The 47,153-nt window shown below is 70.0% G+C and carries 44 protein-coding genes, 1 pseudogene and 1 riboswitch (1 of these 46 running past the window's edge); of the genes and pseudogenes, 20 read left to right on the forward strand and 25 right to left on the reverse strand.

Features of this window, described 5'->3' with window-relative positions:
* Positions 1 to 29: the end of a sensor histidine kinase gene (locus DSC45_RS22260; RefSeq protein WP_240434773.1), read on the forward strand. The gene continues 1,147 nt to the left of window position 1, outside the view; the window shows 29 of its 1,176 coding nt (coding positions 1,148-1,176); the start codon falls outside the window, past its left edge; it ends in the stop codon at positions 27 to 29.
* The gene (locus tag DSC45_RS22265; RefSeq protein ID WP_119293667.1) at positions 26 to 676 is read left to right on the forward strand and encodes a response regulator transcription factor; all 651 of its coding nucleotides are present in this window, start codon (positions 26 to 28) and stop codon (positions 674 to 676) included. Before DSC45_RS22260 ends, DSC45_RS22265 begins: the two co-directional genes overlap by 4 nt.
* A 623-nt stretch (positions 677 to 1,299) precedes the next feature.
* Here DSC45_RS22265 and DSC45_RS22270 read toward each other — a convergent pair.
* A complete protein-coding gene (locus DSC45_RS22270; RefSeq protein WP_119293668.1) occupies positions 1,300 to 1,983 on the reverse strand; it encodes a GntR family transcriptional regulator in 684 nt (227 codons plus the stop codon).
* A gap of 148 nt (positions 1,984 to 2,131) precedes the next feature.
* Here DSC45_RS22270 and DSC45_RS22275 point away from each other — a divergent pair, with 148 nt between their 5' ends.
* From DSC45_RS22275 to DSC45_RS22290, 4 genes are all read left to right on the forward strand, one after another.
* A complete protein-coding gene (locus DSC45_RS22275) occupies positions 2,132 to 3,451 on the forward strand; it encodes an MFS transporter (RefSeq protein WP_119293669.1) in 1,320 nt (439 codons plus the stop codon).
* A 1,177-nt stretch (positions 3,452 to 4,628) separates the two neighbouring features.
* Positions 4,629 to 5,429 (forward strand): LamB/YcsF family protein, encoded by an 801-nt coding sequence (locus tag DSC45_RS22280; RefSeq protein ID WP_119293670.1) that lies wholly within the window; start codon positions 4,629 to 4,631, stop codon positions 5,427 to 5,429.
* Positions 5,426 to 6,073: a 5-oxoprolinase subunit B family protein gene (locus tag DSC45_RS22285; RefSeq protein WP_119293671.1), complete on the forward strand. Its 648-nt coding sequence runs from the start codon at positions 5,426 to 5,428 to the stop codon at positions 6,071 to 6,073. The genes DSC45_RS22280 and DSC45_RS22285 overlap by 4 nt, the downstream gene beginning before the upstream one ends.
* Entirely contained in the window at positions 6,070 to 6,951 is an 882-nt protein-coding gene (locus DSC45_RS22290) for a 5-oxoprolinase subunit C family protein (protein ID WP_119293672.1), read from the forward strand. Before DSC45_RS22285 ends, DSC45_RS22290 begins: the two co-directional genes overlap by 4 nt.
* On the opposite strand, the gene DSC45_RS22295 is transcribed toward DSC45_RS22290, so the two are convergent.
* Together DSC45_RS22295 and DSC45_RS22305 are read right to left on the reverse strand one after the other, a co-directional pair.
* On the reverse strand, positions 6,921 to 9,665 hold the full coding sequence (locus tag DSC45_RS22295; protein WP_162929300.1) for a type 1 periplasmic-binding domain-containing protein: 2,745 nt from the start codon (positions 9,663 to 9,665) through the stop codon (positions 6,921 to 6,923). The genes DSC45_RS22290 and DSC45_RS22295 overlap by 31 nt on opposite strands.
* A 438-nt stretch (positions 9,666 to 10,103) precedes the next feature.
* Positions 10,104 to 10,733 (reverse strand): TetR/AcrR family transcriptional regulator, encoded by a 630-nt coding sequence (locus tag DSC45_RS22305; protein WP_119293675.1) that lies wholly within the window; start codon positions 10,731 to 10,733, stop codon positions 10,104 to 10,106.
* Positions 10,734 to 10,858: 125 nt separating this feature from the next.
* Here DSC45_RS22305 and DSC45_RS36475 point away from each other — a divergent pair.
* The 4 genes and pseudogenes from DSC45_RS36475 to DSC45_RS22320 all read left to right on the forward strand — a co-directional run.
* Positions 10,859 to 11,101 (forward strand): annotated as a pseudogene (locus tag DSC45_RS36475) (2-dehydropantoate 2-reductase N-terminal domain-containing protein); the annotation flags it as partial.
* 77 nt (positions 11,102 to 11,178) lie between these two features.
* The gene (locus DSC45_RS36480; RefSeq protein ID WP_240434778.1) at positions 11,179 to 11,673 is read left to right on the forward strand and encodes a ketopantoate reductase family protein; all 495 of its coding nucleotides are present in this window, start codon (positions 11,179 to 11,181) and stop codon (positions 11,671 to 11,673) included.
* A 538-nt stretch (positions 11,674 to 12,211) separates the two neighbouring features.
* Positions 12,212 to 13,012, forward strand: coding sequence for a class I SAM-dependent methyltransferase (locus DSC45_RS22315; RefSeq protein WP_119293676.1), 801 nt, complete (start codon positions 12,212 to 12,214; stop codon positions 13,010 to 13,012).
* Between the two features lie 422 nt (positions 13,013 to 13,434).
* Complete coding sequence (locus DSC45_RS22320) at positions 13,435 to 13,968, forward strand: Rieske (2Fe-2S) protein (protein WP_119293677.1); 534 nt, start codon at positions 13,435 to 13,437, stop codon at positions 13,966 to 13,968.
* A gap of 91 nt (positions 13,969 to 14,059) precedes the next feature.
* On the opposite strand, the gene DSC45_RS22325 is transcribed toward DSC45_RS22320, so the two are convergent.
* The gene (locus tag DSC45_RS22325) at positions 14,060 to 14,704 is read right to left on the reverse strand and encodes a cysteine hydrolase family protein (RefSeq protein ID WP_119293678.1); all 645 of its coding nucleotides are present in this window, start codon (positions 14,702 to 14,704) and stop codon (positions 14,060 to 14,062) included.
* A gap of 195 nt (positions 14,705 to 14,899) precedes the next feature.
* Between DSC45_RS22325 and DSC45_RS22330 the strand changes: the two genes are divergently transcribed.
* On the forward strand, positions 14,900 to 15,370 hold the full coding sequence (locus tag DSC45_RS22330; RefSeq protein ID WP_119293679.1) for a pyridoxamine 5'-phosphate oxidase family protein: 471 nt from the start codon (positions 14,900 to 14,902) through the stop codon (positions 15,368 to 15,370).
* 22 nt (positions 15,371 to 15,392) lie between these two features.
* Here DSC45_RS22330 and DSC45_RS22335 read toward each other — a convergent pair whose 3' ends face one another.
* Positions 15,393 to 16,295, reverse strand: coding sequence for a LysR family transcriptional regulator (locus DSC45_RS22335; protein ID WP_119293680.1), 903 nt, complete (start codon positions 16,293 to 16,295; stop codon positions 15,393 to 15,395).
* Between the two features lie 73 nt (positions 16,296 to 16,368).
* On the opposite strand from DSC45_RS22335, the gene DSC45_RS22340 reads away from it, so the two are divergent.
* On the forward strand, positions 16,369 to 17,373 hold the full coding sequence (locus tag DSC45_RS22340; RefSeq protein WP_119293681.1) for a DMT family transporter: 1,005 nt from the start codon (positions 16,369 to 16,371) through the stop codon (positions 17,371 to 17,373).
* Here the strand turns inward: DSC45_RS22340 and DSC45_RS22345 are convergent.
* Entirely contained in the window at positions 17,364 to 18,695 is a 1,332-nt protein-coding gene (locus DSC45_RS22345; RefSeq protein WP_119293727.1) for an aminotransferase class I/II-fold pyridoxal phosphate-dependent enzyme, read from the reverse strand. The genes DSC45_RS22340 and DSC45_RS22345 overlap by 10 nt on opposite strands.
* Before the next feature lie 35 nt (positions 18,696 to 18,730).
* Here DSC45_RS22345 and DSC45_RS22350 point away from each other — a divergent pair, with 35 nt between their 5' ends.
* A complete protein-coding gene (locus DSC45_RS22350) occupies positions 18,731 to 19,396 on the forward strand; it encodes a pyridoxamine 5'-phosphate oxidase family protein (RefSeq protein ID WP_240434774.1) in 666 nt (221 codons plus the stop codon).
* A 68-nt stretch (positions 19,397 to 19,464) separates the two neighbouring features.
* Here the strand turns inward: DSC45_RS22350 and DSC45_RS22355 are convergent, their stop codons facing one another.
* The 3 genes from DSC45_RS22355 to DSC45_RS22365 form a co-directional block, all read right to left on the reverse strand.
* Entirely contained in the window at positions 19,465 to 20,427 is a 963-nt protein-coding gene (locus tag DSC45_RS22355; RefSeq protein ID WP_240434775.1) for a DMT family transporter, read from the reverse strand.
* 160 nt (positions 20,428 to 20,587) lie between these two features.
* Positions 20,588 to 21,601, reverse strand: coding sequence for an EamA family transporter (locus tag DSC45_RS22360; RefSeq protein ID WP_119293684.1), 1,014 nt, complete (start codon positions 21,599 to 21,601; stop codon positions 20,588 to 20,590).
* Positions 21,602 to 21,700: 99 nt separating this feature from the next.
* On the reverse strand, positions 21,701 to 22,204 hold the full coding sequence (locus DSC45_RS22365; protein ID WP_240434776.1) for a Clp protease N-terminal domain-containing protein: 504 nt from the start codon (positions 22,202 to 22,204) through the stop codon (positions 21,701 to 21,703).
* A gap of 400 nt (positions 22,205 to 22,604) precedes the next feature.
* Between DSC45_RS22365 and DSC45_RS22370 the strand changes: the two genes are divergently transcribed.
* Together DSC45_RS22370 and DSC45_RS22375 are read left to right on the forward strand one after the other, a co-directional pair.
* Positions 22,605 to 22,814 (forward strand): hypothetical protein, encoded by a 210-nt coding sequence (locus tag DSC45_RS22370; RefSeq protein ID WP_119293728.1) that lies wholly within the window; start codon positions 22,605 to 22,607, stop codon positions 22,812 to 22,814.
* Between the two features lie 164 nt (positions 22,815 to 22,978).
* Complete coding sequence (locus DSC45_RS22375) at positions 22,979 to 23,407, forward strand: type II toxin-antitoxin system Rv0910 family toxin (protein ID WP_119293686.1); 429 nt, start codon at positions 22,979 to 22,981, stop codon at positions 23,405 to 23,407.
* Between the two features lie 138 nt (positions 23,408 to 23,545).
* Here the strand turns inward: DSC45_RS22375 and DSC45_RS22380 are convergent, their stop codons facing one another.
* From DSC45_RS22380 to DSC45_RS22390, 3 genes are all read right to left on the reverse strand, one after another.
* Positions 23,546 to 24,187: a PadR family transcriptional regulator gene (locus DSC45_RS22380; protein WP_119293687.1), complete on the reverse strand. Its 642-nt coding sequence runs from the start codon at positions 24,185 to 24,187 to the stop codon at positions 23,546 to 23,548.
* A gap of 597 nt (positions 24,188 to 24,784) precedes the next feature.
* Entirely contained in the window at positions 24,785 to 25,504 is a 720-nt protein-coding gene (locus tag DSC45_RS22385; protein WP_119293688.1) for a GNAT family N-acetyltransferase, read from the reverse strand.
* Between the two features lie 67 nt (positions 25,505 to 25,571).
* Positions 25,572 to 26,354, reverse strand: a complete 783-nt coding sequence (locus tag DSC45_RS22390) for an SDR family NAD(P)-dependent oxidoreductase (RefSeq protein ID WP_119293689.1) — start codon at positions 26,352 to 26,354, stop codon at positions 25,572 to 25,574.
* Between the two features lie 190 nt (positions 26,355 to 26,544).
* On the opposite strand from DSC45_RS22390, the gene DSC45_RS22395 reads away from it, so the two are divergent.
* Positions 26,545 to 27,354 (forward strand): PhzF family phenazine biosynthesis protein, encoded by an 810-nt coding sequence (locus tag DSC45_RS22395; protein WP_119293690.1) that lies wholly within the window; start codon positions 26,545 to 26,547, stop codon positions 27,352 to 27,354.
* A gap of 20 nt (positions 27,355 to 27,374) precedes the next feature.
* Here DSC45_RS22395 and DSC45_RS22400 read toward each other — a convergent pair whose 3' ends face one another.
* A complete protein-coding gene (locus tag DSC45_RS22400; protein ID WP_119293729.1) occupies positions 27,375 to 28,175 on the reverse strand; it encodes a CPBP family intramembrane glutamic endopeptidase in 801 nt (266 codons plus the stop codon).
* Between the two features lie 166 nt (positions 28,176 to 28,341).
* Here DSC45_RS22400 and DSC45_RS22405 point away from each other — a divergent pair, with 166 nt between their 5' ends.
* Entirely contained in the window at positions 28,342 to 30,120 is a 1,779-nt protein-coding gene (locus DSC45_RS22405; RefSeq protein ID WP_119293691.1) for a substrate-binding and VWA domain-containing protein, read from the forward strand.
* A 45-nt stretch (positions 30,121 to 30,165) separates the two neighbouring features.
* On the opposite strand, the gene DSC45_RS22410 is transcribed toward DSC45_RS22405, so the two are convergent.
* Complete coding sequence (locus tag DSC45_RS22410) at positions 30,166 to 31,683, reverse strand: glutamate-cysteine ligase family protein (protein WP_119293692.1); 1,518 nt, start codon at positions 31,681 to 31,683, stop codon at positions 30,166 to 30,168.
* A gap of 482 nt (positions 31,684 to 32,165) precedes the next feature.
* Here DSC45_RS22410 and DSC45_RS22415 point away from each other — a divergent pair, with 482 nt between their 5' ends.
* Positions 32,166 to 32,753, forward strand: a complete 588-nt coding sequence (locus tag DSC45_RS22415; protein ID WP_119293693.1) for a hypothetical protein — start codon at positions 32,166 to 32,168, stop codon at positions 32,751 to 32,753.
* Between the two features lie 261 nt (positions 32,754 to 33,014).
* Positions 33,015 to 33,221, forward strand: a complete 207-nt coding sequence (locus tag DSC45_RS22420) for a DUF5999 family protein (RefSeq protein WP_119293694.1) — start codon at positions 33,015 to 33,017, stop codon at positions 33,219 to 33,221.
* Between the two features lie 108 nt (positions 33,222 to 33,329).
* Here DSC45_RS22420 and gcvP read toward each other — a convergent pair whose 3' ends face one another.
* Positions 33,330 to 36,215, reverse strand: a complete 2,886-nt coding sequence (gene gcvP / locus DSC45_RS22425; protein ID WP_119293695.1) for an aminomethyl-transferring glycine dehydrogenase — start codon at positions 36,213 to 36,215, stop codon at positions 33,330 to 33,332.
* 176 nt (positions 36,216 to 36,391) lie between these two features.
* Positions 36,392 to 36,490, reverse strand: a riboswitch (glycine riboswitch).
* Positions 36,491 to 36,604: 114 nt separating this feature from the next.
* Here gcvP and DSC45_RS22430 point away from each other — a divergent pair.
* Complete coding sequence (locus tag DSC45_RS22430; RefSeq protein ID WP_119293696.1) at positions 36,605 to 36,991, forward strand: PRC-barrel domain-containing protein; 387 nt, start codon at positions 36,605 to 36,607, stop codon at positions 36,989 to 36,991.
* 20 nt (positions 36,992 to 37,011) lie between these two features.
* Here the strand turns inward: DSC45_RS22430 and DSC45_RS22435 are convergent, their stop codons facing one another.
* The 10 genes from DSC45_RS22435 to DSC45_RS22480 form a co-directional block, all read right to left on the reverse strand.
* Positions 37,012 to 38,490, reverse strand: coding sequence for a DNA polymerase IV (locus DSC45_RS22435; protein ID WP_119293697.1), 1,479 nt, complete (start codon positions 38,488 to 38,490; stop codon positions 37,012 to 37,014).
* A 61-nt stretch (positions 38,491 to 38,551) separates the two neighbouring features.
* Entirely contained in the window at positions 38,552 to 39,160 is a 609-nt protein-coding gene (locus DSC45_RS22440; protein WP_119293698.1) for a MerR family transcriptional regulator, read from the reverse strand.
* A gap of 170 nt (positions 39,161 to 39,330) precedes the next feature.
* Positions 39,331 to 39,804, reverse strand: coding sequence for a bifunctional nuclease family protein (locus DSC45_RS22445; RefSeq protein WP_119293699.1), 474 nt, complete (start codon positions 39,802 to 39,804; stop codon positions 39,331 to 39,333).
* Between the two features lie 53 nt (positions 39,805 to 39,857).
* Positions 39,858 to 40,595, reverse strand: coding sequence for a transcriptional regulator FtsR (locus tag DSC45_RS22450; RefSeq protein WP_119293700.1), 738 nt, complete (start codon positions 40,593 to 40,595; stop codon positions 39,858 to 39,860).
* 45 nt (positions 40,596 to 40,640) lie between these two features.
* Positions 40,641 to 41,588, reverse strand: coding sequence for a zinc-ribbon and FHA domain-containing protein (locus DSC45_RS22455; protein ID WP_119293701.1), 948 nt, complete (start codon positions 41,586 to 41,588; stop codon positions 40,641 to 40,643).
* An 82-nt stretch (positions 41,589 to 41,670) separates the two neighbouring features.
* Positions 41,671 to 42,531, reverse strand: coding sequence for a DUF881 domain-containing protein (locus DSC45_RS22460; protein ID WP_119293702.1), 861 nt, complete (start codon positions 42,529 to 42,531; stop codon positions 41,671 to 41,673).
* Between the two features lie 4 nt (positions 42,532 to 42,535).
* Entirely contained in the window at positions 42,536 to 42,868 is a 333-nt protein-coding gene (locus tag DSC45_RS22465; RefSeq protein ID WP_119293703.1) for a small basic family protein, read from the reverse strand.
* Positions 42,865 to 43,761 carry a DUF881 domain-containing protein gene (locus DSC45_RS22470; protein WP_205571393.1) on the reverse strand — a complete coding sequence of 299 codons (897 nt, stop codon included), beginning with the start codon at positions 43,759 to 43,761 and terminating at the stop codon, positions 42,865 to 42,867. Before DSC45_RS22470 ends, DSC45_RS22465 begins: the two co-directional genes overlap by 4 nt.
* An 86-nt stretch (positions 43,762 to 43,847) precedes the next feature.
* On the reverse strand, positions 43,848 to 46,343 hold the full coding sequence (locus DSC45_RS22475) for a mannose-1-phosphate guanyltransferase (protein WP_119293705.1): 2,496 nt from the start codon (positions 46,341 to 46,343) through the stop codon (positions 43,848 to 43,850).
* A 114-nt stretch (positions 46,344 to 46,457) separates the two neighbouring features.
* Entirely contained in the window at positions 46,458 to 47,066 is a 609-nt protein-coding gene (locus DSC45_RS22480; protein ID WP_162929302.1) for a cardiolipin synthase ClsA, read from the reverse strand.
* Positions 47,067 to 47,153 lie beyond the last annotated feature (87 nt).

Here is a 47,153-nt window from a genome sequence, read left to right on the forward strand (position 1 = left end):
CGGCCTGGCTTCCCTGGGAGTCTGGATGATCAAGCTGGTCCTCGTGGACGACGAATGGCTGGTCCGGGCCGGTCTGACCACCATGCTGTCCGGCTTCGAGGACCTGACCGTCGTGGGTGAGGCGGCCGACGGCCACACCGCCGTCGAGGTCGTCTCCCGTACGCGTCCCGACGTGGTCCTGATGGACGTCCGCATGCCCCGCGTCGACGGCCTGACCGCCACCGCGGCCCTGCGCTCCGCGCCCGCGCCTCCCGCACCGCCCGAGGTCGTCATGCTGACCACGTTCGGCGCCGACCATCTGGTGCTCGGCGCGCTGCGCGCGGGAGCCGCCGGGTTTCTGCTGAAGGACACTCCGCCGGCGCAGCTCGTGGAGGGGATCAGAGCGGTCGCCGCCGGGGATCCGATCCTCTCCCCCGCGGTGACCCGAGGGCTCATCGATCGTGCCCTCGACGACTCGGGGGAACGCCGGGACGACAGCCGCCGCCGGCTCGCAGTCCTCGCGCCGGGCGAGCGGCGGGTCGCCGAGGCGATCGGCACCGGGGCGTCCAACGTGGAGATCGCCGCCGACCTCCACATGACGGTCGCCACCGTGAAGACGTACACCTCGCGCATCCTCACCAAGCTCGACTACAACAACCGGGTGCAGATCGCGCTGTTGGTGCACGACTCGCACTGAGCGCTGCGCGCTGCCGTCGGTTCACGAAGCGGTCCACCGTCCACGATCCGGTCGTCGTTCACGTCTCGGTCCGATCGCCGTTCACGGTCCGATCGCCGTTCACGATGCGGTCGTTCGCTCACGGCGTGCGCGGCGCCGCCGCGCGTAGGCCACCGTGACGAGCGCGAGGACCGGGCCCGGGCGAGCAGGGCGGGCAGGCACGGGACGTCGCCCAGTACGCGGTTCCGTCCGGGGCCCACGGGGTCGCCCCTGCCGTCCGTGCCGTTCCGGCTCCAGGCGCCGAGGACGGCGACCGCGGTGAGGGCGCCGCCCGAGCGGCCCGACCGATCGGGCGAGGCGCGACGGAGGCGGACCCGGAGTACACCTGGAGAACGGTCGGTCGGGCTGGCGCGACCGACCGGACCAGCCGTTCGCGTACCGGGACGCGAGGACGTCATGGCTGTAGTCCCGTGCGCCGGCGGGGAGTTGGGGTGTGTGACCCGAGATGCCCGCGATCGAGGCCTGGCTCGTCGAGCGCGAGCTTCCTGCAGTTCAGGCTCCCAGAAACGTCCGAGCGCCAAGGTCCCTTCCGCCGCCGACCGCGCGCCTCACGCGGATCCGTTCAGTGGCGGCGGGCCGGCGGGTCATTCCCCGCTGCTCGCCGTCCGCTCCATCGTCGTACGGGAGTCGTCGAGGTAGTCGCGCAGCTGGCGTTCGGCCAGGTCCGCGTCGCCGGTGCGGAGGGTCTCCAGCAGGGTCCTGTTCAGCCCCAGGTAGGGGATGTGCAGGGCGCGCGGGTCGTCGACACAGTGAAAGGCCAGGCGCAGCTCGGCCAGCACGCTGCGCATCGTCTCGTCGATCCTGCGGATGCCGGCAAGGGCTATCAGTTCGCGGTGGAAGTGGAAGTTCGCCGCGCCCAGCGCCGCCCAGTCCTGTGCCGCCACTGCCTTGTCGCCGTCGTCGGCGGCCGCGGCGAGCCCTTCGAGGGCGAAGGGCGGATCGCCCAGGCAACGCAGGACCGCGCACTCCACCAGCATGCGCATCCGGTAGATATCGGCGATGTCCGCACTGCTGGGACGGCGCACGAAGACACCCCGGTTGAGCTCATGCGCGAGCAGACGCTCATGAGTGAGCAGACGGAATGCCTCGCGGACGGTGTTGCGCGAGACGCCGAGGGCGGTGCAGATCTCGTCCTCGGAAAGTTTCTCGCCTGGTTTGAACCGCCCCTCACCGATGCGCGTACGCAGCAGATCAGTTACCCGTTCCGTGATGCTCGAGCGCCCCAACAGGTCTTTGTCACGGGCCAGTTGATCCATGCCTGGACTCATCAGATGGCTCCTTCACCGGGCTTGTGATGATCGTATGCCACCCGAGGAAGGGTCACAATGGCTCAGACTCTTGTCTGATTGTTCAACAGTCCCCATGCTGGATGCGTCAACTCGCAGCACCATCAAGGTCCTTGAGAGGTGCACGACCATGAGCACGAGTTCCTCCCCGTCCGACAAGGCAGCCTCGAAGAAGGCCCCGGACACATCTCCGAGTGACGCCGAAGCGGGCCGCATGGCCTGGTTCAGCGAACTGAGCCCCCGCGGCCGACGCGCGTTCTTCGGCGCGTACGGCGGTTACGGCCTGGATGCGTACGACTTCTACGTTCTGCCGCTGAGCATGGCGGCGATCGGCGCGTACTTCGCACTCGACAACGGCCAGACCGGCCTGTTGGCGACCACCACCCTCGTCGTCTCCGCCGTGGGCGGTGCCCTGGCCGGTGTCTTCGCGGATCGCGTGGGCCGGGTGAAGGCCCTGATGTGGACGGTCGGTGTCTACGCCGTCTTCACGGTCGCCTGCGGACTGGCGCCGAACTTCGAAACGCTTCTGGTCTTCCGCGCGTTGCAGGGCCTGGGCTTCGGTGGTGAGTGGGCGGTCGGCGCGGTGCTGGTGGCGGAGTACGCCTCCAGCCGGCATCGCGGGCGCACACTGGGCTGGATCCAGTCGGCCTGGGCGATCGGCTGGGGCCTGGCGGTCCTCGCCTACACAGTCGTCTTCCATCTGGTCGGTGATGATCTGGCCTGGCGGGTGCTGTTCTTCACCGGCGCTCTGCCGGCGCTGCTGCTGATCTACATCCGCCGCAGCGTCACCGACGCACCGGTGGCCAAGGAGCGGCTGCAAGGCGCCGACGGGCGGCACGGCGGCCCCATCGCGTCGTTCGCGGCGATCTTCCGGGGCAGGCTGTTGCGGACGACGCTGCTGGCCGCGCTGATGTCCACCGGTGTCCAAGGCGGCTACTACACGCTGGCGACCTGGATGCCGAACTACCTGGCCACGGAACGGGGCCTGGCGGTCACCGGCGTCGGCGGCTTCCTGGTGGTGCAGATCGCCGGCGCCTTCAGCGGCTACATCACCGGCGCCCATCTCGCCGACCGGCTGGGCCGCCGCGCCACGATCCAGCTCTTCGCGGTGCTGTCCGCCGTCTGTGTCCTCGCGTACTCCCAGGTGCCGGCGGGCTGGGACGGAGTCTCGCTGCTGCTGGGCTTCCCGCTCGGCTTCTGCATGTCGGCGATCTTCTCGAGCTTCGGCTCCTTCCTCGCCGAGCTCTATCCCACCGAAGTCCGCGGCACCGGACAGGGCTTCACCTACAACATGGGCCGCGGTATCGGTGCCGTCTTTCCCACCATCGTCGGCTTCCTCTCCGACAGTTGGGGCGTCGGCGGCGCTCTGACCTTCGCCGCCGCGGGCTACGCCCTGGCCTTCGTCGCGTTGTTCGGCCTGCCCGAGACCAGCGGCACCGAACTGCGCTGAACCCAGCCGACGCCCTACCTCTGGGCGGGCCAACAGAGCGGCGACTCGGGGACGTTGGGGGGCGGAGGACGGATGAGGAACGGTTGCGATGGCGAGCACTGCGACGAGCGGGACGCAGATGAGCTCGAAAGCCACCCACCGCGAGGCGGGTGGACCTCCGGTCGGCCCGTTCCGGCGGCCCGTGGTCGGCGGGCGCCGCTGCGTCGCCGCGGCGGCGCGACAGCGCTGGCCCTGCTCCTTGCGGTGGCCGGGCCGCAGTTGTGGCGCTCCCTGGCGGATCACCTTCCGCCCCGTGCGGCGGCACAGGAACAGGACAAGGATGGGGAGGAGCGCGGAACCCAGCCGGGCTCCGCGTCGCCCGACCGCTCTCGATTCGGGCCACCTGCCTGCCGCGACAGGTCAACCTGGAAGCCCGTGGAGTGGAGGCGACCGGAATCGGCCACGGCTTCGGCCGCGGCGGGGATCGAGGTGCAGGTACGGGCGCGGTTCGAAGGCGGGCGGCTGCTCGGGCTGTGCGGCTGGTGCACGGGGCGCGGGAACTCGCGGCACACGCAGCACACGCAGCACACGCAGCACACGCAGCACACGCAGCACACGCAGCACACGACGGTCGTGTCCGCCTGCTTCCTCACGCGAAGTCCACCGGAGACCGGAGAGAAACCGGGCGCCTCATCCTCCCGGCGCGGGCCGCCGGTCGCACCGGTCGCACCGGACGCACGGACCCGGGGCGCGGCATGGAGCGCCCAGGTCGGGCGGGAAACGCTGTGGTCGGCATGTGGGCACGTCTGGCGGGCGCGCGCGGTCCTGCCCCTTCCCGACGGTGGGACGCGCACTGTCTCCACCGCCGGGTACCGGGTCGACTGCCCGGCGGGAACGGCCCCGGCGCCCAGCGAGATTCCCCAACCAGACGTCGGCACACGGGTATTGGACGCCCGCAGAACCATTGAAGGATCGTTCAACAATCCTCTACGGTGGCCACAGGGCTGAGCCGACGCGACGGCTCCATTCGCGCCCGACTACCCCTGTATGAGGTGTGCATGAGTGCGGTTCGGAGCACGTCAGCAGCCACCGCCGTCGCCGGCGGGAGAGATGCCGGCTGGTCGGGCATGCCTGTCGGCTGCTGGTGGACGGTGTTCGCCCTGCCGAGGCTGCCCGGAATCCGCGGTCGGGAGCTCGGGTGAAGGAGAGGCTCACGGCTGCTTCCGCGCCCGCTGGACTTCCGCCGGTCGACCTCAACGCCGATCTCGGCGAAGGGTTCGGCCGCTGGCAGCTGACCGACGACGAGGCCCTGCTGTCCGCCGTCACCAGCGCCAACGTGGCCTGCGGCTTCCACGCCGGCGACGCCGTGACGATGCGCCGGGTGTGTGACCTGGCCGCCGAGCGTGGCGTGCGTATCGGGGCCCAGATCTCCTATCGGGATCTGGCGGGTTTCGGGCGGCGGGCGATGGATGTGCCGCCGGACGTACTGGCGGCAGAGACCGCGTATCAGATCGGCGGCCTGGCAGTCTTCGCGCGCGCAGCCGGGCTGCGGGTCTCCTACGTCCGACCGCACGGCGCCCTCTACCACCGCGTCCTGGACGACGAAGAGCAGGCCGCTGCCGTGGTCGCGGGCATCCAACTGACCGGTGAGCGGCTGCCGGTGCTGACCATGCCCGGCTCCCGGCTGGCCGCCCGAGCCGTGGCGGCCGGGCTGCCGGCGGTGACGGAGGCGTTCGCGGACCGGGCGTACACGGCGGCGGGACGGCTGGTGCCGCGCGGCAGTGAAGGGGCGGTCGTCCAGGATCCCGAGACGGTTCTCCAGCGCGCGGTGGCTTTGGCGACCGCGGGCGTCGCGGCACCGGGGACAGACGGTGGTCCGTCGGTGGCGCAGCCGCGATCGCTGTGTGTGCATGGCGACACCCCGGGCGCCGCGGAGCTGGCGCGACGGATGCGGGACCGGCTGGTGGCGGCCGGGATCAGGGTCGAGGCCTTCACATGACGGTCGAACGCACACCGCGGTTGCGAGTGCTGCCCTACGGGCCGAACGCACTCCTCGTGGAGTGCGCCGACCATCGTCAAGTCCAGTCACTGCACGCAGAGTTGCTGCACCGTCGTACGGTCGGCGCGCTCCCACCGGTCCGAGAGATCGTGCCAGGGGAACGCACCGTACTGCTGGACGGCCTGGACGACCCGGACACGCTCGCCGGACAGCTCAGCGGCTGGACACTCGCCCGCACTCCCGACGAGGTGCCGGGCCCGGCACTCAGGATCCCGGTGCGATACGACGGTGCGGACCTCGACCACATCGCCCGGCACTGGCAGGTGGATGCCGCCGAGGCCGCCCGGCGGCACAGCGCCGCTCGGTGGCGGGTGGCGTTCTGCGGATTCGTGCCGGGGTTCGCGTATCTCACCGGCGGCTCCGGACTCCCCGCCCTCCCTCGCCGGGCGACGCCGCGCACCCGGGTGCCCGCCGGTGCGGTCGGCCTCGCCGGCCCCTACACCGGGGTCTATCCGCGCGCCTCCCCCGGCGGCTGGCAGCTCATCGGCACCGTCGTCGACATCAGGCTGTGGGATCCGCACCGGGAGCCGGCCGCCCTGCTCGCCCCGGGGGCCCAGGTGTACTTCGAGCCGGTGCCCGGATGACGCGAGGGCTCCTCGACGTCGTCAGAGCCGGGGCGCTGACCACAGTGCAGGACGCCGGCCGCCCGGGCCACGCCCACCTCGGTGTTCCCCACTCCGGCGCCCTGGACCAGCCGGCCAGTCGCCTGGCCAACCGCCTGGTCGGCAACCACTTTGAGGCGGCGGTACTGGAAACCACTTTGGACGGCTGCTCGGTACGCCCACGTCGCACCGTCCTGGCCGCGGTCACCGGCGCGCCCTGCCCGGTGAAGGTCGACGGACGGCCGGCCCCCTGGGGCGCCTGGGTGCGGGTGCCCGCGGGGGCGCTCCTCGAGGTGGGCCCCGCGGTTCGCGGCATCAGGTCCTACGTGGCTTTCGCCGGCGGCATCGACGTCGAGCCGGAGCTGGGCAGCCGGGCCACCGATCGCCTCTCCGGTCTCGGGCCGCCAGCCCTGACCGCCGGGGACACACTCGCACTGGGACCACCGTCGGCCCTCCCTCCCCCGCTCGTCGAGGCGGTTCCGCACCGGGCGCCGCCGGCCCACCTGGTGCTGCGGATCGCGCCGGGGCCGCGGGCGGACTGGTTCACCCCCGCCGCGCTGCGGCTGCTGACTGCGGCACGGTACGTCGTCTCGGCCGGCGACCGGGTCGGGCTACGCCTGCACGGTCCGGTGCTGGCCCGGCGCACCCCCGCCGAACTGCCCAGCGAAGGCGTCGTACTGGGCGCGGTGCAGGTACCGCCGGACGGGCAGCCGCTGGTCTTCCTCGCCGACCACCCCGTCACCGGCGGCTACCCGGTCATCGCGATCGTCGACCGGCGCGATCTGCCGGACGCCGCACAGGCGGTGGCGGGTGTCCCCGTGAGATTCGTTCAGTCCTCGTCCTGGGGGCAGCGGTACTGATCATCCGGTCCCCAGTGGGTGACCGTGCCGTCCTTCTGCGTGAAACGGCCGCAGTACAGGACCAGTTTCTGCTTCTCGTCGGTGTGATGCAGTATCACCAGGGCTTTGTCGCGCGGCGGCCTGGAGCCGTTGTGGGCAGGGATGTCGATCGCCCCGCTGGCGCCCTCGAAGTGCACCCCGTTGTCCAGCTTCGACTTCACCGCCTGGGCATCGGCCTCGCGCGTACTGGAGTACGCACCGTCCGCCGCGTAGGAGAGCACCGTAAGTGCGTCGTAGGCCAGCGCCACGTGCCCGTCGTCGACCCACGGATCGCGGGAGGTGTACTCCCTGATGTAATCGGCGACCAGCTCTTTCGCCTGGTAGTTCTCGTCCGGATGCCCGTCGGGCAGCACGTGCACGGTGTGATAGAGCCGCAGCCAGGACTGTGGGAACTGCCCGCCCAGTGCGGCGTTGGTCAACTCGTTGCCGCCGATCACGGTCAGCGGCCGGCCGGCGCACCCCGAGGCCGGCCCGTACTCGTTGACGAACGCGGTGAACTGCGGCACCCGCGACGCCCAGTAGACGACCGTGCGGGGCTCCAGGCGCAGGGCATCGCAGACCCGCAGTGCGGTGTCGCGGGCCGAGACCTGGGCACCGTGACGGCCGGGAAAGGACACCGTCCGGGCCCTGCCCGGCCCGAAGTTGCGTACGAACTTCTCGGCCAGCTCGTTGGTGTACAGATCACCCGGGTCCTTGACGACCACCGCCTGGGTGGCCGTGTCACAGTTCCCGCCGCCGGTGGAGACGATGCGCCCCTGGTCGGCGAACCGGGCGGCGATCTCCGTCTCACGGTCGTTGTCGGGCGACATCGGACGGTAGTAGTCGCCGGCCTGTTGCATCGCGACCGCGGTCGCCGTCGTGCCGATGATCGGGATGCGGTGCTCGGTGAGCACCTGGGCCGCCTTCTTGGTCACCGCCCGGCTCTCCCGGAAGCCGATCACGCCGACAACGGTGCGGCTGTTCTGCAGGTCCTCGGCACGCTGAGCCTCCTCGGCAACCTTCCCCGCCTCCTGGACGACGTTCCGGAACTTCCGTCCGGCATCGCGCACATCGACGTACAGCCGCACGCGATAGCCCGATTCCTCGGCGGCCAGCGCGTTCAGCCGCCGCTGCGCCAGCCAGATACCACGCAACTCCGGAATCGTCCCGTTCATGACAATCTCGTCGGGGTCATTGTCGATCCCCGAACCGAAGTAGACGACCTTGCGCACGGGCTTGCCGAATTCCGACTCCGCCCTGAGCGCCTGCCGGTTCAGCTTCCCGATCGCCTGGACAACCGCGGCGTACTGCTTACGCGGGCTGCCACCATCCGCGCCGGCACTCTCACCCATGACGGCGGGTCGGGACTGGCCCGCGACCGCGCTCCCGTCGAGGCAACCGGGCTCGGACGGAAAGATCTGCGGCCACAGCCACGGACCGATCAAGGACATCGCGGCCGTCAGTGCCACGACTTCCATCGCCGCTTCGGTGCGAGCGGACGCCCAGTTCAGCGGCCACGTGGGCTGGACAGGCGTCTGGTAGATCCCGTCCGTCGCGAAGAAGCTCTGCTGATCCGGCATCCGCACCAGCAGAGGTGCCGGTGCGGTAGAGCCGACGGGCACCGGCTCGAGCCGCTTCGCCCCCTCGGCCAGGTTCCGGCAGAGCTTCCAGTCGGGCTGCGCGTAGTCGGCCGCCCTGCCGGCTCCGGCCAACAGGAGCGAGGCGCTGCCGGGCGCGCCGAGGCTGCTGCGGTACACGGCAAGCAGCCGGCGGACCGCCACCGCCTCGGGCGCATCGCCCGGGGGCAGGCCGAGCAGGATGACGCGGCGAGTACGCCGGCGTCGGCGCCACGGGAGGAACCTGCCCGGGCGCGCACGGTGCAGATCGGCCAGCAGCGCCCGGAACATCAGCTCCTCCAGGCTCCTGAGCGCCTCCGCCGCGTCGGCGCCCCTCAGCCGTTCTGCCTCCCGGCGCAGTAGTTCGACGGCCTTGTCGAAGACGCTCCCCGAGTGCCCGGTGGGGCGCCACCGGGCATACCAGGCGTGCCGGGAGCGCAGCAGCCGCCGGGACCACCAGCGAGACCAGCACCACCGCGGGAGCGTCCGCAGCACCGGCTCCGCCAGCAGCGTCCGCAGCACCCCGACGAGACTGTCTGCGGGCCCGTCCTGCTCCCGGCCCACCCACTTCTCCATCGTGTGCAGCACCCCGGCCTCGGCACGCCGGGCGTAGCAGTGGTCGCGCAGCGCCCTGCCCTCGAACCGCACACCCGGCGGGGGCGCCATGGCCCAGGCGGCCATGTACTCGACCAGTTCCAGATTGCGTACACGCAGGCTGTCGCCACCGGCCGGCGCGCCTTTGCGCAACTCGGCACCCAGCCGGGAGGTGATGAATTCGTCGAGGAGTTGGCATCCGGCATCGCCCTGCCCCTGAGCCGGTACGGGTACCCCAGGCCACCCCTCCGCGTAGCTCACCCGCCTGTCCGCATCGCTGCCCAGCATCGCCCGCAGCCCGTCCAGCACACGCACGGCCCGACACGACACCTCACCCGGCGGCCCGTCCGTCTCCAGCAGTACCCCGGGACAGACCTCCTCCCGCAGCGACTGCGACCGGAGCGGCAGCACGGCCGCGGCGAAACTTCGCAGAAAGTCGTCGGAGGCGGCACCGAGCGGAAACGGCTTCGGGAAGTCAACTCCCATGCGAATCACCCCAGTTAGGTCATTTTCAAGCTAGAGGCTTGTAGGACGATCCGGCAATACTCCGTACCAACGATGTGCGGCGCGGACGCGTCGGCGCGGGTCGCCGAGCAGACTTCGGGGTGACCTGGTGATGGCATTCCTGGCGCCGGCAGGTGCCGCACAGCGGCACCTGGGCCCCCGAGCCCCCGAGGGGAGCACAGAGCACTGCTCGATGCGACGGTCGGTCACGACACCTCGACGCCCAGCCACTGGGGCCCGCCCACGCAACTGGGTCCAAACTGACGGATGTCATTGACAGTTGGGGGTGGTCCCTCACAACTGGAAGACCTGCATGCCGACCGAACGCGATCAGCGCCTCAACGCCCTCGCCCTCGCCCTCGCCCTCGCCCACAGGACTGACGCCGCCCGACTCGCGCCGCCAGCACCTGTCTTGGGTCGTCAGGTCCGGATCGGCGGCGCACTCATCGCTGCCGTCAGGAACGTGATCGCCCATCGCCGGGACGCCTCGCCCGCTACCGAGGACACGCAGCCGGGAGAGGGCAGCTGGTAGGCCTGGAGACGGTCGACAGCCGTCACGGCAAGGATCCCCCGCATCCGGAACCACAGCTCCTCCGGGGAGAGTCCTGGCAGGACGCGCGCAAAGGCCGCGAAGTACCGCTCACGGACCGAGTCCTCTTCCGCGCCCGTCCAGCTGCGTGCTTCCTCGGCCGGGTCGCTGAGGATCGTCACGATCAGCCGGGACGTGCGGGCGCCGCCCGCGTCGCCGGCCGGCATCTCGTCGAACAGCGGTCCCGCGAAAGCCTCCACCAGCTCGCCGACCGGCGGGTCGGGGGTCCGGGCGAGCAAGGCGTCGAGCCCGGCGCACTGAGCCGCATTGATGGGTTCGATCACCCGGCGGGCGACCGCGGCCATCAGCTCCGCCTTCGAGCCGAAGTGGTAGCCGACGGCGGCCAGGTTCGCTCCGGCAAGTCTGGTGATCGCGCGGATCGAGGTGCCGCGGTATCCGTTCTCGGCGAAGAGGTGCTCGGCCGCGTCGAGGAGCTGGGTTCGGGTGTCGGAGGTTGCCACACGAGGGACTCTACATACGCTTGAATGAAACGAACGTATGAATCAAACGAACGACTGAAAGAGGATTCGTTGTGAAGCTGCTCGTATACGGCGCCGGGGTCTGCGGCAGCGTGTTCGCCGCCCGCATGCATGAGGCCGGCCACGATGTCTCGCTTATCGCCCGGGGCAGGCGTCTGACGGCGCTGCGCGGGCAGGGAGTGCTGCTCGCGGAGTCGGGCGGCCCCGTCAGGAGGGTGCCGGTACCGGTGACAGAGCAGCCGGACGGCGGGTACGACCTGATCACCGTCTTCGTCCGCACCCACCAGGTGGACGCGGTGCTGGAATCACTCGCCGGTGTCCAGGGTGACGTGCTGTTCCTGCTCAACTGGGCAGCAGGCCCCGAGACACTGGGTGCGGCGCTCGGCCATGAGCGGGTGCTGCTCGGCTTCCCTCGACCGGCGGCACGATGGACGGCGACGTGGTCCGCTACCGCAAGACCAATTTCCTCACTCGCCGGGTCGCGATGCCGATCGGTGAACCCGACGGCCGTGCCACCCCGCGACTGGAACGGATCGTGGCGGCGTTCCGTACCGCCGGGATCAACGCCAGGGCCGAGCCGCAGATGGACGCCTGGCTCAGGACGCACGCCGCGTTCGAGGTGCCGCTCGGTCAGGCGGTGCACGCGGCGGGCGGTCCGGTGGCGCTGAGCGACGATCCGGCCGCGGTTCGCGGCATGCTCCGCCTCATGCGCCGGAATCTCGCCGCGATGGAGACACCGCCGGTACCACGGGCGTTCGCCGCGTTGCGGGCTCTGCCGCAAAAGCTCCTTGTGGCCGTGCTCCGGCGCTTCCTGAAGAGCCCGACGGCCGTGGACAGCGGACTCAGCGACCGCTCGCCCTCCACGTCGGCCGAACTCGAGCGGCTGGCCGAACAGCTCAGTGCCCCTGCCGGAGCCCGCTGAGCGACCCAGGACGGCGAAAGCCTCACCCCGCACGGCACCGCCAGTCCCGCAGCCCCGCCTCCGCTTGCTCCAGGGACGGCTACCGCTGACCCCATGACCGTTTCGGTAGCAACCGGGCGTCCGACAAACGGAGTTGGCGTGGCGTTTCCCCCTTGGGGCCGCACCCGTCAGATGGTGCGGAGCTACAGGGCGGCGAACGTCGGTTGATGCAGCACCAGTTCGTTGGTTGGTGCAGCACCAGGTTTCAGACACTGCCCAGCTCAACGTTCAAGGGAGTTGACTTCCTTGATGAGCGGCGACCGGGCAGCGAGTGGCGGGCAGGAACCCGACTGCCCGCGCGGCTCGGCACCGACTCCCTGTGCCTCGGCTGTCCGGCATGCCGTCGGCGATCTCCTGCGGAGGGTTCACATCCCGGCAGCCGCCCGCAGCCGAGGCAGTGCCCGAACCATGCGAGTCCGACATGGTATGGCCGACATACGCACCTTCTGGGATGCTGAGCGACTCTCGTCATACAGGTCGTACAGAAGGATGCTGATCCATGGCAACGGGGAAACCGACCACGTACCTCCTCGACAGCGGCACCGATCTCGGCGCTGAGCAGCTCGATCACCTGTCGCTGCTGCTCGACGCCCATTCGTTCGAGAACCTCGATCCCCTCGTCCGCCCCGGTCATCACTGCCTCGAGATCGGCGCGGGTGGCGGCACCATCGCCCGCGGCCTGGTCGAGCGCGTCGGGCCGACGGGCAAGGTGATCGCGATCGACATCGAGACGGGGCGCGTCGCCGCGACGCCGGGTCTGGAGGTGCGAGAGCACGACATCACCACCGGGGCCCCCGACGGCGGCCCGTTCGACGTGATCCACGCTCGCCTCGTCCTCATGCATCTGCCGCAGCGCCGGGAGATCATCGCGAAACTGATGGACGCCCTCGTACCCGGCGGATGGCTGGTGATCGGCGAGTTCAAGGGCCCCCACCTGGAGGTGGTCTCCGCGCCGAACCCGGACGACGCCCGCGTCTTCCAACGCGTCGTGGAAACCGTCATCACACAGATCGGCATGCCCGGCGGCATCTCGTACACGTGGGCCACAGAAGTAGACGCGTGCATGATGCGAACCGGCCTGGTCAACGTCGAGAGTCGCCGCTACGCCCGCACCGTGACCGGCGGCAGTGCCGGATGTCTCCTGCTCCGCAACTACGTTCTTCAAGTCGCATCACACTTGGGGAAAACCGACCTCACGGAGGCCGAAGTGCACCGCTTCTTCGACCTGATGGGCAATCCCGAATTCCGGTGCTGGCTCTTCGAGTTGACCTACGTGCGCGCACAGCGAATCGACGGGTGAGCGCGTTCGCACCGACCGCGACGGCAGCTGAGCAGCAGCGTCGGGCGTCGTCCGACCAACAGGTCGCGCCGGTGACGGGCGGCGGCAACTTCCGTGCCGAACAGGCCGCCCTTGCCGGAGCTGCCCGATCGGGGCGCGCTCGCCTCGTTGGGCAGCGACGCCGCGTGCAGGGGCCGCCGTGCCGGACGAGTCGAGTCGACGCCGCTTTTCGTTCCACATCCGTCTCGCGTCGGGGTCCTCCCGCGGAGCAACGAGAAAGCCCAACTCCCGTTCACTGATGCCATGTCGGCCCTCCGGACCCCGCCGCGTCCGCCAGCCGGCCCGCTACCCGGGACCTCCGGTGAACACCAGGGCTCTGCACCGCGTACCAGACATCAAGACCGGTGACGCAGGCAACGCCACGCAGACCAAGGGAGATCGACATGACCGACGTACCGACCGCACGGCGCTCCGCACCGCCTGAGTCGCCTCCGTCAGCCCCGGCGCCGGGTCGCCGGCCCACTCGGCGGGCGACGCTCGCCGCCGCGGGCGCCGTCGGTCTCACCGCGGCGGTCGCCGCCTGCGGGGGCAGCGAGGGCTCGGACCCTGGCGACAACGCTCCGGCGGAGCGAAAGCCGGATGCCGAGGGAGAGGAAGGCGGGAACTCCCCCGACGGCGGCGGTGAAAGCGGCGCAGTGCTGGCGCGGACAGCTGACATCCCGGAGGGAGGCGGGACGGTCTTCAAGGACGAAGGGGTGGTGGTCACCCAGCCGACTGCCGGGCAGTTCAGGGCCTTCTCGGCCAAGTGCACGCATCAGGGCTGTGCGGTGAAGGACGTGTCCGGCGGGGCCATCAACTGCCCTTGCCACAACAGCAGGTTCGACGTCTCCGACGGCGGTGTGCAGGGCGGTCCCGCGACCCGGCCGCTGCCCGCAGCCAAGATCTCCGTGTCCGGCGGCGCGATCCGCCTCGCGTGAGCGGCGGCGACGAGCCGGGGAAGCGCAGGGGCGGGAGGCGTCAGCGGGCAACGCGATCGGCCGGAAGCGGGAATCGTGAACAGGCACCCGCTCAGGCTCGTCCGTGCTGCTGCTTCCATGCCCCGAGTACGTCGTCCGTGGAGGTCACCGTGGCGACCAGCGCCAGCGTGTGGCGCACCACCGCGGGCGTGTAGTCGGCGGGCACCCCCGCGATGGCGTCCTGGGGAACCACGGCGGTGTACCCCAGATTGACCGCGTCGAAGACGGCGTTGGGGATCGCCACATTCGCCGATACGCCGGTGACGACCAGGGTGCGGCAGCCCAGATTGCGCAGCAGGGCGTCGACGTCGGTTCCGGCGATCGGGGACAGGCCGTGCAGCCGGCGTACGACGATGTCCGCGTCCGCGACCTGGACCGGGGCGGCGATCCGGACCGCGCGGGAGCCCGCGAGCTGCAGGACCGGTAGGCGTTCGGTGGCGCGGAACAGCCTGGCGTTGCGGTTGGCGCCGCGTCCGTCCGGACGGCGCTCGGCCACCGCGTGCAGCACCTGCACGGAGGCGGCGTGGGCGGCGGACACCAGTCGGGCGATCCGGTCGAGTGCGCCCGACGACCGCGCCTGTTCGGCCAGTTCGGGCAGCGCGCTGTCGGTGCCGACCACACCCTCCTGGCACTCCACGGTGAGCAGCACGGTGGTGGCCGGGTCGAGCAGTTCCCTGAGCTTCTCGGTCGACGGCATGCTTCCTCGCTTCAACGGCCTGAAGTTCCAAGGGGCTTGGCCCGTTGGTCATTTCGGTACGGCGGCGCCGAGTGCGGCGCGAGGGTAACGCCCATTGCGTCCGGAAGGAAGACGATCCATGCTGCACTGACGAATCATCAGAAACGGTCGGTGCGGCGCCCGCGCGGCGCCGGGACCGCCGGTGAGGAGGTCCGGATGGCCGACACCGCCCAGCGCAGGGGCCGCAGAATCATGATGACCCCGCAGGAACTGGACGCGTTCCTGTCCGAGCAACGCACCTGCCGGGTCGCGACGGTCTCCGCGGACGGCACGCCGCATGCCAGCACGCTCTGGTTCGTCTGGGACGGCGCCTCGCTGTGGCTGTACTCGATCACACGCAGCCGACGCTGGTCGGATCTCCGTCAGGACGGGCGGATCGCGGTCGTGGTGGACAGCGGGGAGGAGTACGGCGAGCTGCGCGGCGCGGAGCTGTCCGGCCGCGTGGAGTTCGTGGGCGAGTCACCCCGTACGGGCGAACCCTGCCCCGAACTCGTAGAGCCCGAGCGGCTGTTCACCCGCAAGAACTTCGGTCTCGAGACGATGCCGCACGACGGACGGCACGCCTGGGTCCGACTCACTCCGGACAAGGTGGCGTCCTGGGACTTCCGCAAACTGGCGGAGCTCTGAGGGGCCCCTTCTCCCCCGGCACTCAAGCCACCTGCTCCCCCGCCCTGCGCAACGCCCCCACCGCCGCCCGGATGGACGGGCGGCGGTCCGCGTCCGCCCGCCAGACCACGTAGATCTGCCGGCTCATACCGCGCCGCAGCGGTACCACCCGCACCCCTTCGGGCAACGGTCCCCGACCGAGGCGCGGCGCGACGCACACACCCAGACCCGCTGCCACCAAGGCGAGTTGGGTGTGATGCTCCCCCGCGGCGTGCGCGATGCGCGGCTCGATGTCCTTGGCGCGGAGGGTGAACATCAGCCAGTCGTGGCAGTACTCCCCGGCCGGCCAGGAGATCCATTCGTCATCGGCGAACTCCTCGAGACTCGCCTCACTGCGCCCGGCGAGGGGATGCGCGGCGGGCAGGGCGACATCGGCCGGGTCGTCGAGCAACGCGGCCTTGGCCAGGCCGTCGGGGACCGGCAGTGGCTTGTTGTACCAGTCGAGGACGACCGCGAGGTCCAGATCACCGCGCACCACGGCTCGGGCTCCGTCCTCCGGCTCCAACTCCTGGGAACGGACCCGCAGTCCTGGATGCTCGGCGCGCAGGGCCGCCAGGGCGGACGGGAACAGGCCGCGCGCCGCGGTGGGGAAGGCAGCCATCCGCAGCTCGCCGACGGCCTGGCCACGCTGCGCCTCGAGGTCCGATCTGGCCAGCTCGACCTGCGACAGGATCCGCCCCGCGTGCTCGGCGAGCAGCCGGCCGGCGTCGGTGAGGCGTACCCCCCGGCCGTTCTTCGCCAGCAACTGCTGCCCGACCTCGCGCTCCAGCTTGGTCATCTGCTGCGAGACCGCCGAGGTCGTGACGTGCAACCCGGCGGCGGCACCGCTGACCGAACCGTGCCTGGCGAGGGCGTCCAGCGTGCGCAGGCGCTCCAGATTCAACATGTAAGCGATACTAAGCGATAGCTGGCAGATACTCTCGCTTGTGCTACGAGGTTCGGCAACTCATCGTGGAGCCATGGCCTCCCGCACCCCGCTGCACCCCACCCCCACCGGGCCCGGCACTCCCGGCGTGCGAGCGCCCGGCGCACCCCGCTCCGGCGGCTCCCGGCGGGGCCTGCCTGCCGTGGACTGGCGGATCCGATTCGCCCTGCTCTCGCTGATCTGGGGGTTCAGCTTCCTGCTCATCAAGGTCGGCACCGAGAGCTTCGCCCCCTTCCAAGTCACTTTCGGCAGGCTGCTGTTCGGTTCCCTCGTCCTGATCGCCGCGCTGATCTGGAAACGCGAGAGGCTGCCGCGGGACGCACGCACCTGGGGTCGTCTGGCCGTCGCGGCCTTGCTCCTGAACGCCGCACCGTTCTCGCTCTTCGCCTTCGCCGAGACATCCATCCCGTCCGCGCTGGCCGGCATCTGCAATGCGACCTCACCGCTGTGGGGCATGGCCCTGTCCCTGGTCGCCCTCTCGGAGGACCGTCCCACACGACGCAGGTTCGCCGGGCTCGGCATCGGCTTCCTCGGGGTGCTGACCGTGCTCGGAGCCTGGCAGGGATTCGACGGCCTCGACGTGACCGGCGCGTCCCTGGCGCTGCTCGCCTCGCTGAGCTATCCGATCGGGTGGATCTACGTCCGGCGCACGCTGGCCGGCAGCCCCGAGTCCCATCTCTCGCTGAGCAGCGCCCAGTTGCTCGTCGCCACCGCGCAACTCGCCGTCGTGACACCCTTGTTCACGTCAACCCCGTCCGCCTTTCCGGTCGTTCCGCTCCTCGGTGTGGCGGCGCTCGGTGCGCTCGGTACGGGCCTCGCGTTCTTGCTCCAGTACGGGCTCGTCGCCGAAGTCGGCCCGACCACGGCCCAGATGGTCACCTACTTCATCCCCGTGATCGCGACCGTGGCCGGAGTCGCCGTACTCGGCGAGACGCTGACGTGGTCGACCCCGGTGGGCGCCCTGGTCATCCTCGCGGGTGCCGCGCTCACCCGCCCCGGGGCACCGTCCCGCACCCGCCCGCCGGACGCTCACTCGTAGCGGCGCACCGGTGAGGCGCCGACGGCCGCAGCCAGCACATCGGCGATGCGCGCCATGTCCGCGGGCTCGAGCGCGGAGACCGTCACCCGCACCCCGGGCCCGGCGTTCATCCGGAATCGCGCCCCGGGAGCCACCGCCCAGCCACCGTGCAGCAGCCGGGCCACCGCGGCGGTCTCGTCCGGCACCGGAATCCAGACGTTCATCCCGCTGCGCCCGCGCGAGGGGATCCCACGCGCCGCCAGCGCGGTGATCAAGGCGTCCCGCCTGCGCCCGTAACTCCCGGCCACCGCCTGCGGATCCACCGCCCCGTCCGCCCACAGACGTACCACCGCGTTCTGTACGAGCCTGCTCACCCACCCGGGCCCCAGACGCTGCCGGCCGCGCACCCGGTCGACGGTGACGGGGTCGCCGGTGAGCACGGCGAGCCGCAGATCGGGGCCGTACGCCTTGGCGGTCGACCGGACCAGGGCCCAGTGCGTGGTGACACCGGCCAGCGGACACAGCGGGTCGGAGACGATGCCGTGCCCGTGGTCGTCCTCGATCAGCAGCACGTCGGGGTGCCGGCCGAGCACCTCGCGCAGCTCCCGCGCCCGCGCCTCGCCCACCGCGGCGCCGGTGGGGTTCTGCGCCCGGTCGGTGACGACCACGGCTCGCACCCCCGCATCCAACGCCCGCTGCACATCGGACGGCAGCGGCCCCTCGTCGTCGACCCCGACCGGTACGGCACGCAGGCCGACAGCCGGGACCAGATCGAGCATGCTGCCCCAACCCGGGTCCTCCACCGCGACCGCGTCACCGGGACGCAGGTGTGCGGCCAGCACGCGCTCGATCGCGTCGAGCGACCCGGAAGTGATTACGATCGGCCCGCCGGGAATGCCGTCGGCGGCGAACGCGGCCCGCGCGAGGCGCTCCAACTCGGGCTCCACATCGCTCTCCCCGTAGAGCACGGGACGCTTGTCGGCCTCCGCCGCCGCAGCCGTGAAAGCGGCGGCCAGCGGTGGCAGCAGCGCCGGGTCCGGGTTCCCGGCGGAGATGTCGAGGACTCCGGGCGGCACCTCGACCCGGATCGAGTCCCGGGCCGTACTCACCGGCCGGGGACGGATACGACTCCCGCGCCGCCCCGCCGTCTCGATGACCCCGCGTTCCCTGAGGGTGCGGTACGCGGCGGCGACCGTATTGGGATTCACGCCCAGCTCGGCGGCCAACTCCCGCATGGCGGGCAGAAGTTGACCAGGCTCGAGCTCCCCTCGGCCGACCGCGCCTTCAATATCGGCGGCAATCTCGACTGCACGCCGCCCAGTGATCCGATAACCTTCTAGCACAAAGAACATTATGCACTAGTGCAATGGAGTTCGCCATGACAGTGTCCCAGGACGCCTATCCCGCCACCGACCGGTCGACGCCCACCCGCGGCCGGGACCGCGCCGACTACGACCGCACCCTGGTGCACTCGGTACTCGACACCGCCTACGTCTGCCACCTCGGCTTCGTACGGGACGGCGCACCCGTCGTCCTGCCGACGCTCTACGCGCGCGTGGGCGAACGTCTTTACGTTCACGGTTCGACCGGATCGCGTCCGCTGCACATGGCAGGACAGTGCGACCCCGGCCTGCCGGTGTGCCTGACGGTGACCCATGTCGACGGCCTGGTGCTCGCCAGGTCCGCCTTCCACCACTCCGTCAACTACCGGTCGGTGGTCGTGCACGGCATCGCCCGCCAGGTCACCGACCAGGACGAACGCAGCGCGGCGCTGGACGCTCTGGTGGACCACGCGATCCCCGGCCGGTCCGCCGACAGCCGCCCGGCGAACGCCAAGGAGTTGGCCGCCACCGCCGTACTGAGCATCGACCTGGCCGAGGTCTCCGCCAAGGTCCGCACCGGCGGTCCGAACGACGACGCCGAGGACACCGGACTCCCGTACTGGACCGGCGTCATCCCGCTGCAGCAGACGCAGGCCGCCCCGATCCCGGCGGACGACCTCGCGCCGGGCATTCCGGTGCCCGACTATCTGGAGGCGCGGTAGCGCGCCACGGACCTGCCGCACGTCCGGAAAATGGGGTGCCACGCGCGCGTGGCACCCCATCACTCGAGCTACGTCACCGCCGCACGCCGCGCGGCCACCGCCCCGCGCGTCTCCGCGACCGCCAGCCCGGCGACCGCGGCAAGCATCAGCAAGGTACCCACCACCGTGCCCGCCGTGAGCTCCTCACCGAGCAGCACCACGGCGATCACCGCCGCGCTGACCGGCTCTAGCAGCATGATCACCGAGACGGTCGCCGACCTGACCACGGCGGCCCCGGCGAAGTAGAGCGCGTAGGCCAGCGCGGTCGGGACCGCCGCGATGTACAGCAACAGCCAGAGCACAGAAGCGTGTTCAGCGGTGTGCGGCACCAGCCCCTCCCACCCGGCGAGCGGCAGCAGGCACAGGGCCGCCATCCCGAAGGTCCAGGCAGTCGTGGTGTACGCATCCGCGCCGCCGTCCCGGCCCCAGAACCGGGTCAGCAGAGTCATCACGGCGTACCCCGAGGCCGAGAGCAGGGCGAGGACGACACCCCAGGGCCGTACCGTCGCACCGCCGTCCCCGAGGACCATCACCACCAGACCGGTGAGTGCTCCGGCCACCGCGGCGACACCGCCCCGACCGAGCCGCTCACTCATCGCAAGGCGGGCCCCCATCGCGATGAGTACGGGCCCGGCGCCCAGCGTGACGACCGTACCGACCGCAAGACCGGTGACCTCGACCGCGGCGAAGTAGGCGGTCTGGAACAGCGCGAGGCAGCCGCCGAGCAACGCGGTACGCCCGACACGCACCCGCCCTCTGACCGCGTCGGGCCGCAGCGCGAGCGCTCCGAGGAGGAGGACGAGACCACCGGCGCAGCGCCAGAAGGACAGTGCGACGGGACCGAGGTCACTGGCCCGGAAGACCAGGGACGCGGCCGCGCCCGCGGTGCCCCAGGCGACACCGGCGACGATCAGGTAGAGGAGTCCCCGCCCGACGGGCAGAGCGACCGCGGACACCGGTCCGGGCGCAGGGGTGGGAAGAGCATTCGACACGTGGCTTCTCCGCGAGAGACAGGGTGGATGACTGTCGTCTGCGGGCAGCGTCGAATGAGCCGGGCCACTGTGGACCCGGCCCGTGCGTAAGCCGGTGAGCCGCCCGCCTCAGGAGGCAGGGGGCGGGAGGACGAGCGCGTTCGCATGCATGATCGTCACCCTACGCGTTGGTGCGTTTGCCGGACAACGGTTTCTCCGTCGCGGGCGTCCCGCTCGCGACCGGCCCGCTCGGCGGCTTGGCCGGGGTCGAGGACTGCGCGATGAAGGCGCCGAGCAGTACCACGGCACCCCCGAAGATCTGCGGCGCCGTGAGGTGTTCGCCGAGCAGCACCCAGGCCAGGACCGTCGCGACGACCGCCTCGAGGAAGGCGACCACACCGGCCACCTGCGGCGAGAGCCGGCGTACCGCGAGTACGCCGGAACCGTAGGCGAGCACGGTCGCGATCAGGACGATCCAGGCCAGCAGCACCCAGGCCGGCACGGCGGTGCCGTGCATGTCGGCCCGCCCGGCCAGGATCGAGAAGTCGGTGTTCCAGGGCCGCGCCACCACGGTCAGCACGGCGGCGCCGATCAGCAGCCCGAAGGCGATCACCCCGAGCGGGTCGGGCGCCTCGTCGCCAGCGTCGCTGCCGTGGTCGCCCAGGATGAAGTAGCCGGCCTGGCAGAAGGCGGCCCCGAGCGCGAGCAGCACCCCGAGCGCGTCGAGCGAGAGACCCGCCCACACCTCGACGACACAGGCGAGCCCGCCCACGGCGAGCACCACACCGATGGCCGCCGCCCGGGTCACATGGCGCCGCTGCACGAAGCGGATCCAGCCGAGCACCAGGGCGGGCCCGAGGTACTCGATGAGCAGGGCCACGCCGACGGGAATCCTGGAGATGGAGGCGAAGTAGAAGGCCTGCACCCCGGCCACCGCGAAAATGCCGAATCCGGCGAGCAGCGCGGGACGCCGTCGCAGCAGATCCCGGTTCCTCCAAGCCACGGGCAGCATCACCAGGGCAGCGCCGACCACCCGGAGCCAGGTGACGTGCAGCGGGTCCATACCCGCCTCGATCAGCGGCTTGGCCGCCACTCCCGAACCGCCGAACGCGAACGCCGAGACGAGTGCGAGCACCAGCCCGACGTTCCTCCCGCGACTCCCCTGGACCCCGTGGGCCCCCGCAGACGTAGACACCGGCTCATGATGACACCCGCGGTCATGAGCGTCACCACCGATACCCCTGACATCTCAGGGCCTGAGACATCACTGCCGGCTCCGCCGAGCCGGTACGCCTCAGTCGATGCCGGGGGCCAGTTCCTCGGGCCGCACTCCGGCCCGGCGCAGCACCTCGACGGCGCGGCACTCGGGGTCGGCCACCAGGGCGTCGAGCAGATCGTTGCCGGAGGCCACCGCCGCTCCGCGCCGGGACGCCGCCTCGACCGCCGTACGCATGGCCGCCTCGGCGGAAGGCGAGAGGGCGGACGCCTCGCGGACGACGGGCACGGCACCGGAGTCCTCGACGGTGCCCTGCCACTGGAGTCCGTAGCCGATGCTGCGCTGAACCAGATAGCCCAGGAGGCGGGCCACCTGGGCGCCATCGGCGAATACCGCACGGACAGCGGGGTCGGCCTCGAGCAGGGAGTGCAGGAGATGCGCGGTGTCGATCTGGCCGTCGCCGTCACGCACGGCACGCCGTCGCGCACCGGCCACCACGGACGTCAACTCCACGCTGAGTCGGACATCGGGCTCGGCTTCGGGCGTTCCGGCCTCGGGGGCCGGGTGGGCGGAACTGTGCACATCCCCCACCTCATCAGCCCCCGAAGGCCGAGACATCCCCGGGCAGAAGCATCCCTGCGTCCGACGCAGGGTGGGGAAGCGCGTGCGAGTTCTCCTCCTTGCGGATGAGATCACCCGGATCCGGCCCCGGCGGTGCGCGCCGCCTTGCTTCCCTCGCCGACGCAACCACGACCGGCCGCCCACACGTCCAACGGAACGACTACGTCACTCCCTGCCCCCGACCGGACGAAGTACCTGAAAACGGGTGAACTCGCCACGCCAGAAGGCCCGTTGCCCTCCACGATCCACCCGACTCGACCGATACCCGACCCGCCCGCGAAGGACGGCACCCATGCCACCCGGCCCGCGCCACCTCGTTCACCCGGTGCCGTCGCGCACCGAGGACGACTGCGGCTGCTGGCTGGTCGCACTGCCGGCGGTCGACGGGAGGAGTTACGTCTACCGGGTCTACGCACCGGCCGACGCCCTGCTCGCCGACCTCTTCTGGGAGGCCTGGCACTGCCACGACGAGAGCCCGTACCCCCGCGCCTCGGACCGCTTCGACACGGCCGCGATCCGGCGGATCGGCCTGCTCGAACCGGGCGATCCACCACCGCGACCGCCCCGGTGACCGGCCCGGTGACCGGCCCGCCGCCGTTCCCGGAGCGGACATCCGCCACCCACCCCGCACCATAATTCTGACGGGCCGTCAGTCTTGTAAGTTGCCGACCCCACCGCTACGTTCCGCGACCGTGGCTGCGCCCGCAGCAGCACCCGACGAGAAGGGGTGGTCGCATGGCCGACGTCAGCGCGGAAGCACGGATCGAAGCACCGGCCGAGAAGGTCTGGGCGAAGCTCAGCGACTTCTCCGTCTACGGCGAGTGGAGCGCGACCCACACCGGCTTCCCCAAGGGGGCACCCACCTCGCTCGAACAGGGCGGCACGTTCGAGGAGAACATGAAGCTGATGGGCTTTCCCGCAGAGGTCGTCTGGACGGTCACCGAACTCGAGCCGGGCCGCGCCCTCACCATCCAGGGCAAGGGCCCGATGGGCGTGAACGTCGGAACCCGCTACAGCCTGTCCCCGGACGGCGACGCGACCTCGGTGCGCATCGACGGCGAGTTCACCGGCGCAGCCGTGTCCTTGATGGCCGGGAAGCTCAAGGACTCGGCCGGCGCCGCACTCCACGAGTCACTGCGCAAACTGGCGGCACTCGTCACGTGACCGCTCGCGCGCCGCGACACGCACCCAGACACGACAGCGGCGCCGCGCACCCTCGAGTGCGCGGCGCCGCTGTTCCGAGCGGGCCCGTACGCTCCGGCGGTCAGGACCGCCGGTCGACACGTCCCCGCGAGGATCTGTTCAGCCCTCATCGGCGAGGATCAGATACAGCTTCTTGCGGGCCTCGTTCACGACCGCCAGCGCCTTCTCGCGCTGGTCGGGCGATCCGGTCTTCCAGACCTGACCGAACGCCTCCATCAGACCGAAGCCGGCCTGCCGGATCTCGTTGACCGACTCCCAGTCGACCCCGCGGCCGACCTGATCCCAAGGAGCGTCGGGGCCTTCCTCGGCCGCCTGGACTCCCTGCTCGGTGAGCGAGAAGAGCTTCTTGCCGCCCTCGGTGGCGGAGCCGATGTGACCCTCGTCCTCGAGGAGCTGCAGCGTCGGATAGACCGACCCCGGGCTGGGCTTCCAGGCCCCGCCACTGCGCTCGGCGATCTCCTGGATCATTTCGTAACCGTGCATCGGCCGCTCCTTGAGCAGAGCCAGGATCGACGCACGTACGTCGCCTCGCCTCGCCCTGCCGCGCGGACCGCCACGGCCTCGTCCACCCCAGGGGCCACCGGGACCTCCGGGGCCTCCGAAGCCGGGGCCGAAAGGCCCGAACGCGGCCCGCAGGCCTTCGAATTCACCCCGACCGGGCCGACCAGGCCCGCCGGGTCCGCGCCGTCGGCCCTCACCGTGCCGGTGCTCGTGTTCGTACTCGTGTCCATGGGGACGCATCGCAACCACCCCTCTCATCGATGTACTGTCGCGATGCGTCAACGATATATCGCTACTGTTCGTTTGGCAATCCCCTGCCGAATGCGCAGCTCAGCGGCCCGCCACACGGACGGCACCGGGATCTACGGCCGTCGGACTGGCTTCACATGACGGCGTGAAGGGCGGGGGACGGCGGAGGCGATGATGTGGCAACGACTTTCCGCCCGCCCCTCCGCTCGGCCATCCCCCGTGGCCCGTCGCGAAACCCGGAGACCCTCGGCAGAACACGGTCATGCCGTACCGGTTCACCGCCCGGTCACAGCCGGCCAGGGGGACGGCGTACGGCGGTGTGCGTGCGGCCGTTGTGACGCGGCGACGTTCCCCACGTCTCGCTCGACCCTGGCGCTGTGGAAGAGCTGCGTGGGGAGGACAACGAGATCGAGGCCGGGGCGCGCAGCACCTGCCGAAGACGTTCTCCGGTTCCGCGAGATCCTCGCCCGGGTACGCGAAGTACGGGCGCGCGGACGCCGTGCCCAGCCGCCTCGCGCTCTGCGCCGGCATCCCTGTCGACCGGCCTCTGCTCCCGGCAATTGCACGCACGCCTGTGACAGAAGGGACTCAACCGAGCTCGAAGCTGAGTTGCGTGCCGAACTCCTCGAAACCCAAGGCGGCCGCGACTCGACGGGAGGCGGCAGGCCGCGCCCGCCACTGCGGCAGGAGCCCGGCAGCGAGGGCGTGCGCGACCGCCGCCGAACCCGTCACCCGCGCCAGGCCCCGTCCTCGCGCACCGGGCGCCGTCAGTACGCTGACATGGGCCGTCCGCCTCGGCCACCTCCGATATCCCGCAGCAGCGACCACCTGGCCGTGTTCGCGCACCACGTACGCCGGTGAGGTGATCTCGTCCAGACCGGCCTCGCCGGCGTCCGCGTCACCGGCCGCGTGCTCGAGGGCCTGCAAGTCCGGGTGACCGGCCGGCAGTTGGCCGACCGCTGGACCGGCTTCCGCCGGCCGGAAGCTCGCCGGAGATACGTAGGACAGCGCCGCGGGCCCCAGCGTCCGGACCACCGGAAGCGCCGCACCGACCAGGCCACCGTCCACGGCATCCTCCACCGGCAGTACGCACAGCGCGTCACGGACGGTCGCGGCGGCTCGGTCGCTCGGCGCAGTCACGATCGCCGATCCCGCAAGGGCGACCACGCCTACCCACCCGGCCGGACAGAGCGCGGACCCCGGGGAGACCACCACGTTCACGCCGCCCTGGAGGCCGAACGACACCGGCGCATCGGCCAGTTCCTCCCAGAGCGCGCGGGCCCGCACGACCAACTGCTCCGTGGACACGGACGTTCATCCTTCCCTTCGGCGGGAAGCGCCGGGAAGACACCCGCCGGACCGAGGCCGCGCCTCCTCAGTGCGCCGAGAATCCACCGTCCACGAAGACCGACTGGCCCGTGACGTACGCCGATGCACCGCTCGCCAGGAACACCGCCGCGCCGGCGAAGTCCTCCGCCACCCCGTTGCGTCCGACCATGGTGCGCGCCGCGAGCGCCTCCACCCGTTCGGGGTCGGAGGAGAGCCGGGCGTTCAGCGGAGTCATCACGAATCCGGGCACCAGGGTGTTGCACGTGACGCCGTAGGGGGACCAGGCCTCCGCCTGGGAGCGCGCGAGGGACTCGAGCGCTCCCTTGGACACCCCGTACGCCCCGCTCTGCACGAAGGCCCGATGGGCCTGCTGGGAGCTGATGTGGATGATGCGCCCGAAACCGCGCTCCGCCATGCCGGGACCGAAGCGGCGGCCGAGCAGGAACGGCGCCTCGAGGTTCACCGCCATCGTGGAGTCCCAGACGGCGTCGTCCAGTTCACCCATCGGCGGGCGGAGGTTGATACCCGCACAGTTCACGAGGATGTCGGGCTCACCGAAGTGGGCGACGGCCTCGTCCGCGGCCGCGCGGACCCCCGCCCGAGTGCCGAGATCGGCGCTCACCCGCGCCGCGCGGCAGCCGGCCCCGGTCAACTCCGCGACGGTCCGATCGAGACTCGACTCGGTCCTTGCTACGACCACGACGCTCGCGCCGGCCTGCGCGAGCCCGCCGGCGACTGCCCTCCCGATGCCGGAACTGCCACCGGTGACGAGGGCGGTGCGCCCGTCGAGGGAGAAGAGGTCACGGAGATAGGAGTCGTTCCTGTTCATACCCGGACCCTGTCACGGCCGTTCGCGCAGCGGTCATCGGGGACCGGCCCGAGTGCCGTCCGTACCGCACTCCGGGACCGGCGGGCGCACTGCTGCCAGGTGGTGATACCGCCGAGGCCGCCCGAGACCGAGTCCAGAGAACCCGGATTGGCCTTGGCCGACCGCTCCCCCGCCCGCCTAGCCTGCGGTCATGAGAATCCGGATCGTCGACGCCTTCACCACCCGCCCGTTCGCCGGCAACCCGGCCGGAGTCATGCTCCTCGACTCCTTCCCCACGGACGACTGGATGCAGCGCGTCGCCCTCGAGGTGAACCACGCCGAGACCGCCTTCACCCACCCACTGCCGCCCGGCGGAGAGGCGGACTGGGCGCTGCGCTGGTTCACCCCCGCGACCGAGGTCGACCTCTGCGGTCACGCCACCCTGGCCACCGCTCACGTGCTGCGCAGCACGGGCACGGCGGAGGGCACCGTCCGCTTCGCCACCAGGTCGGGCGTGCTCACCGCGCAGCACACGCCGGACGGCGCGATCACCCTCGACTTCCCCACCGCACCGCTCACCGCGGAACCGGTGCCCGAGGGACTGGCCACTGCGCTCGGCACCGAGCCGCTCTCGGCCCACGACACCGGCCCCCACTGCGGCGACCTCCTGGTCGAACTCGCCGACGAACGGACCGTGCGAGGCCTCTCCCCCGATCTGGCAGGCCTGGTCCGACACTCACGGCGCGGCATCGTCGCCACCGCGCGCGCCGCAGACCCGGACGGCGGCTACGACTACGTGTCCCGCTGCTTCTTCCCGCGGGTCGGCGTCGACGAGGACCCCGTCACCGGCAGCGCCCACACCGCCCTCGCCCCGTACTGGTCACCGCGCCTCGGCAACCCGCAACTCACCGGACTGCAGGCCTCCGCACGATCCGGCCTGGTACGCACCACCCTGAACGGCGATCGCACCCTGCTCACGGGGCACGCGGTCACCGTGATCGAGGGCGAATTGCTGGTCTGACCACCGGAACCGGCTGCCCCTCACGCGGTGGGCAGCCAGCCCACCTTCCCGGCGAGCACCGCATACCCCACGAAAGCCCCGACGTCGAGCAGGGTGTGGGCCACGACCAGGGGCCCCACCCGGCCCCAACGCCGGTACAGGAACACAAAGACCACACCCATGACCATGTTGCCGATGAAGCCACCGATGCCCTGGTAGAGGTGGTACGAGCCGCGCAGCACCGAACTCGCCCCCAGCGAGGCCATCGGCGACCACCCCAACTGGTCGAGGCGGCGCAGCAGATAGCCGACGACGATGACTTCCTCGACGATCGAGTTCTGCATCGCGGACAGCACCAGCACCGGGAATTTCCACCACACGTCGGGCAGCGCCTCCGGCACCACCGTGAGGTTGAACCCGAGCGCCCTGACGGTCAGATAGAAGGCGATCCCGGTACTGCCGATCACCGCGGCGACGCCCGCCCCGCTGCCGAGATCGAACCACGGGCGGCGCCGGTCGAAGCCGATCGCGCGCAGGCCCGCCCCCTCTCGCAGCAACAGATGCGCCACGAGTGCGACCGGCACCAGAGCGGTCGCGATACCGAACAGCTGCCAGGCCAGATCAAGCCACGGACGCCCGGGAGCGGCCGAGGCGTTGAGGGTGGCCGCCTGATCCTTGAGACCACCCGGTTTCGTCACCGACCCGACAAAGCTGATCAGCGCGGACAGGCCGCTCGCACCTAGCGAAAGCCCCAAAACGAGCAGTGTCTCGTCCCGGAGAAATCGCCGTGATCTGCCCTCCTGGGGAAAAGAACCGGCCACGGACCCCGCCTCCGACTGCACCTCTGCCTCCACTTGTTCAATCCCGCCGCATCCCTGTCCGTGCCCCACTATGGTCTCGAATGCAGGTACGAAGATCGTGTGCGACAGGCCGTTGGGGGACGGTACGCCGGATCTGGCGTTCGCACCCCCTGCACGGTTTGTTCACTCAGGGAGGGGCACCACCGTCATGGGAAGACACAACACGTCCGACCGGCACGCGACGGACGGCCCGCGGCAGGCGCCGCGTGCTCGCCGTCGGACGGTGGCGATCGCCACCGTACTGGTCCTTGCTGTGGCCGGTGGCACCGCGGTGGTGGCGCAGAACGGACTGTTGCCCTCCTTCGGCGGCTCGTGCGACGACGACGCCGTACGACTCGATGTGGTCGCCTCCCCCGACGTGGCTCCCGCCCTGACGGAGACGGCCGAGTACGTCAAGGACAACGACGTGACCTCGGACGGCCGTTGCCTGGACATCCGGGTCACCGACCGCGAGTCGTACAAGGTCGCCGACTCCCTGCATTCCGGCAAGGTCGCGCCCGACTTCCAGGTGTGGGTACCGGATTCGAGCCTGTGGACGGAGCGGGGTTCGGGAAGCGGCGAGCAGGTACCGCTCACGGCCGCGGGGAACGTCGCGGCCTCACCGGTCACCATGGGCATGGTCCCGAAGGCCGCCAAGTCGCTCGGCTGGCCGGAGAAGAAGTACTCCTGGGCCGAGTTGACGGCCGCGGCGACCGCCGGTGACAAGCTCCGCCTCGGCGCCGCCGACCCGGCACGCAGTGCCACCGGCCTCCTGGCCCTCACCAAGATCGGTGCGTCCGCCAAGAAGTCGGGCGGCGCCGACAGTGACACCCAGGTCGCCGCCACCGCCAAACAGCTCTCCCAGCGCACCAGCGACAGCGACACCCAGGCCCTGGAGACCGTGGCGCGCGACAACTCCGGCACCGAGCAGGGCAACCCGCGCCGCAACCAGGCACTGGTCGTCTCGGAGCAGGCCGCCTTCGCGCACAACGACAGCGCCGAGCGGGCCGGCAGCCTCCAGCTCTTCTACCCCGAGGACGGATCACCGCAGCTGGACTACCCGTTCACCCTCGTCGACGAATCGCAGCTCTCCACCGACGAGAGCCGGGCCGCGCTGCGCTTCATGGCCCTGCTCGGCGAGGAGCGCGGTGCCAAGATCCTTCGCTCGCACGGATTCCGCACGGGTACGGGCGAAGCCACCGGCGCACTCGTCACCTCGGCCGGCGGCAGCGCACCGCAGCCGTACCGGACGGCGGCCACCTCGGAGCCGCCCTCTGCCAAGCAGATCCAGGAGACCCTGGGGATGTGGACGATCACGGTGCAGAGCGCCCGGCTCGCCGTGGTCGTCGACGTATCCGGATCGATGGCCCAGATCGTCCCCGGCCACGACCAGTCACGTCTCGACGTGACCAAGTCGTCCCTGATCCAGGCCCTTTCACAGTTCACACCCGAGGACGAGATCGGCCTCTGGGAGTTCGCCACACTCCTCGACGGCGAACGCGACTACCGCAAGCTGGCTCCCACCCAGCGCCTCGGCGACCGCACCAAGGACGGCACCACCCACCGCGAGCGGCTCACCGCGGAGTTCGGCCGCCTGCAGCCCGTCCCGGACGGCGCCACCGGCCTCTACGACACGACGCTCGCCGCGTACAAGGAGGCCCAGTCCTCGTACGCGAGCGGGAAGTTCAACGCAGTGGTGGTGCTGACGGACGGGGCCAACGAGGACCCGGGGTCCATCTCCCGCATCACCCTGGTCGCCGAGCTGGAGAAGCGCGTCGACCCCAAGCGCCCGGTGCCCCTGATCGCGATCGCGGTCGGCCCCGACGGCGACAAGCAGGAGGTCCAGGAGGTCGCCGAGGTCACCGGCGGCTCAGGCCACCTGGTCAGCGACCCGGCGCAGATCCACCAGGTCATCCTGAAGGCCATCATGGCGGCGGGTCAGGGCTGACGGCCGAGCCCCGGATCTCGAACCCGGGCCCGCGAGCCCGGGGCCTCACGGCAGCACCGGCTCCGGCAGCACACCCACCGGCCAGGTGTGCACCGGTTCGCCGTGCCGCATCAGCTCGCCGTAGCGCCGGGTGGTGGCCGCGAGTGCCGTCTGCCGGTCGAGGCCGCTGTCGAGCGCCCGGTGGTAGGTGGCCACCTGCCAGGACGCGCCGTTCACGCGCAGCCGGCAGCGCTCCTCGATCACCCCGAGGTAGAAGTCGCGATCGGCCGGCTCCACGCCCCAGGCGTCGAGCCCGGCGGCAGCGAGCGGCAGCAGTTCCTCCCGTACGAGATCGACGGCCGCACGCTTGCCCACCGCGCCGAAGCGACCGGGGCCCGGCCACTCGAGTTCGGCGTCGATCCCGTGGCGGCAGGCCGTCTCGAAGTTCGCCGCGGCCGCCTCGAAGGGCAGTCGCGACCAGACCGGCCGCGAGTCCTCGGCGAGCGCGCGCACGATGCCGTAGTAGAAGGCGGCGTTGGCGATCACATCGGTGACCGTGGGGCCTGCGGGCAGCACACGGTTCTCCACCCGCAGGTGCGGAACGCCCTCGGCGATGCCGTAGACCGGACGGTTCCAGCGGTACACCGTGCCGTTGTGCAGCACGAGTTCGGCGAGGCTCGGCACTCCCCCGCCATCGAGCACACTCAGTGGGTCCTCGTCGTCGTGCAGCGGGAGCAGCGGCGGGAAGTAGCGAAGATTCTCCTCGAACAACTCGAGTGCAGAATCGATCCACCGCTCTCCGAACCAGGTGCGCGGCCGTACGCCCTGCGCCTGCAGCTCCGGCGGACGCGTGTCCGTGGACTGCAGGAACAACGGGGGCCTGGACTCGCGCCACAGCTCGTGGCCGAACAGGAAGGGCGCGTTGGCACCGAGGGCGATCTGCACCGCGGCGACCGCCTGCGCGGCGTTCCACACATCGGCGAACCGGTCCGGGGTGACCTGCAGATGGAGCTGTACGGAGGTGCACGCCGCCTCGGGGGCGATCGACGCGGAGGTGCATCGCAGGCGCTCCACGCCTTCGATGTCGAGCGTGAAATCCTCGCCGCGGGCGGCGACCATCTGGTCGTTCAGGAGCGCGTAACGGTCCACGGCGGAAAGGTTCGACGACACGAGATCATCCGGTGTGAGGGTCGGCAGAATGCCGATCATCACGATCCCGGCGGAAACTTCGGACGCCTTTCGATGGGCATATGCAAGGCCGGTGCGTATCTCCTCGGCGAGCTGATCGAAGACGCGTCCGCTCAACCGGTGCGGGGCTATGTTCACTTCGAGATTGAACATCCCGAGTTCCGTCTGGAAATCCCCGCTCGATATTCTCTCCAGCACCTCGCCGTTCATCATCCTCGGCAGTCCGTCCGCCCCCGCGAGGTTCAATTCGATCTCGAGGCCCATCAGGTTCCGCGGCCGATCGAAGTGCCGGTCGTCCAGAAGCCGGCGCAGAGCCGCCAGGCAATGCTGCAGCTTCTCGCGGTACCTCCGGCGGTCGGACAGGTCGAACGCCCCGCCCACGACCTTCTCCCCCATCGAAGCTTCCCTCCTCGATCGGGCAGCCCGCCGCTCCGCCGCCGCGTCACGGGGGATGATGCCCAGGTGGTGTGATCGATAACGCCTCGCACATGCCCGACCACGCGTACGCTCAACCCCATTGCCCCGTGGCACATTCACCCGGCATGCTGCATAACACAGTTGCAGCGGCCGGAAAGTATCGGGAAAAGCGCCGACGAGAACCGGCCCACCGCCTCACTCGCCTGACTTCGAGGTGAGATGGTTGATCGCCGGACAGTTCACGGGAAAACGTCCGCGGGATTCGACTGAATTACGTCTTGCCTGCAATGCGCACGACAGCTAGACGAAACACCGGGCGAACATACGTCGTATAAACTCCGCGAACGAGGCAGAGAGTTGGTGCACGCCCCCACGGCACCGACCGACGGCCCCGCGCCGACAACGCCGTCCGCACCTGCCCTGCGTTTTCCTCAGCCTGTCGAAGTGAGAGGCGACCCACCATGCCGCTGCACGTACCCCCGGCCCCAGCGCCAGCCCTCCGCAGCGTCCTCGCAGCACTCGACTCCCCCACCGCCGTGCGCGAGGCACGTACCCCGTCACTGCGTTCCGCACCGGGATCGTCCACGCCCGAACGCCCGCTACCCGTCCACGTCCTGGCCCCGGTGAATCCACTCACCGGCCCGACCCGCACCCGCCTGACCGGCTGGCGCTTCCTGATCCGCAGCGACGGCCGCACCACCGCGGCCGCGGACGCCGTCCTCAAGGCGGACGGCTGGACGTTCTCCCGCTTCTTCGAAGGCCCGTATCTGGCCTCGACCGAACGGGCCCTGCGCCAGGCCGAGTCGCTCACCGCGGCCTACCAGCCGAGGCTCCTGTCCGTACCCGAGCTCTACATGCTGACCCTCTGGCTGCACGCCGACTGCGCGTCCGACGGCACCACGGGCCCACCCGCGGACAACGATCTGCTCATCCCGCTGGCTCCAGCACCACCGGGCATCGCCGCGCACCGGCCGCACCGCGTGGCCGACCTGCTCCCTGTGCTGACCCACCGTCTCTCGTCCACCCCGGCACTCGCCGCGCCGGCCTGACCGCACGTCGCGGCACGGCGTCGAGATCGGTGTGACTAGTGCCTTTCGGCCATGTTGAACCACCCGTGCGGGCGGCGAAGTTGAACTGAACCGTCCGCACGGGTGATGCGTCCTTACCCGCAGAGGACGAGCTGCCACGAAATCCCTGCGGATCGACGTCCGTGGGGCAACACTGGGACCGACCGACTGATACGGGGGGCGGTTATGGAAACCGCATCAAGCCGCAGGACACACGTCTCGACGCAGCGAAAGAACACACCCATGTGCCAGCATCAGCCACCCTGCCCCACTGCCGACTCCGCGGACCGCGAGGCCGCAACGCTCGTCGCGCACCACCCGGAGCAGGGCTGGAGCCTGCTGTGCAACGGTGTCCTGCTCTTCGAGGACACCGGCGAACTCCTGCCGAACGGCCGGATCATCGCACCGCACCGCCCGCTCGCCGCGGACCGCGTGATGCGCGCCGCCTGACCGCGGCACGACCTGGGGCCGGCCCGGAGGAATCCTCCGAACCGGCCCCGATGCATGTCGGGCGTCAACTGCCGTGCAGCAGACCCCACCCGTACGGGCTCCCGGAACTCACTCGTCGTAGGCGTCCACCGGCGGGCACGAGCAGACCAGGTTCCGGTCTCCGTACGCCTGGTCGACACGGCGCACCGGCGGCCAGTACTTGTCGGACGCCTCGACTCCCACGGGGAACGCCGCCTCCTCGCGGGTGTACGGGTGCCCCCAGTCGCCGGCGAGAGTCGCCGCGGTGTGCGGGGCGTTGCGCAGCGGGTTGTCGTCCGCGGGCCAGGCGCCCGAGCCGACCTGCTCGATCTCCCCGCGGATGGCGATCATCGCCTCGCAGAAGCGGTCCAGTTCCCCGAGGTCCTCGCTCTCGGTCGGCTCGATCATCAGCGTTCCGGCCACCGGGAAGGACATCGTCGGCGCGTGGAATCCGTAGTCGACGAGCCGCTTGGCGATGTCGTCCACACTCACGCCGGTCGCCTTGGTCAACGGCCGTACGTCGATGATGCATTCGTGCGCGACGAGCCCGCCCGGTCCGGTGTACAGGACCGGATAGTGCGGCTCGAGCCGCTTGGCGATGTAGTTGGCCCCGAGAACGGCGACCTGGGTGGCGCGCTTGAGTCCCTCGCCACCCATGAGGCGCATGTACGCCCAGGAGATCGGAAGAATGCCGGCCGAGCCCCAGGGAGCCGCCGAGACCGGACCCACGCCGGTGTCCGGTCCTGCGGCAGGCTGCAGCGGGTGGTTCGGCAGGTGCGGGGCCAAGTGACCGCGGACCGCCACCGGTCCGACACCGGGACCGCCGCCACCGTGCGGGATGCAGAAGGTCTTGTGCAGGTTCAGGTGCGAGACGTCGCCGCCGAAGTGCCCCGGCTTGGCCAGGCCCACCAGGGCGTTGAGGTTCGCGCCGTCCACGTAGACCTGACCGCCCGCATCGTGCACGGCGGCACAGATGTCGGCGACGTGCTCCTCGAAGACGCCGTGCGTGGACGGGTAGGTGATCATCAATACGGCGAGTTCGTCGCGGTGCTTCTCGATCTTCGCGTGCAGGTCGTCGACCTCGATCTCGCCGTCGTCCGAGGTCTTCACCACGACGACCTTCATGCCTGCCATCACGGCGCTCGCGGCGTTGGTGCCGTGCGCGGAGGACGGAATCAGACAGACGGTGCGCTGCGCGTCGTCGTTGGCCCGGTGGAAGCCGCGCACCGCGAGCAGGCCCGCGAGTTCGCCCTGCGAACCGGCATTGGGCTGCAGCGACACCGTGTCGTAGCCGGTGACCTCGGCGAGGCGCTCCTCGAGCTCACGGATCAGGGTGAGGTAACCCTGCGCCTGCTCGCCCGGCGCGAAGGGGTGCAGCGCGGCGAACTCGGGCCAGGTGACGGCCTCCATCTCGGCCGTCGCGTTGAGCTTCATCGTGCACGAGCCGAGCGGGATCATGCCCCGGTCGAGTGCGTAGTCCCGGTCGGAGAGCCGGCGCAGGTAACGCAGCATCGAGGTCTCGGAGCGGTACTGATGGAAGACGGGGTGGGTCAGATACGTGTCGGTGCGCAGCAGCGCCTCCGGCAGCGTGTCACGGACCGTGCCGTCGAGCGCCTCCACTTCCGCGTCGACACCGAACGCCGCCCAGACGGCGGCCAGTTGCGCGCGCGTGGTGGTCTCGTCGCAGGCGATGGACACCCGGTCGCCGTCGACCTGGCGCAGATTGACGCCGCCCTCTCGCGCGGCGGTCACGACGTCGCCCGCCTTCTGCGGCACCCGCACGGTGACGGTGTCGAAGTACGCCCCGTGCTCGACCTCCACCCCGCCGGCCCGCAGCCCTTCGGCGAGGATCACGGCGTAGCGGTGGGTGCGGGCCGCGATCTCCTTGAGGCCCTGCGGCCCGTGGTAGACGGCGTACATCCCGGCCATCACCGCGAGCAGCACCTGGGCGGTGCAGATGTTGCTGGTCGCCTTCTCGCGGCGGATGTGCTGCTCACGCGTCTGCAACGCGAGTCGGTACGCCCGGTTCCCGTCCGCGTCCACGGATACGCCGACCAGTCGCCCGGGCAGGCTGCGCGCGAACTTCTCGCGCACGGCCATGTATCCGGCGTGCGGACCGCCGAATCCCATCGGCACACCGAAACGCTGAGTGGTGCCCACCGCGATGTCCGCCCCGAGCTCACCGGGCGAGGTGAGCAGCGTCAGGGCGAGCAGATCGGCGGCGACGGTGACGATCGCACCGAGCTCGTGCGCCTCGTCGACCAGCGGCTTCAGATCCCGTACGGCGCCGGAGGCTCCCGGGTACTGGAGCAGCACACCGAACACACCGCGCTCGGCGACCTCGGCAGGAATCCCCTGCGACAGATCGGCCACGACCACCTCGACCCCGGTCGGCTCCGCCCGCGTCCGGATCACGGCGACGGTCTGCGGCAGGGCGTCGGCGTCGATCAGGAAGACGCCCTCCTTGACCTTGCCGACCCGCCGCGCGAGCGCCATCGCCTCGGCGGCCGCCGTACTTTCATCGAGCAGTGAGGCACCGGAGGTGGGCAGACCGGTCAACTCGGCAACAACCGTCTGGAAGTTGAGCAGCGCCTCGAGCCGGCCCTGCGAGATCTCCGGCTGGTAGGGCGTGTAGGCCGTGTACCAGGCAGGGTTCTCCATGACGTTGCGCAGGATCACGGGCGGGGTGTACGTGCCGTAGTAGCCGAGGCCGATCATCGGTGTGACGACGTCGTTCCGGTCGGCGAGCGAGCGGAGCTCGGCGAGCACCTCGGCCTCACTGCGGCCCTGTTCGAGCCCCAGGGCTTCGGCGCTCTTGATCACGTCCGGCACCGCGGCCGCGGTCAGCTCGTCGAGCGATCCGTAGCCGACCTGCGCCAGCATCTTGGCCCTGGCCTCTGCGTCCGGGCCGATGTGGCGCTGCTCGAAGGGAATTCCACGCTCCAGCTCACTGAGCGGAATGCGATTGGCGGTCATTGCGGAGGCCTCCTGGTCGTTCGCGACCTACGAGGGGCACCACGGCGCGGGTACCCGGACGGCCTCCCCCTCTGTCATCTCAACCTGAGAGCTTCACCGGAAGGCTCCGCGCCATCCGGTTTGCACCGTCGGTGAGAGCGGGAGCCGTTGACACCCGCTCTGCTTTCCAGAGTGACCTCGTCCGTGCGGTACTGGGGCCTGAGAGATTCCGGGGAGGATTTGCTCCTTCGGCGCCACCGGTGTTTTCCACCGGAGAGCTCTCCCGCACGGGGTCAGCAGCCGTTTGCCAGCCTACCAGCGAGGTCCACGCCGGAACCCTCGAGTGGCCGACGCAGCAGTTCTGCACTTTCGTAGGGGATACAAGTGAGTTGCGACGTGCTGGAGGGACCGTGCAGACGGACATCGACCCGCGCAGTCTGATCGGCCGCAGGGCCTTCGACCGGGACGGCACCAAGCTCGGCACCGTCGACGAGATCTATCTCGATGACGCGACGGGCGTGCCCGAATGGGCCGCGATACGCACGGGCCTCTTCAGCCGGGACGCCTTCGTCCCCCTGGAACCCAGCGACCTCGTGGACGGCGCACTGCGCGTTCCGTTCATCCGCTCCCTGATCCGCGACGCCCCCGACTTCGGCGTGGGCCGCCACCTCTCCCCCGAGCAGGAACTGCAGCTGTACCGCCACTACGGCATCGACGTCGCGCCTCCCGCCAAGCCGACGCCACCTCCGCCGGACCGCGACTTCGGCCGCATCGCAGGCGTCGACGACACCTTCTGACCGCTCGCGCCGATCCGGCCTCACACGGCCGTCGGCGCCCCCGGCTCCTCCTTCGAACCTGTAGCCGCCTCCTGGCCGCCTTCCTCCGGCCTGCCGGACGCCGGCGTCTGCGCGGCAGCGACCAGCGGGAGCGGCTCCGCGGGAACAAGATCAGGATCCTCCGTCCGGAAGGTGCGCACCCTCCCCGGCGCCGAGTCAGGCGTCTCGAACCGCACGGTCACCCTGCCGAGCCCACTGCCCTGCACCCACCCGTGCCCGAACTCCACGTGCCGCACATCCTTCCCGGCCGCCCAGATCCGCAGCGGCTCCTCCGCCGCCACCGGCTCATGCGCCTCGCCCCCCGTGCTCATACCGCCCTCGCCCTCCGGGCCGACGCCGATCGGCTCCGCCGTCAGCTCCTCCTCCTCCACCACCCCGTCCGCATGCACATGCGCCTGCGCGAACAGGTCCTCCTGCGTGAAGTCGGCGAGCCCGCTCACCCCCACCCCGAGCAGCCGCACGCCACCCGTCGTATCCACGCTCTCCAGAAGACGCGCCGCCGCCTCCCGCACCACCGCGGGATCGTCGGTCGGGCCGCGGAGCGTCTCCGACCTGGTCAGCGTCGAGAAGTCGTAGCGCCGGATCTTCAGGACGACGGTCCGTCCGGAGCGGTCGGCGGCACGCAGCCGCTGCACGCACCGCTCGGCCAGCCGCCCCACTTCCATCCGGACGCGCACCCGGTCGTGAATGTCGACGTCGAAGGTGTCCTCCACCGACACCGACTTGGTGTCCCGCTCCGCCACCACCGGCCGCTCGTCGTGTGCGAGCGACATCGCGTGGAGAGCAGTGCCGTGCGCCTTCCCCAGGAGTCGTACGAGCTCGTCCGAACCCGCCTCGGCGATCTCCCCGACCGTGGTGATCCCACCGCGCCTGAGATGATCCGCCGTCGCCGGTCCCACCCCGGGCAGCGTACGCACCGGCATCGGCGCGATCCGCTCGCGCTCCCTGCCCGCGGGGATCAGCACCAGGCCATCGGGCTTCGCTTCCTCGGAGGCGATCTTGGCGAGCATCTTGCAGGTGGCCAGGCCTACCGATCCGGTCAGCCCCGTGACCTCCCGTATCTGCGCCCGCAGGCGCCGTCCGGCCGCCCGAGCCGAGGCCTCGTCCGAGGCCGTACCGCCCGCCTCCAGGTCCACGAACGCCTCGTCCAGACTCAGCGGCTCCACCAGCGGCGACAACGCACCGAGCAGTTCCATCACCTGCTCGCTGATGTCCCGGTAGAGACCGAACCTCGGGACCAGATAGGCCGCATTCGGCGCCAGCCGCCGCGCCTGCGCCATCGGCATCGCCGAATGCACTCCGAAGCGCCGGGCCTCGTACGAAGCGGTGGAAACGACACCACGGGGCCCGAGCCCACCGACCACGACCGCCTTGCCACGCAGGCTCGGCTTGGACGCCTGCTCCGCAGCGGCGAAGAAGGCGTCCATGTCGAGGTGAAGAATCGTAGGGACCGCTCTCACACCATCGATGCTGCCCTACGCCACTGACAATCAGCCGCCGACGGGGCCCGCCCGCCGGTGCTCAGACCGCCCGGTTGCGACGCCGCGCCAACTCGTCCGCAGGGTGGTTCCCGATCAGCGTCTCTCCGGTGTCCACCCGCTCGCCGTGAAGCTGCGACACCGCCGCCTCTACGTCCCGGCACACCACGCCCACCGCGATCCCGAAGACCCCCTGTCCCCCCTGCAGCAGGCCGACCACCTCGTCGGGCGAGGTGCACTCGTACACCGTGGCACCGTCGCTCATCAGCGTCATCCGCTCAAGATCGACGAACTCGCGGTCCCGCAGGTACTGAACGGCCGTACGGATGTTCTGCAGCGAGACCCCGGTGTCGAGGAAGCGCTTCACGATCTTCAGCACCACGACGTCCCGAAAGCTGTACAGACGCTGCGAGCCCGCCCCCTGGGCCGAACGAACGCTCGGCTCCACAAGGCCGGTACGCGCCCAGTAGTCGAGCTGCCGATAAGTGATCCCCGCCGCCGCGCACGCTGTCGGCCCGCGGTACCCGACCCGGTCGGACGTAGTCCCGGCACCCGCCTGCACATCGGCCGGCCGCATCGGAACCTGCCCGGCCGCGCCACTGTGCATCGGATACGGACCGCCCGCCGCCGAACCGTCGCCGCTGCTTCTCACGCCGACCCTCCGTCCTTGACCTGCCTTCTCGAAGGTAGGGAGTACCCAGGAGCACGTCAACGAACGCCACACTCGCCACGCCGGGTGATAATCACCCCGAAACGGGTTTCCCGGGCAAGTTGGCTGGGAATGGCTGACCGAATGGCCAGAAGCAGGCCATCGGCCACCGGTCACTGACTGTTGGTACCGAAGTCCTCGGGTGAGATCTGGTCGAGGAACTCGCGGAACTTCTCCACCTCGTCCTCCTGCTCGTCGGGAATCGCGATACCGGCGTCGTCGAGCACACCGTCACTGCCGTAGATCGGCGTCCCGGTGCGCAGGGCGAGCGCTATGGCGTCGGACGGACGGGCACTCACTTCCACGCCGCTGGCGAAGACCAGGTCCGCATAGAAGACCCCGTCCCGCAGATCCGTGATGCGCACCTCGGTGAGCTCCTGGCCCACAGCCTCCAGCACGTCCTTGAAAAGGTCGTGCGTGAGCGGCCTCGCAGGCTCCATGCCCTGCTGCGCGAAAGCGATCGCCGTCGCCTCACCTGGTCCGATCCAGATGGGAAGGTACCGGTCACCTCCCACTTCACGCAGGAGCACGATCGGTTGGTTGGAGGGCATTTCGACCCGGACACCGACAACATCGAGCTCATTCACACAGCAACCCTAGGACCTGCCCGGCTGGTTTGGGTAGTCGGGCACCCGTCCAGTCAGGGCAACCGCACTTTGAGTGCCACCTGAACCAGGGCTGCGTGCAGCTCCACGGTCAGCCGTGCCAGCTCCTTCGTACGCTCCTCCGCGGCCGCCCGGGTCTTCGGATTCCGGTGCCGGCGCAGTGCTCCGACCAGCTGGTCCACGAGGAGCGCCTCACGGTCCGCGGAGCCCTTCATGGCACGCAGATGCCGCGGTTCGATACCGAGACCGCCGAGCGCGGCGAGCAGCTTCGCGACCTCGACGCATTCCCTGGGATACCCGCCCCCGGACGCCGGAGCGAGGAGTCCGTACGACTCCCACTCCGCGAGCTCCGACTCCTCCACCTGCGCCGCGGCGAGCAACTCCGACCGCCCGACGAGCGCAACCGTGCGCCCACCCGTCCCGGCGGAGTCACCGTCCCCCGGCTGCCGGCGCTCAGGAACGGACGGCACGGCGGCCTCACCTCGCTCCACGGCCACCAGGTGCTCCCTGATGACCTTGAGCGGCAGATAGTGGTCACGCTGCATCCGCAGGACCTGAGCGAGCCGCTCGACGTCCTCAGGACTGAACTTCCGGTACCCGGAGGGTGTCCGCACCGGCTCGACCAGGCCTTCGGACTCCAGGAAACGGATCTTGGAGATGGTCACTTCGGGGAATTCGTCACGCAGCAGATTCAGCGCGGTGCCGATGCTCATCAGCCGGCTCTCCGCAGTGGCGGCGCCCTGTCCGGCGCCGCCCCTCGGTGTATGAAGCATGGACCTTCCCTGGGGGCGCGCCCCCGGACAGAGTCCGGGGGACGGTCAGATGCTCCGCTGGCTCGCGTAGAAGACCAGCCGGTACTTGCCGATCTGCACCTCGTCGCCGTTCGCCAGCGGGACGGAATCGATCCGCTCACGGTTCACGTACGTGCCGTTGAGGCTGCCGACGTCGGCCACCGTGAACTCGCCGTCCGCACCGCGACGGAACTCCACATGACGCCGTGACACGGTCACGTCGTCGAGGAGGATGTCGCTCTGGGCGTGCCTGCCCACCGTCGTCAGCTCACCGTCGAGGAGGAACCTGCTGCCCGAGTTCGGGCCGCGGCGCACCACCAGGAGGGCAGAACTCGGAGGCAGGGCATCCACGGCCGCCTGGGCCTCTGGGGAGAGCGTGGGGATCGGCGTCTGGCCGGTGACTTCGGCGTCGTAGGCCTCGAGGCCCGAGATGGAGATCGTCGACGTGGTCTCGGAGGGACGCTCGCCTGGAGCTCCGGCGCGCAAGGGCGCACCGCAGTTGGAGCAGAAGCGGCTCGCCTCTGCATTGCGGTTGCCACACCTCGTACACACCAGGGCCGACATGGACGGGTCCTCCTGCCGCGGATGCCCAGCGGGGGCATTGGATTCGTACGGGTCGGGGGTCAACCCTCCACCCGTACTTGAGGTTGACGGTTCTCCGAAACCTATGCGGCCGGATGCGGCAGGGTCAACAGACGACGCGCCCGGTCCACCCGAATTGTCACCACCAGGGCCTGCGACCTCGTCCCGGAAGAGGGGGCGCTCCCCCTGACCCTCGGCATCCGTCTGACGCGGCGCACGATGCCTGGCGGAACCCTCGCCGTCCTGGCGGGAGCTCTTGCCGAACAACTTCGCAAACAACTTCACGGGCGATTCCCCTTGACCGAAACAGACCCGCCCGTGGGGCAGGACGAACCCTGAACACTCTCGCCGGCCGAACCGGACACCCTCACAACGTCCGCGTCCACCTGACAGTTTCCATCACGCACCAGCAGTCCGGTGCCCCGACCCCCCGCAAGCTCCCGCTCCCACGCCGGAAGTCTCCTACGATCCGTCCTCACTGGGCGGACGACCGAGCGTAGTCAGGACGATTCGCCCGTCGCAAGGCATCCACGACGATCTTCTCGTCACGTGTGACCGACACCGTGGCCTGCTCCTTCTCCAGGGTCTGCACCACGCCGCCCGGGATGTTGAGCGCCGGCTCCAGGTCCTTCGGCTTGCCGATGACTTTGAACCGGTACGGGGACCCGACCTTGCGTCCGTCGATGCGCACCCCGCCCTCGGTGTCCGTGAAGTAGGTACCGGCGACGACCCGCACATCGTTGATCTGGATCGCCTCCGCGCCCGCCGCACGCAGCTCCTGGATCGCGTCGAGGAGCATGTCCGCCTCCACCTTGCCCCCCGCATCCGCGATGGTCAGGCTTATCCCGGGGCCTTCCGCAGCCACCGTGCCCGCCAGCACGCCCAGTTGGCTCTCCTTCTCCTTCGTCTGCTTACGCGCCTCTTCCGCTTGGTCCGAGCTGTTCTCCAGCTCGGTCCGCTGGTCGTCGAGACGTCGCTTCTCGTCCTCAAGACGCTGAGTCCGCCCGTCGAGTTCATCGAGGATGCGGACCAAGTCCTCCTGGCGTGCGCCGCGCAGAGCACTGCCCTCGCTGTTGGACCGCACCTGGATGGCAAGACCGAGGCCCAGCACGAACAGCAGAAGGGCCACGATCAGCTGCGCCCGCGTGACACGGGGCGGCCACAGACTCTGCCCCAGGCGCTGTCGCCCGGTGATCTTCTTCTCCTCCGACCGGTCCGGCTGTGCCTGCTCGTCAGGCTCCGGATCGGGCTGCGGCGGCGGCAACGGCTGACGCCGCTCGATCGGCGGCTCGCCCGCGCCAGGCCCGTCCCCTGCAGGCTTGTCCTCGCTGCTCATCGCCTCACGCCCGGAACACGTGCCGACGGATGGCCGCGGCGTTCGAGAAGATCCGGATACCGAGAACGACCACAACGCCCGTGGACAGCTGCGACCCCACCCCCAGCTTGTCCCCGAGGAATACGATCAGCGCCGCCACCACCACGTTGGAGAGGAAGGAGACGACGAAGACCTTGTCGTCGAAGATGCCGTCGAGCATCGCGCGCAGCCCTCCGAACACCGCGTCGAGCGCGGCCACCACAGCGATCGGAAGATACGGCTCGACCACTGCGGGAACCTCGGGCCGGACGAACAGCCCGACCACCACCCCCACCACGAGGCCCAGTACGGCGATCACGATGTGCCCTCTCCTGCTCGCGGCTCCGCGTTGCGCACGGCCAGACTCGGCGCGGCCGGGAGCCGTAGATCCTTTTCGACCGACATGGCGGTCCTGATACCGAAGTTCTCCTGCAGAGCGTTCAGATACCGGCCGTCTGCACTGTCCTTGAACTTGCTGTTCATCCGACCGCCGTTCCCCACCGCGAGAACCGTGTACGGAGGCACCAGCGGGCGGTTGTCGACGAGTATGGCGTCTCCCGCCGCCCTGATCGCCGAGAGCGAGGTGAGGCGCTGCCCATTGATGGAGATCGCCTCCGCGCCCGTCTGCCAGAGTCCGTTCACGATGTGCTGCATATCGCGGTCCCGCAGCCGCCCGTTGTCCGAGAAGTCCGAGCTCTCCCGCGGGCCACCTCCCGACGACGCGCTCCCCGAAGCGTCGTCCACGACCAGCTTGACTCCCGGTCCGGTCACCTCGGTGGCGCCGGACAACAGGGCCACCAGCGCAGCCTTGTCACCACCGTGCTCCCGCAGGGCTTCCTGCTGCCGCCGGCCCACGTCGGCACGCAGCTCGTCCACCTGGTCCTCGATCCGGTCCGCGGCGTCCGTCTCCCGCTCGATCCGGTCGATCAGTTCCTCGCGCTCCTTGGCCACCGCCGGCGCTTCCTCACGCGCCTGGGCCGCTCCGACCGTCACCACCAGGGCGGCGAGCACGAGACCGGCCGCCAGGCCGAGCTTGGCCCGCAAGGTCCGGGGCAATCCGCTCTGCCCCTGCGCCTCCCGGCGCTCGGCCGCCTCGGCGTAACCGTCATCGAGGCTGTGGTCCATCACATTGGTCAGCAGCGACATCGAAGCATCAGGGCGCGCTGCTGCGCGGGTGCTCCGCTCGGGGGGCTGCTGCGACATGCCGCACATCGTCGCACGTGCCGGTCACTACCTCCGAACGGCCCCATCGGCGCGCCGGGCAGCGGCGGTTGACCTCGCTGCCCGGCGTACCGCGGTCACCGGCCGGCGCTGTCCACGACGGCGGACCACTCGTCCAGGAGCGACTGCGCCGAAGCGTCGTCGGGGCCCTCGGCCCAGAGGTGGGTGACTGCTTCCGCGGGGTCGGGGAGCACCATGATCCAGCGCCCGTCGGTCTCGACGACCCGTACCCCGTCCGTGGTGTCCACAGCCCGGTCGCCCGCCGCCTCCACGACCGTTCGCATCACGAGACCCTTCACCGCCCAGGGAGTCGCCAGGTCCCTGCGCAGCACATGCGCACGCGGGATCCGCGCGTCGATCTGGCTCAGTGTGAGCTGCGTCCGTGCCACAAGACCGATGAGCCGTACGAACGCGGCCGCACCGTCGAACACCCCGCTGAACTCCGGGATGATGAAACCGCCGCGCCCGTCACCACCGAAGATGGCACCCTCGCTGCGCCCCACCCGTGTCAGGTCGTCGGGCGACGTCGTCGTCCAGTCGACCTGCGTGCCGTGGTACGCCGCGACCTGTTCCGCGATACGCGTCGTCGTGACGGGCAGGGCAACCCGCCCGCTACGCCGCTCCGCGGCGACCAGATCGAGCAGGACGAGCAGCGCACGATCGTCCTCGACGATCCGCCCCTTCTCATCCACCAGGGACAACCGCTCGCCGACCGGGTCGAATCGCACGCCGAAATCGGCCCGGGCCGACGCCACGATCTCGCCGAGCCGCACCAGACCGGCCCGGCGGGCGTCACGCGTCTCCGTGGGCCGGGACTCGTCGAGGCCCGGGTTGACGGTCAGCGCATCCACACCGAGCCGACCGAGCAGGCTGGGCAGCACGAGTCCGGCACTGCCATTGGATGCGTCCACGACAACCTTGAGGCCCGACTCCCGGACCCCGCTCGTGTTCACGTTCCGCAGCAGCGATCCCGTGTACGAGTCGTAGACGCTCGACGGGAAGTGCAGATCGCCGATCTCCCCGGGGAAAGCGCGCCGGTACTCCTGCCGGGCATAGACCCGGTCCAGCTTGCGCTGACTGGCCTGCGAGAGGTCAGACCCCGTCCCGTCGAAGAACATGATGTCGACCGAGTCCGGAACCCCCGGAGTCGTACGGATCATGATGCCGCCGGCGCTACCGCGCGCGGTCTGCTGCCTCGCCACCGGCAACGGCACGTTCTCCAGATCCCGTACGTCGATGGCGCTCGTCTGCAGCGCCGAGATCACGGCCCGCTTCAGAGCCCGCGCACCTCTCGAGTGGTCTCGTGCCGTCGTGACGGTCGAGCCCTTCTTCAGCGTCGTCGCATAGGCGCCGGCCAGCCGCACGGCCAGCTCAGGAGTGATCTCCACGTTGATGATCCCGGAGACACCCCTGGCCCCGAATAGATGCGCCTGTCCCCTGGACTCCCAGATCACCGAGGTGTTGACGAACGCACCCGCCTCGATGGTCTTGAACGGATAGACCCGGACGTTCCCCTGGACGATCGATTCCTCGCCGATGAAGCACTCGTCGCCGATCACCGCCCCGTCCTCGATGCGGGAGGCTCGCATGACATCGGTGTTCTTGCCGATCACACAGCCGCGGAGATTGCTCTGCGGGCCGATGTACACGTTGTCGTGCACCACGCTCTTGTGCAGGAACGCTCCGCTCTTCACGACCACGTTGGACCCGATGACCGTGTGCTCGCGGATCTCCACGTCGGCTTCGACCTTGGCGTAGTCCCCGATATAGAGCGGCCCACGCAGCACCGCGTCCGGGTGTACCTCGGCTCCTTCGGCAACCCAGACTCCCGGTGAGATCTCGAAGCCGTCGAGTTCCACATCGACCTTGCCCTCGAGGACGTCGGCCTGCGCCTTCACATAACTCTCGTGGGTGCCTACGTCCTCCCAGTAGCCCTCGGCGATATAGCCGTATACGGGCTTACCCTCCTTCATCAACTCAGGAAAAACGTCTCCCGACCAGTCGACGGACACATCCGGGTCCACGTAGTCGAAAACTTCCGGTTCCATCACGTAGATTCCGGTATTGACGGTGTCGGAGAAGACCTGCCCCCAGGTGGGCTTCTCCAGGAAGCGCTCCACCTTGCCGTCCTCGTCCACGATGGTGATGCCGAACTCCAGAGGATTGGGCACCCGCGTGAGGCACACCGTGACCAGCGCACCCTTTTCCTTGTGGAAATTGATGAGATCGGTCAGATCGAAATCCGTTAGCGCGTCCCCGGAAATCACGACGAAGGCATCGTCCTTGAGCGCCTCCTCGGCATTCTTCACGCTCCCCGCGGTCCCGAGTGGCTTCTCCTCATTGGCATAGGTGAGCTCCATACCGAGCTCTTCTCCATCACCGAAATAGTTCCTCACCAAAGAAGCAAGGAACTGTACGGTGACCACGGTCTCGGTGAGCCCATGCCGCTTGAGCAGCCGAAGCACGTGCTCCATAATCGGCCGGTTTGCCACCGGCAGGAGCGGCTTGGGCATGCTCGAGGTCATGGGGCGAAGGCGTGTGCCTTCGCCTCCAGCCATCACGACGGCCTTCATGTCGGAAGCGTCCTCCTTGAAGAGACGACTGTCTTGCCGACCAGGCCCGTCCGGAAGTGCCCGCTCAGATCGGGTGCGAGCCGACCGCCTCTTTACGGCCACGAATGGGCGGGCTCAATCGGCCTGGGAGTCCGCCCTGACCAGGCGGCGGACCTGAACCACGTAGAGGATCCCTGCCCACCAGTACAGCGTCGTACCCCAACCGGCGAACGCCCATCCGAAAATAGCAGCGAGTGAGCCGAGCCAGCCACTCGAGCCGCTGAGCAGAAGGAGCGGGAAGGCATACATCAGGTTGAACGTCGCTGCCTTGCCGAGGAAGTTCACCTGCGGCGGCGGATACCCGTGCCGGCGAAGGATGCCCACCATGACCAGCAGCATCAGCTCGCGTGCGAGCAGTAGCCCGGTCAACCAGAGAGGCAGGATCTCCCGCCAGGTGAGCCCGACGAGAGTCGACAGAATGTAGAGCCGGTCGGCAGCCGGATCGAGCAGCCGGCCAAGCTTGCTGATCTGGTTCCATCGACGCGCCAGCTTGCCGTCGAGATAGTCGCTGATGCCGCTCAGCATGAGCACCACCAGCGCCCACACGTCACAGTTCGGGCCGCCGAAGACCGGCCACAGAATCAGCCACAGGAACACGGGCACGCCGACGAGGCGAGCCATGCTCAGGATGTTGGGGATGGTGAGCACCCGGTCCGTCTGAACTCGGGTCTCCTGGACCTCCACCCGGGGGCCTCCTGTGGGGAACGTGCCGACGATGCCCCATGACTTTACCCGCATGGCGGGCCCACTCGTGCAGAGGGGTCCTGCCGG

Origin of the sequence: Streptomyces sp. YIM 130001 (assembly GCF_003574445.1) — a bacterium.
In the GTDB taxonomy this organism is placed as follows: Bacteria; Actinomycetota; Actinomycetes; order Streptomycetales; family Streptomycetaceae; genus Streptomyces.

What these genes read in the sequence shown, in the direction of transcription:
- DSC45_RS22265 (WP_119293667.1), top strand. Translation starts at nt 26, where the DNA reads ATGATCAAGCTGGTCCTCGTGGACGACGAATGGCTGGTCCGGGCCGGT.
- DSC45_RS22270 (WP_119293668.1), bottom strand. Translation starts at nt 1,983, where the DNA reads ATGAGTCCAGGCATGGATCAACTGGCCCGTGACAAAGACCTGTTGGGG.
- DSC45_RS22275 (WP_119293669.1), top strand. Translation starts at nt 2,132, where the DNA reads ATGAGCACGAGTTCCTCCCCGTCCGACAAGGCAGCCTCGAAGAAGGCC.
- DSC45_RS22285 (WP_119293671.1), top strand. Translation starts at nt 5,426, where the DNA reads ATGACGGTCGAACGCACACCGCGGTTGCGAGTGCTGCCCTACGGGCCG.
- DSC45_RS22290 (WP_119293672.1), top strand. Translation starts at nt 6,070, where the DNA reads ATGACGCGAGGGCTCCTCGACGTCGTCAGAGCCGGGGCGCTGACCACA.
- DSC45_RS22295 (WP_162929300.1), bottom strand. Translation starts at nt 9,665, where the DNA reads ATGGGAGTTGACTTCCCGAAGCCGTTTCCGCTCGGTGCCGCCTCCGAC.
- DSC45_RS36480 (WP_240434778.1), top strand. Translation starts at nt 11,179, where the DNA reads ATGGACGGCGACGTGGTCCGCTACCGCAAGACCAATTTCCTCACTCGC.
- DSC45_RS22315 (WP_119293676.1), top strand. Translation starts at nt 12,212, where the DNA reads ATGGCAACGGGGAAACCGACCACGTACCTCCTCGACAGCGGCACCGAT.
- DSC45_RS22320 (WP_119293677.1), top strand. Translation starts at nt 13,435, where the DNA reads ATGACCGACGTACCGACCGCACGGCGCTCCGCACCGCCTGAGTCGCCT.
- DSC45_RS22325 (WP_119293678.1), bottom strand. Translation starts at nt 14,704, where the DNA reads ATGCCGTCGACCGAGAAGCTCAGGGAACTGCTCGACCCGGCCACCACC.
- DSC45_RS22330 (WP_119293679.1), top strand. Translation starts at nt 14,900, where the DNA reads ATGGCCGACACCGCCCAGCGCAGGGGCCGCAGAATCATGATGACCCCG.
- DSC45_RS22335 (WP_119293680.1), bottom strand. Translation starts at nt 16,295, where the DNA reads ATGTTGAATCTGGAGCGCCTGCGCACGCTGGACGCCCTCGCCAGGCAC.
- DSC45_RS22340 (WP_119293681.1), top strand. Translation starts at nt 16,369, where the DNA reads ATGGCCTCCCGCACCCCGCTGCACCCCACCCCCACCGGGCCCGGCACT.
- DSC45_RS22350 (WP_240434774.1), top strand. Translation starts at nt 18,731, where the DNA reads ATGACAGTGTCCCAGGACGCCTATCCCGCCACCGACCGGTCGACGCCC.
- DSC45_RS22375 (WP_119293686.1), top strand. Translation starts at nt 22,979, where the DNA reads ATGGCCGACGTCAGCGCGGAAGCACGGATCGAAGCACCGGCCGAGAAG.
- DSC45_RS22380 (WP_119293687.1), bottom strand. Translation starts at nt 24,187, where the DNA reads ATGCGTCCCCATGGACACGAGTACGAACACGAGCACCGGCACGGTGAG.
- DSC45_RS22390 (WP_119293689.1), bottom strand. Translation starts at nt 26,354, where the DNA reads ATGAACAGGAACGACTCCTATCTCCGTGACCTCTTCTCCCTCGACGGG.
- DSC45_RS22395 (WP_119293690.1), top strand. Translation starts at nt 26,545, where the DNA reads ATGAGAATCCGGATCGTCGACGCCTTCACCACCCGCCCGTTCGCCGGC.
- DSC45_RS22405 (WP_119293691.1), top strand. Translation starts at nt 28,342, where the DNA reads ATGGGAAGACACAACACGTCCGACCGGCACGCGACGGACGGCCCGCGG.
- DSC45_RS22410 (WP_119293692.1), bottom strand. Translation starts at nt 31,683, where the DNA reads ATGGGGGAGAAGGTCGTGGGCGGGGCGTTCGACCTGTCCGACCGCCGG.
- DSC45_RS22415 (WP_119293693.1), top strand. Translation starts at nt 32,166, where the DNA reads ATGCCGCTGCACGTACCCCCGGCCCCAGCGCCAGCCCTCCGCAGCGTC.
- DSC45_RS22420 (WP_119293694.1), top strand. Translation starts at nt 33,015, where the DNA reads ATGTGCCAGCATCAGCCACCCTGCCCCACTGCCGACTCCGCGGACCGC.
- gcvP (WP_119293695.1), bottom strand. Translation starts at nt 36,215, where the DNA reads ATGACCGCCAATCGCATTCCGCTCAGTGAGCTGGAGCGTGGAATTCCC.
- DSC45_RS22450 (WP_119293700.1), bottom strand. Translation starts at nt 40,595, where the DNA reads ATGCTTCATACACCGAGGGGCGGCGCCGGACAGGGCGCCGCCACTGCG.
- DSC45_RS22460 (WP_119293702.1), bottom strand. Translation starts at nt 42,531, where the DNA reads ATGAGCAGCGAGGACAAGCCTGCAGGGGACGGGCCTGGCGCGGGCGAG.
- DSC45_RS22470 (WP_205571393.1), bottom strand. Translation starts at nt 43,761, where the DNA reads ATGTGCGGCATGTCGCAGCAGCCCCCCGAGCGGAGCACCCGCGCAGCA.
- DSC45_RS22475 (WP_119293705.1), bottom strand. Translation starts at nt 46,343, where the DNA reads ATGAAGGCCGTCGTGATGGCTGGAGGCGAAGGCACACGCCTTCGCCCC.